We start from the raw sequence: 57,671 nt of genomic DNA on the forward strand, positions 1-57,671 counted from the left end.
CCTTCCTTACACCCAAAACAAACGGCATAGGGCTTTTCCCCATACCGTTTTGGATTCCGTTTTTAATTCCAAACTTATCTTTGAGCTTATCTTAATGACATTGGCACTTGTGCTCCTCATTTCCGCCTACCGCTCACTTTCGGCTAATTCAGGTGCACTTGTGCTCCTCATTTCCGCCTACCGCTCACTTTCGGCTAATTCAGGTGCACTAATGCTCCTCATTTCCGCTCGCCGCCCGCTTTCGGCTAATTCAGGAGTCCACTTGTGCTCCTCATTTCCGCCTACCACTCACTTTCAGCTAATTCAGGTGCACTTGTGCTCCTCATTTCCTCCCACCGCCCGCTTTCGGCCGAAATTCCTACCATATCTCGGAATCTATCATACTTTGAACAAGCTCATAGCGGCAGATCCGATTGCTCTCAGGCGTCAACACTGGTTTGAATTTACCTTTGTCACCTAGAGTAGTTAGGTGTTTTATCGCTGTCCTCCGATTGATGCCCATTTGCTTCACCACATCCACCGGCCGAATCATCCCATTCATCCGGCTCGCCATCTGCAATATGTCGCGCTCTATCCTCGAAAATTGGCCACTCCCCTCAGAACTGGTTTTCAACAAACATGGGGTTAGCAAAGCTTTCAGCAGGGAGATGGTCTGCTCCGGTGCAGACTCCAGATCATCGTACGGGACGGCGATGACGCGGTATCCGGCAATCTGCAGATAGGTCTCCCGGTTCAGCTCCTGGCGGTAGCGGGTGCGATCCGTGTTCTGAACATGCGGCCCATATCCCTTGATCTCAATAGCAAACTTTACCTGTCCAGGCTTCCACACAAAATCCACAAAATACGGCCTGCCCCGCCAATCGGCAACCTCGTACTCCGGATGAAGATCATCCAACTTCCCGAAAATCGGCCACCATACCCGCTCCACAAACATTTGCTCCCCATGCCGGTGCCCCCGGTCCAGCCGGTCCAGACGTTCCCCCGTCCTGCGTTTCTTATGATACTCCAGCCATCTCTGATGCTCTTCAGCAAATCCCATTTCTCTCTTCCTCCTCTGCAAAATCAATTCTCTCCCCGCAAACTGAGCTTGATCATCCCACCTGTCTCCACTCACTTCCGGGGGCGTCAGAACCTAAAGTTACTGACGTATTCGCGCACAAAATGACGTATTCGCGCACAAAAAATCCCGCACCCAATCAATCAGGGTGCGGGATGTGCTTCATCCGTTTTTCAGATTATAGTACCGGCTTGCTCCCCCCGTCAATAATATACTCCACTCATACAGTGACTTCGCATAAATAAATGCCTTTCCACTGCGAAAATGGCGGGGCCAATGTCCGCATGAGGCCGGGGTTTGAGCGAAACGAAGTTTGATCAAGCACACATTCAGCCACAGCAATAGCTCAAGCCGGGCCAGAATGTGAGCAGCATAACCAGCAGCTACACTCCCTGCCACAACCCTACTTCCCCTCCGCCCAGCACATCCGCTCTGTTCTTACGGCTTCGCCGGACTCAATGGCCTTCTCAATCAGCTGGCCGAGGTATACATCCTGTGAGGCTTCCTCCAGTCCGTAGAAGGCGGGGCCGCCAGCCGCATAGAGAGCCATCTTGTCCAGACAGGACGCAATGGCGAGCTCGTCATCGTACAGCCGGGCCGGGGCGAACGGGTTGTTATACAGCCATTGCTCTCCGCAAATAATCCCCTGGAGGTAATAGCCTTCGGCATTCTCCTGTTCTCCACGGTTGATGCGCTTCAGCTCCATTTGCAGAGGCACCAGATCCTCCTGCTGGATCAGCACCCGATTGTCGAAGATCTCCCCGCGCTCTCCGCGCACGCTAAGATGATTCGAGCGCGTCCAGGAGCGGTGCTGGTCCTTGGTGAAATCGTAAATGCCCAGCCGGTCTCCGAAATCCAGCCAGGCCAAGTCTCTTTGGAGAGGGGTCAGCTTGTCTTCAACCGGAGGGCCGCTGCGGGTAGGTCCGCCAACCCAACTGGAGGCGAACCGCATCCCCCGGATGACCGCCTCCTCGAACCCGATGCCGAGCATCCTGCGCATCAGGGCTGCCCCATGATATAGATGGGATACGGAGACCGTCGTCTCGGTGATTCTGCCCAGCCTGCCAGAACGGATCAGCGACATCCGCGCCTCCTGAACCGGATGGTAAGGGTACTGCTCTGCGACCTGTATCCAAGCCCCGTGCACGGTTAGCTCCTTGTGCAGCTGCTCCAGCTCTTCCAGACTGGAGGCAGGAGGCGTCTCTGTCAGGGCCGGAAGACCAATCTCGGCCAGCCGGTACAAATAGTTCATTGCCGCCCCGCCGCTGACGGAGACTACTGCGAAATCCGGGTCCTCATTCTGCAGCAGCTCGTCAAGGGAACGGTATGTCTGAACACCCCACGCCGCTTCTATCTCCTGTCCCTGGGCCCGGTCCCTGACCACAAGGCCGCCAATCTGGAACAATTCCGGCAAGACCCTGGCAATTCGTAAATAATACTGTGCGCGGAATCCGGCTCCGCCGATAATACTGAAGTTAACGGGCATAACCCTGTCCTCCCTGATGTCACATTGATGTTGGTGCAGATCAGCCGCAAGTTCCTGCTTCGTTATTGCGGCTTCTACCATCATACTTGTCTCTAGCGGATTATATGTGTCATCATTTGATCAGCTCCGTGGGATTCATCCCGGTGATCTTCTTGAATAGCGTGCTGAAATAAGGGATGTTCTTGTAGCCAACCCGCTCCGCCACTTCATAGACCAGCATATTGCGCTCCATTAATAGTTCCCTGGCCTTCTCAATTCGTACCCGGGTCAGGTAATTGTTGAAGGTCTCCCCGGTAATGTTCTTGAAAATAATCGACAAATGATTCCGGGAGATGAACACCTTATCCGACAGATCAGCCAGCGTAAGCTCCTCGGCGTAATGCTCATGAATATAGTTGGTCATGAAATCCACGACCTGCCGGTGCTTACTGCTGCCCTTCCATTGGCGGCTGGCACAGATCGCTGTGATTTTGGCGGACAACCAGCTTGCCAGCTGGTCGGGTACGGCCAGGTTGCCGATCTCCTGGGCAATCTGGTCATTAGTGAACAGATCATCGAGCACGAAGCCCGACTCATACAGGGAGTAGGTGATAATGCCCCATAGCTCGCTGCCGAGCATCTGCACGTAGCTGGCGGAGACCCCTTGCTGCGCTTGCAGCTCGGCAATGTATCCGTATACAAGCTGCTGCGCCTCCGCCTCCTGTGAAGCCTTCATCGCGGCGGCCAGCTTGTAGGAGAACTTCACCGGGAAGAGCACCCCACGGTCCTGCCCGCTGCTGTGGCTCTCACGGTAGCAGTACACCTCATAGGCCGGACTAATCCGTAAGGCTCCGTGATCCATGGCGCGGAACGCCTCCTCCGTCGATTCAGGAATCTTTGTCCACGTATCCTTCAGCCCCCCTATACCTATGCGGACTACCAGCCTGAGATACGAATGGATGCTGTCAATCAACCGCGTCCCCAGCTCCTCCAGCTGCTGTGTGCATTCTGCCTCAGGGTGGATAATCAGCAAGGCCCGGTAGCTGTTCAGCTCGGTGTATTCCATATTGGCGTAGTGCTTGCGCGTTACCTCACAAGCAATATTGCTGACCGCGAAGCGCAGCAGATTCCAGTCCGAGACCGAGAAGGAGCTGGCCCGGTCATCGCGGATCAGCTCGATCCCGATGGTCGCATGCCTGCCATCCAGCCAATAATGATACGATGGCGGAAGATGGGTATTGTTCCGGTACGAAGGCTCCAGGGTACCGACCGCGGCGGACCGGACCCATTCCTTCTCGACAAAAGGCTCGTACAGCATCATTTTCAGCTCCAGCTCGCCTTGTCTGATCACCTTCTCCTGCTCTCTGAGCAGCTCTGCAATCACCTTATGAAGGATCGTTCTAAGCGTAGGCAGACTAATCGGCTTGGAGACATAGTCACTGACCTGAAGCCGGAGGGCTTGTCTGGCATGCTCGAAGTCTGAATAACCGCTTAGAATAATGATTTTGCCCTTGAAGCCCTCGTTCCTTAATTGCTCCATCATCTCCAGGCCGCTCATTACCGGCATATAGATATCCGTGATTACAATGTCCGGGCTGGTTGCCCGGATCATCGCCAGACCGTCCTCCCCGTTCAGCGCCTCACCGGCCCATTCCGCACCCAGCTCCTCCCATGGAATCGCCCGTTTCATCCCCTGAAGTACCTGGCGCTCATCGTCAATAATAGCGATCTTCCACATCATGTCTGCCTCCTTAAGCTTCTCTGGCCCGCAGCAGCCGTATCAGCCTTCCTTCGCGGCGAGAGAAGCAGTCAGTATCTGTGCCGGAGCCTCTGTGAGCAGCGGCAGAACAATCTCTACCCGGGTCCCTCCCTCTTCACGTTCCTTCAGCGTAACCCCGTAGTCATTTCCGAAATATCCGGCAATCCGCTCTCGCACATTCCGTATGCCATAGCCGCCGGTATGCCGTCTCTGGGGCCGCGCCTCCGGCTGCTTCAGGCCTGCCCCGTTATCATCAATTCTAATCTGCAGTGTCTCCTCTACCTTAGTCAGGCGGATCGAGACATGTCCGCTGCGCTGCTTATTGAAGCCGTGTACAATTGAATTCTCCACAAAAGGCTGCAGGGTCAGCTTGGGAAGATAGGCCTCCTGAAGCCCCGGTTCCACCTCGATGGTGTACTCCAGGCCGTCGCCCCAGCGGAGCTGCTGGATTTCGAGATAACACTGGATGTGCTGCAATTCCTCCGATACCATGATGAAGCTTGCCCCGTTGGATAAGCCGATCCTGAACATCTGGCCCATCAGCTCCAGAATCCGGCTCAGCTCATCCTGTCCTGCTTCAATCGCCATCCAGTTAAGCTGGTCCAGCATATTGTAGAGAAAATGGGGATTGATATTGGCCTGTAAGGCCTCAATCTCCGCCTTGCGCTGCTGCTCGTACCGCCGCTCCAGCGACAGGTACAGCTCCTCGATACGCTCGGTCTGCTTGCGGTAGCCGGAGAATAGATAACCGAATTCATTCTCATAGTCGCTAGGCAGCTCCTCCTTGTGCCCTCCGACTGAATACACTTTCATAGCGCTTACAAGCTGCTTAATCGGCTTGGAGAATTGCCGGCTCAGATAATGTGTCAGGAGCAAGACCAGCAGAATCGCTCCAATCCCGATCAGCCCAATCCATTCCGCCAGCTCCAGACTGCTTGCCGTAATCTGCTTCCAGGAGGTGAATTCAATCAGCGTCCAGATGGAATTGTCCATTCTCGAGTAGACCAGCAGCGTATTACCGGAGTCCTTATCGCCGGGAATATGGACATAACCGGATTTGTTGCTCTTGAGGTCGATCCATTTAGACCACTCTTTCTGCTCCAGCGTCTCCCCGATACTCAGAATCTGCTTGCCGGCGCTGTCCGCCATGATCCGGTTCGACCCGGTGGAGTTGCCGGTTAGCAGCGCACGGATCTCCTTGGCCTTAATATGAACGACCAGCACACCGAGATAGTCGTTCTCGTTCATGATTTTCCGGGCGAAGCTAAGCACCGGAATGTCTCCCTGCACACTGGGAATGGAATATTCCCCCGACCAGGCGAAATCGCTTTTCACCAGATTCCTGGACCAGGACTGCTTATCCAGATCGAGAATATTGCGGAATTGAATATAGCTCTGCCCGCTGCTCGGCATCGGCTGATCCATGTAGAGGTCAATCCCCTGGATTAACGGAATGGCGTAGGTCAGATTGCCAAGCGCACTCTCAACGCTTATACGCTTGCGGTACCGTTCGAAATCATCCTGCCTGTTCGATAGAAAGGTCGTCAGCTCGTTGTCCCGTGAGGTGGACAGTGAGATCTGCTCAATCATATCCAGCCGGGTGGTGATCTCATTGTTCAATTCATCCAGCAGCCGCTGCTGATAGTGGGAGGTGGTCTGTACAAGGGCTTTGGAGGAATTGCTGTAGCTGGTCCAAGCCGTTACCGCTATCACTAGAATAATTATAATAGCAAAGCTGTGAAAAAATAGACGGTCGATCCTGTACTTTTTAAAAGGATTGGTCAAGTGATCCCCTTCCTTCGCCTCCGCTTCATACGAAATAAACGGTAAAGCGTCGAATAAGGCTCAGGCGCTTTACCGTTATCGGACGGATGTTTTTTACATCTTATCCCTTTATGCCTGTTGTCGCAATCCCGTCCACGAAATACTTTTGCAGGAAGGTGAACACAAGCGTTGCCGGAACAATAGAGACAAGTGACATGGCCAGGAGCTGGCCCCACTCGGCTGCAGACTGGGAGTCATTGATCATGCGCAGCGCAAGTCCCACCGTGTATTTGTCTACCGTGTTGATGTACAGGAGATGTCCCAGGAAGTCATCCCAGTTCCACAGGAAGCAGAAGATCGTCACCGTAACGACCGCCGGGAAGGCCAGCGGCATGACCACTCTCCAGAAAATCCCGAACCAGGAGCAGCCGTCGATTTTGGCCGATTCGTCCAGCTCCTTGGGCACGCCGCGGATAAACTGGATCAGCAGGAAGACGAAGAAGCTCCCGCCGGCCCCACCCGCCAGCAGATGGGGAACGACAAACGGCAAATACGTGTTCACCCAGCCCAGCTGATGGAATAAGGCGTACTGGGGAATGATCAGCACCTGGCCCGGCATCATCAGCGTCAGCATCAGAATCGAGAACCAGAATTTCTTCAGCGGAAAATCCAGCCGGGCGAACCCGAAGGCAACCAGCGTACAGGATAACAGCGTTGCGATCAGCACCATAATTTCCAGCCAGAAGGTGTTGAGGTAGAAATCAGTGAACGTATGTCCGGGAACTGAGTTCCAGCCTTTGGTGAAGTTCTCCCACTGCGGGACGGACGGGAAGATTCCCGGTGAACTCAGCTCGGTGCTGTCCTTCAGCGAGGCTCCGATCCACCAGACAATCGGATAGACCATGAGGAAGCTGAAGAGAATCATGAATACATGCCGGAGTGCAGGCTTCCAATTCAAAGTTGTCATTTGCGTTTTTTCCCTCCAGTGTCAGTCTCATAGAATACCCAATATTTCGAGGTGTAGGAGATCAGCAGTGTTGCGGCAACAATGGCGACCAGCATAATCCAGGCGAGTGCAGAAGCGTAGCCCAGCTCGTACCGGCTGAAGGCCCGTTCATACAAATACATGGCATATACATATGTAGCGTTCATCGGGCCGCCATTCGTAATCACGAAGGCCGAGGTGAACATCTGGAAGGCGTTGATCACGGCCATGATCAGGTTGAAGTAGAGAATCGGCGACAGCATAGGCAGTGTAATGCGGAAGAATTGAATGAACTTGTTCGCCCCGTCTACCGAGGAAGCTTCATACAAGTCATTGGGAATCTGCTTCAGCCCTGCCAGGAAGATTACCATGGTGGAGCCGAATTGCCAGACCGTCAGCAGAATCAGTGTGCCAAGCGCGGTGTCCGGGTTGGTGATCCAGCTTTTCCCTTCGATACCGAAGACTGCAATCAGCTTGTTAAAAATCCCGTCTACCCCGAAGATGTTGCGCCAGAGCAGTGATACCCCGATACTCCCTCCGATTAGGGAAGGGAAATAGATCGCTGTGCGGTAGACACTGATCCCTCTGACCGCTCTGCTGAGTACCATGGCCACCAGCAAGGCTGCAATCAGCTTAAGGGGCACAGAGGCCAGCACGTACATGACCGTGACTTTGGCGGATTGAATGAATTTGGGGTCTGCGGTGAAAATCCGTTCGTAATTGCGGGACCCGATCCATTTCATCGGCTGCATCAGGGTGTAGTCGGTAAACGAATAGTACAGCGATAAGAACAACGGATACGCTGTCAGTACCAGGAACCCGATCAGCCAGGGCGAAATAAACAAATAGCCTGCAAGCGGAGCGTTCCACCGGCTTTTGAAATAGGAGCTTTTTTTCGGCGCTGGCGAGGCTTCGGCTAAAGTGGTTGTGGAGCGGTTCATCTGTGGTCACCTCTTGTGGTCAATTTGTATAGCTTAAGTATAGTATTGGGCCACACTCCGGCTAAAGGAGGGCAATGCTCGAATTCTTTCAAAATATAACGATTAATTCGAAAACACGTTAAAAAGATAAAGCCCGGAACATTGCTGTCCCGGGCTTTCAGTTCATACCTTATTTCTCGTAGGATAGCGAGGCTTCCTTCAGCTGCTTGAACGCCTCTTCTGGTGTAGACTTGCCGAAGCTGAGCTGGTCGCGGACAAGTACCCAGTCCTTGTCGATGAAGTTCGTCCAGCCGCCGGCTCCGGCCGACCAGGTCTGGCCATCCGGCTCCGTAGCACGGAGCAGAGCCAAGCCTACCTTATCCAGATCGCTCATGTTCGCTTCCAGCAGGGCCGCATTATCCTTGTTGGCCGGCAGACCGCGGAAGGTTTGGGTAATATTGGCCGCTTCAGCATCATTCACGAACCAGTTGATGAATTTCTTGGCTTCTTCAGCATGCTTGGAGTTCTTGGAGACCGCCATGTACATCGACGGCTTCAGCCAGCCTCCGGCCTCTTCGGCACGCGGCATGGTTACAAGTGCGTAGGCTCCTGGCTTAATGCTGTCCCAGGTTCCCAGATTGTTGGAGAAGCTGTAACGGAACAGCACCTTGCCTGCTGCGAGCAGATCCATTTGCGGATCATTTTCCTTATCGGAGGCATTCACATCCGCCGGAGGAACCAGGCCTTCCTTACGCAGCTCTTCGAATTTACGGGTCCAGTCCAGATACGTGGCTTCATCCACGTTGAAATGACCCTCATTCGTGATAACCTGCCCTTTGCCTTTGGCATACTGATACGCCGAGTACATGAAATAGTTACCTGCATAGTCGAGGGTGAAATACTGTCCCTTCGGCAGCTTGGACTTGGATTCCTTCGCTAAGGCGAAGAACTCATCCCAGGTCCAGCCGTTAGCCGGATTCGCAATCCCCAGCTTATCCATAGCCGCTTTATCATATACCATACCGAAGGCTACAGAGCCGAGTGGAACAGCGTACTGCTTACTGTCCAATTGGCCGCCTGCCAGCAGCTTCGTATCGAATTTGCTTACATCTACCTCAGGAGCCAGGTCGGCCAGTTGCTGGCGGGCCATCCAGTCCGGCATCCAGCCCGGGTCAAGCTGAACAACATCGGGTGCATTGTTGGCTGCAGCCTGCGTGGATAATTTGTCCAGATAACCGTCCATACCGGAATACTCCGGCTCGAAGGTTACGTTCGGATTATTCTTCGTGTACAATTCCAGGGCCGCCAAGGTAGCTTCGTGACGCGGCTGTGAGCCCCACCACATAATCCGCAGCTTGACCGGCTCATTGGTGCTTGGCGCTTCAGTTGCAGCAGCCGTCGCAGCAGCATTCGTGCTGGCAGGTGCTTCTGTAGCCCCTCCTGCATTGTTTACCTTATTCCCTCCGCCGCCACAGGCAGCCAGTGTACCTAATATCGCTGTCATCGCCAGGACCGAAAGAGAACGCTTCCATTTCAACATCTTTAACCCTCCTGTATACATCTGTATTCTCTTGCTACATTGCTATAGTAACAAGACAGGTTGGAAGTTCATAGGAGGGCGATGCACGAATTCTTATAAAATCTTACGAATCTGCCATCCTGCAGCTAGGCAAAAAACATTCAAAGGCTGCTCCGCTATCCTAAGATAGCGAAACAGCCCTCAGTCTCAACTCTGCGTTGCTTATTTCATCATACTGGCGGCAATGGCGATAAGCTCATCCTTCGTTAGCTCCGTATTCTCCTGGCCGGCGATCACAGAATAGATAACCTTTGCACCCGGGTCAGACCAAACCAACTCGTACTTAAATCCCAAGTCAAGCTCCTTGTTGCCGGAGTCATCCGAAAAAATGGCCTGTCTACCTTTTATCTCTATATTTTCCATCTTTGTATATTCACTCCACGAGAGCGGATCAGCCGGGTTTTGGTTGTCATCCACAAGCGAGACACCGATTCTCACCTGAACGTCCCCCTTCTTGTATACCAGTGAGGAATACGGGTAGTCAATGTTCTCCGCCTTCTCCACTCTCCAGGCCAACTGGAAGTTGTCTCCCAGGTCTCTCTCGTTTCCGCCTTTAAGCTCCTGCACATCCGGAACTTTTAAGAAAAAAGGCTTGATGATAGCCTCATGCAGGGCATATCCTTCCGGCAGATACGCCGGCTGCTCCAGGACCGGAGCGTTGTGCTCCTCTACACTGGTCTTATAGGCGGTATAGTCCTTGAACGTGAGGGGCGGGCGATACATGTTCATACTCCCCTCTCCCTCCTCGTCTTCACGCGTAATTACATAGGTGGCATATTCTCCAGGAAGCAACAGCTCCTTCATGAGCTCTGCCCCTTTTGAATACTTCTGGTTATAGAGAATACTCAGCTTCTGGTTGGCTTCATACTCTGCACCCGGCTCTGCGTTGGGAATATAAGGCTTCAAGGGTTCTTTCGCCTTCTCAATCAGCGTTCCGCCGGAAGCCGTCGCCGGAAGCGGCTGATACGGAAGCACCTTATACTGGGCTCCGGCCCCTTGCCGGACTTCACCCGAACTCTGGGCTTCAGCTCCTTGCTGGAGTTTGCCGGAGAATTGGGTATAGCCTCCGCCCAGCAAGACCAGTGCCAGGACCGCCGCCGCCCAGCCCTTCACCGGCATCCGCTTCTGTCTCCGTCCGGTTCTTGTTTCCATTCTGCGCATTACTTTTGGTGCCTCTCCGCTTGGCGGAAGGGTCTGAAGCAGGTTCTCGTCTTCTTCAGCAGTCAATGCCCCCTCAAGCCCGAGCGCCTTCATTACTGGTTCGTGAACATCAACGGTGTTCCAATGTGCTGAACGGTCTCCCTCCTTCAGAAACTGCTCCTCTGGAGTTAATTCACGCTTGCCCATAATTGTTTCTCCCTTCTCTCAATCGCTTTTTTAAGTTTTTCCCTGGTCCGTTCATATCTTTTGCGTACGGTAGCCGTACTCACACCCAGAATTTCACTGATTTCCGCAAATGATTTATCTTCATAAATCCGCAGGATCAATAAATTCCGGTCCTCCACATCCAGCTTCCGCAGAGCAGCCGAGACCGGCTCGCTGAACAGGCGGTTCTGGGCCATTTGCTCGGCGCTTTTCTCCGTAACCTCCTGCCGGAGCAGCTTCCGCACCTGCTGCTGGAATTTCTGCCGCCGCAGCAGGTTCAGGCAGTGATGATAAGCAATCTTGTAGAGCCATGAGGTAAAATCTGCCTGAGGCTTGTACTGCCCGATATTCTGGTAGGCCTTGATCAGGATATCCTGTACTGCGTCTTCTGCCTCTTCCTTGTTGTTCAGCAAGCGGTAACAATAGAGGTAAATCCGTTGCTGGTACAGCCTGATCACATCCGAGTACAAGCCTCCTTCCCCGCCCTGAATCCTTCTAATCTTCTCTTCGATAGGGTCCACGATAATCTCCTTTCTGCAAATCATATAGATATAACACATGAGCCGTATGTAATGTGACAATTATCTTTTTTTACAGCTCCACAACAAAAAAGAGACCCCCAGATGAATTCTGTTGATCTCTCCGTTGAAGAACCTATGAACCTATAAGCTTCCTAAAACTGTCTGTCTGCTCTATTCCAGCTCGACCGTCTGATTCAGATTCAGCCCGTCAGTGTCCTGGCCGGTCATCCGCTTGAACATGTATACCGCCTTCTCGGCCAGATTGCCGCTCTTCCAGTATTCGGCGGCTTCGGCATGGACCTTGATCAGAATCACAGCCGGGTCATCATAGCTGGTCTTCAGGAAGGTATCGTACCCTGCACTCCAGAGCTCTTTCTTCTTGTTCACATCGGTTACAATCTCAGCCGTTCCACGGATGGAGATATAGGACTTATCTGCATAGACCACGTTCACCCGCGGATCATACAGAATCTCTCCGAACTTGCTGGTGTTCTTCTTGGTCAGGAACCACAAGTCCCCGTCGAATTCTACCTCTTGTGTCTTCATGGGCCGGGAGACCAGCCCTTCCTCCGAAATCGTAGTCAGCATAGCCATATCAATACCCTTGATCAGCTTGCGGACCGTCTCAACGGCTTCCTCGTGACTATGGTGTGTAGTTGACATCTTTACCGCCTCTTTTCTTCCAGGATAGGGAATAGGTTATCCAAATGCATAGCATTTATTAACCAGAAGCGGCGAAGCATTACCGGATACCGGTGAAATCCGGGAAATCAGCAGCGTACATGTTTGCGTTTGAAGCCGGTCCGGCCTTTGTCGACAGCCTTCATAATATTATCGTACGCGTGGATGAGCTTGCTCTTCGGCTTGTCCTTGTCCACCTCGACCGGACCCACCCGCTCCGCCGTCTCACGCGCCAGATCATGAAGCGGCGAATACGATACAGCCACCGTATACATAAAATTGTTCATCGAATACCGGGTGCGCTCCGGGGACTGATGAATGCTCTGTTCAACCTGCTCCAGCATAGCAGCCAGCTTACTCTCGGAGAACTCCTGATCCGGACGGCTTCCCAGCAGCCAGCAGTAACAGCTCCAGCCTGCCGACATCCGGAGATCCTCTCCGCTCCTGATCCACTCATCCGCCACCTGCTGGGCAATATCTGCTTCAGCCAAGGTTACAGCCACCACGAAATCAGACAGCATATAGAAATAAGCCCCGTCCATCCACCGGTTGTAATCCGCTTCCGTCATCCCATTCGGGTCGGCAATGATCCCGGCAAAATACATCGCATCATAATTACCTGTGGCATACAGCTCCTCAGCCAGCGCCTGGTTGATTCCGGTTTTCTTAAAAATCGGCTTCATCGCACCGGTAGCCACACCAAAGAGCGGCTCCCGTGCGCCGTTTGCGGTATACATCTTCTTGGTCCGTTCCTTGCCAAGCGCTTCAAGCTCCTGCATCACTTGTTCTGCATTCATTGAACGTTCCTCCTTTTAGCTACCTCTCGTCTTCCGCCGGAATATCCGGCAGCAGCGGACGGCCCTCAGGGTAAGCATTCTGATTCAGCTGGTCGCCAATCCACGCTTTGCCGTCCTCACCGGTTTCTTTTTTCCAGATGGGAACGATTTGCTTGATCCGCTCAATCACGTATTCATTCGCTTCATAGGCAGCCTTACGGTGGGGCGAAGAGACTGCGATGACCACGGCAATATCGGTAATCTCCAGCCTGCCGATCCGGTGGGTGACTGCAACCTTCGTATCCGGCCAGCGCTCCAGCACTTCCTGCCCGATGCGCTTCAGCTGCGTTACAGCCATGGACGGGTATGCTTCATATTCAAGATACAAGGTTTTCTTCCCCTGTGTGAACTCACGCACCGTCCCGATGAATAAGGTAATCGCCCCGGCCTCTCTGCGCAGAACTTTATCCGATACCTCAGCGGGTATAATCGCGGACTCTGTAATTTCAAATAACGAATGGCCCATTCGCTCACTTCCCTTCGATAGATGCAGCAGCTGCTCATATTGCTCGGGTGTATCTATATCTGCCGCGAAATCTTCCTCTAGCCCCGCACCGGCCAGCTCGTCCCGTTCCACCCCTAGCCAGTGCAGTGATTCTAATAAGCCAGCCAGCCGGTACTCACGGTTCTCCAGTCTTGCCGTAATGTCCGGCAGGAGCCGGTGCGGCCGGTATACGCCATGCAGCATCTGATGCTTGCCGTCAATCACGGGCAGAACTGCGTCATAACCGCCTGCTTCAAGCCGGGTAAGCATCCATGCGGCGGCCGGAGCTGATATATTAGGACTGTCACAGCTTACCACCCAGGCATAGTCCGTCTTTACATGGGCAAAAGCGGCATGAAACCCGCTCAGCGGCCCATGCCCGGCATAAACATCCGGTATATATAGAATATCCGATGAAAGACGTTCCAGATACAGGGAAGGATGGTTCGTGACCACAATCACGCTGGAGCACAGGGTCTGCAGCTCCCTCACCTGCCGGACAATGAACGGTTCCCCGTGATAGGTCAGGAGGGCCTTATTCCGGCCCTGCATCCGGGAGTTCTGCCCGCCCGCCAGTATTATTCCTGTCAGCACCAAAGGCACCTCCTGTAGCAGAATTTAGGACTGAAGCAGTGACAGCGCCAGTGCGATAACCGCCTGATCCGCAAGCGCCTGAACCCGCAAAGACAATACCGGCGGACTATCCGGGCTAATCCGGGAACCAGACGCTTCACTCTGTAGTTCCGCAGCCTCTTCCCAGCTTAACCACAGGCGTATGTTCGTTGCTTCCTTTTGCAGCGTTATCTGGTCCTCAGTGCGGCGAATTAGGGCGATCTTGGGATAATCCGCAGATTTGAACCCCTCGGCAATTACCAGATCTACTCTGCCGTGCATCGACTCGGCGATTTCCCGCAGTGAGGCCGCAGATCTGCGCATGACCCTTGTCGCCTCCGGTGAGGTCAATACCGTCTCCACTGCACCGTACAGAAGATGCTTGCTGCTATCCGTTTCCGGATCATCCAGCTGGAAGAGATGGGCATCATGCTTGGCAGAGCCAACCCGTAGTCCTTGCACAGACAAGGCCTCGATTAACCGGCAGGCGAGGGTTGTTTTGCCGCTGTTCTTGTATCCGATAATTTGCAGTACAGGAACTAGGCGCTGTACCGCCGCATGCTGAGATTCCGTAGTCACGGTAACTGCTCCTCTGCTTGAAGGTCTATTCCGATTATACACTATTCCGGCCGCTGCCCGTTCCCCGCCTAATCGCCTGACAGGTCGCCACTGTGCTTCAAATCACCAGCCTTCCCCGCCGGATACAAGTATAGTTAAAGAGTCTGGTAGCTTACATGTCATGATATATCCGCGAAGGAGGTCTATTGCTATATGAAAAAATACATCCCCAACCAGCACGGCGCCTGGGCGATGCTCGTTCTCCCGTTTCTGCTGGGCGTCGCCGCTTCCAAGGGACAGTTCATACATATTCCGCTGTTTGTCTGCTGGCTGCTGATATATCTGTTCAGCTTTCCGCTATTGCAGGGGGTGAAGACCCGGAAGTTCGCACGTTATTCCCAGCCGCTCAGGTTATACGGACTTCTGCTGCTTCCGTTCGCCCTCTATCTCGTGATTGTCCAGCCTGTGCTGCTGGGGTTCGTGCTGCTGCTCTTGCCGTTATTCGCTGTTAACCTCTATTATGCCCGGACCAGGAATGAACGCGCCCTGCTTAATGATATCTCCGCAATTGTTGCGTTCTGCTTAGTGATTTATCCCGTCTTCTATGTGGGGCAGGGGGAGAACTGGAGGGCCGTGAATGAGCTGTTCGTGCTGGCGGTGCTGTACTTCATAGGAACTGCCTTCTATGTCAAAACCGTCATCCGTGAGCGGAACAATATCCGCTTCTATTATGGATCCGTGGTCTATCATCTGCTGTTCGCCGCAGCCGGTCTGTACCTGTTCCCTTCACTGCTGGTCCCGCTGCTGGTTCTGCTGCTGCGGGCAGCCCTTCTGCCGAGGACAGGAATTACGGCCAAACGTACGGGAATCATCGAGATCGGCTTCTCCGTCATGTTGTATGTGTCTGTGCTGATGCTGTATTTCTAGGAGAACCAGAATGTTTACTTGGACAAAAATCAGGAAGCTCCTTCGCCAATCCGCGCGAGAGGAGCTTCCTTCAGGTCTGCCAGCCTATTCTACGATCATATCCTGATTGCTTGAGCCCGGCGGCACAATGGGATAGACATTATCCTCTTCGGTGATATCGAATTCCATCACGACCAGCCCTTCCGTATGCAGAGCCTGTTCAATAATCTGCTCCGCTTCACCCAGCGTTCGTGCCCGGAACCCGTGAGCGCCGAAGGACTTGGCCAAGGCAACGAAATCCGGCGAGCTGATTCGCACCGAGGAATAACGCCGGCCCAGAAACAGCTGCTGCCATTGCCGTACCATCCCCAGATACCCGTTCTTGAAGATTGCCACCTTGACATTCAGGCCGTGATCCACGGCGGTCATAATCTCTTGCATATTCATCTGGAAGCTTCCATCCCCTGTAATACACACCACATCGCGGTCAGGAAAAGCAACGGCCGCCCCAATCGCAGCAGGCAGGCCGTACCCCATCGTTCCCAGCCCGCCTGAGGTCAGGAAGGAGCGGGCTTCCGAGAATTCATAATGCGTAGCCGTCCAGATCTGATGCTGGCCGACATCGGTGGCAATCATCGCATCGCCTGCGGTAGCCTTTTGGAGGGCGCGGATGACTTCCTGCGGGGTCAGCTTAGTGCCTTGTTCACGGCCCGGCTTCGGCTTGCGCTGACGCCAGACCGTAATCTGCTCCTCCCAGAGCGGATGCTCCGCGGTATGTACCTGTTCCTGTATTCCTCTGAGCAGCTCCTCACAAGAGCCAGTCACCGCAAGCTCTACGGGGATGTTCTTGTTCAGCTCTGAGGTATCCAGATCCACTTGAATTTTGTAAGATCCCGGCGAGAATGCCTTCCGCTTGCCGGTTACCCGGTCGCTGAACCGTACCCCGAGACATAACACCACATCGGCGCCTTGCAGCGCACGGTTGGCTGCCACCGTTCCATGCATCCCGACCATTCCCAGATGCAGGGGATGCCCGGAAGGGAAAGCCCCGATCCCCATCAGCGTACTCGCCACGGGGAAGTGATGCCGCTCCGCGAATTCCCGCAAGAGGGCAGGGGTCTCTCCCTGCATGCAGCCTCCGCCGACCAGCACCAGCGGCCGCTCTGCACGGCTCAGCCGCTCTGCCGCAAGCAGAATATCCGCAGGATCAATGGACGGATTCGGCTCGTATCCCCGGATCACCGGCGTAGAGCAAGGCCCAGCCGCTTCACTGACGGGAATGAACTCCGCATTCATGACATTCTTCGGCAGATCGATCAGGACGGGGCCCGGTCTTCCCGTGACTGCTACATGGAATGCTTCGTGGACGATTCTGGGAAGCTCGGCAATGTCTCTGACGATATAATTGTGCTTCGTGACCGGCATGGTCATTCCGTAGATATCCACTTCCTGAAAGCTATCCAGACCAATGAGATCAGTGGCGACCTGGCCGGTAAGCACAATCAACGGAACAGAATCCATGAATGCTGTGGCAATGCCGGTGACCGCATTGGTGGCTCCGGGACCACTGGTTACGAGGGCCACCCCCGGACGCCCCGTGGCTCTTGCATATCCGTCCGCTGCATGGACTGCAGCCTGCTCATGCCGGACCAGCACATGCTGAATCCTGTCATTATCATAGAGCGCATCATATAGAGGCAATACGGCACCGCCGGGGTAGCCAAACAGGGTCTCTACCTTTTTCTCAATCAGCATCTCAATCAGCAGTTCTGCTCCGTTCATAGCTACACTTCGTCTCCTGTCATGCGAATTATCCTCCAATATAGGACATGCCAATCTTGGCCTTGCTTCTGTGGGTCTCTTCCGTCCGCTCATCGGAATAACGGTCGCTGCGCTGCTCCCATACCTGCTTAATTGCTGCCAGCAGCTCTTCATCGCCAGCCCCTCCGCGCAGCATGATCCTAAGGTCAAAGCCCTTGGAGGCAAACAGGCAGGTATACAGCTTACCGTCAGAAGACAGCCGGGCACGCGAGCAGGTGGAACAGAACGATTCAGACACGGAAGTGATGAAGCCAACCTGGGCCGGACTGCCAAGATAGCCGTAGCGCTGCGCGACCTCGCCGCTGTAATTCTGCTCAAGAGCTTCCAGCGTATAGACGCTTTGCAGCTGCTGCAGGATTTCTTGCTTGGTGACGACCTTATCATAGCTCCAGCCGTTATCGTTGCCGACATCCATGAACTCGATGAAGCGCAGCGTGATCTTCCGCTTCTTGAAATAGGCGGCCATCGGAAGAATCTCGGATTCGTTCACGCCCCGCTGGACAACCATATTCACCTTGACCTCGAACCCGGCGGCTGCCGCCTGATCTATGGCCTCCAGAATCATTCCCGGCCTGAAGCCGCGCCCGTTCATTCTGCCGAATAGCTCGGGCTCCAGCGCATCCAGGCTGACATTCAGCCTGCGCAGGCCCGCAGCATACAGCGGCGCTGCCTGTCCGCCCAGCAGGACTCCGTTCGTCGTCAGTCCCATATCCTCTACACCGGGAATGGCGGATATCTTGGTAACCAGCTCCGGCAGATGGCGGCGCATCAGCGGTTCGCCTCCGGTCAGGCGGATTTTGCTGACACCCAGCGAGACGAACAGCCTGGTCAACCGGCAGATTTCATCGAAGGTAAGCAGCTCGCTGGCCGGGAGGAAGGCATAATCCTCACCGAATATCTCCTTCGGCATGCAGTAGGAGCAGCGGAAATTGCACCGGTCGGTGACCGATATCCGCAGATCATGGATAGGCCGCCGCAGCTGATCCTGTAGTGGATGAGTATTCATGTGCGTCTATCTCCTTCCGGTAACCTTACAGTCCCCATTCATCCGTACCTTCTTCAGTGCCCAGCAGCAGGACATCCACTGTGTCACCTGAAGCATAACCTCTTGTCCCGCCCGGCAGCACGATCAGGGAGTTCCCGCGTGCAATCGACGATACTGCACCCGACTTATTGAAGCCGGCGGGCCGTACCGTGGTCCCGTCATAGACCGCCCGGATGAACCGGGTGAACGGATTCGCCTTGGCGAAATCCTCCGCCAGCACGGCTGTGGTACGCGGCAGATACAAATGGTCCGCCCCCATCATCTTAAGCAGTGCAGGTCTTACGAACAGCTCGAAGCCGGTGAAGCACGCTGAAGGATTGCCGGATAGTCCGAACAGGAAGGTATCCCCGGCAACTGCCACTGTAGTCACGCTGCCCGGGCGCATCGCCACCTTGTTGAACAACACCTCAGCCCCGAGGCGCTTGTAAATCTCCGGCAGATAGTCATAATCTCCAACCGACACTCCGCCCGTTGTGATCAGACAGTCGGTTTCAGCCATGGCCCGGCGGACTGTCAGCAGGCAATCTTCGAGCTGGTCCGCTTCCGTATCATACATCCGGTAAGGTATCCCCATCCGGGCGAGCTGGGCGGCAATCATCGGTCCGTTGCTGTTACGGATTTTGCCGGGGACCAGGGGTGAATTCACAGCCAGCAGCTCGGTTCCCGTAGACAGAATCCCTACAACCGGCCGTCTCCCCGTCTCTACCTCCGCGTAACCGAAGGTAGCGAGCAGCGCGATCACTCCGGGATGAATGAAGCGGCCTGCCGGAATCACCATTTCCCCTGCCAGCATATCCTCACCCTGCAGAGACAGATTCTCCTGCGGTGCAAACGCCTTGCGGATCGTAAACGTCTGCCCCTCTGACACCGCTTGTTCAAACATGACTACCGCATCTGCTCCAGCCGGCAGCGCCGCCCCTGTCATCAGGCGGACCGCTTCATGGCGGCTGATCACAGCCTGTGAGACTTCCCCGGCGCCGATATGATCCACCACCGTGAAGCTGACCCGGCTGCTGCCGGAAGCACCGGCAGAATCTGCCGAAGCAATAGCATATCCGTCATACGGGGAACGGGTGAAATGCGGAACATCATGGGTTGCCGTGAGCGGCTCCGCCAGTATGCGTCCATAACTTGCATGAAGCGGGACTCTCTCTGTACCTGTGCGGCATACTCTATCGGTAACCCTGAATACAGCTTCTGCTACAGTAACCGGCGTTCTCGTCTTCTCCACCTTCATCTGCTCCTAACCCGGTGTCGGACTGGATACCCAATCCCCGTTTATTTCTGCGTAATATCGCTGAAGGTGCCTACATACCGGACATCTTCACCAGTCTCATCCTTCACAGCGCTGATATTCAGCCACTGCAGGTATTCTTCTCCATTTTTGCGCTTGTTCCAGATCTCGCCCTGCCACATGCCCTTTGCCTTGACCTCACCCCACATCACGCGGTAAAAGTCCTTCGGCTGGCGGCCGGATTTCAGCAGGCTTGGCTGTTTGCCAAGCACCTCTTCTTCGCTAAAGCCGGTAAGCCTCGTGAAGGCCGGATTGACCGTCTTGATGTGGCCGGACACATCCGTGACCAGAATCCCCTGGCCGGTCGAATTGAACACTTCAGAGGTAAGGGCCAGCCGGTCCTGGAAGTACAGCCATACCACAAGCACCAGACTGGCCAGCGCTACCTGAGACAGCAGCATGAAGCCAATGGAATATTGTCCGGTTGCCGCATGAATCACAGATAGCATAATCGGAGGGAAGAATCCGCCCAGACCACCCATCATCGACACGATCCCGTTGGCAATTCCCGCCTGCTTGTTGAAGTACAGCGGAACCAGCTTGAAGATGACCCCGTTGCCGATTCCCGCACTCACCGCTATCGCCAGGCATCCTGCTGTATATAAGCCCATGTCCGGCATGAAGGCCAGAATAATGGCTGCAACCGTATAGATACTGAAGGTGAAGATTAGCAGGAACAAAGGCTGGAACTTGTCAGCCAGCCAGCCGCCGATCGGACGGAAGAAGGTCGCTACTGCGATGAAGCCAGCGGTGCGCATCCCGGCGTCCACTTTGTCCAGACCAAAACTGGATACCAGAAAATTCGGCAGATAAATGGTAAAGGCTACGAAGGAGCCAAAGGTAATGAAATAGAACAAGGAGAACAGCCAGAGCTTCTCGTTCCTGGACACGCCCTTGATTTGTTCAATAATCGGAGTGCGGAGCTTGGGCTCCTGACGGTCCCCGAAGAAGAAATTAAGGACGATGAAGACCAGCAGCAGAATCAGATACATTTTGACTGCGTTAGCCCAGCCGAACTGTGCTGCCAGGATAGGCGCCGAGAAGGTTGTAACCGCTGTGCCGAGATTCCCGATTCCATAGATACCGTTAATCAGACCGTGCTTCTCCTTCGGATAGTACTTCGGCAAAGAGGTTACCCCTACGGAGAAGACCGCGCCGCCGACACCCAGGAACAGGCCGCCGATAATCAGATGGGTTACGGTTGAAGCCACACTGATGAAGTAGACCGGGAACAGCAGCAGCACGAAGCTGGACATAAAAATAATCCGCGCCCCCAGAATATTCGCATAGTAGCCCAGCGGAATTCTCAGAATCGAGCCAAGCACGACCGGAATGGCCGTCACCATCGCCAGCCGCCCGGGAGGGATGCTGATATCCTCCGAGATAAAGGGCATCAGCGATGAGATAATCACCCACACCATGAATCCGGTAATCAAGTTTAAGGTTTGCAGCGGCAATTGCATTTTTTTAATCATTCGTTTCACCTTTTCGCCGTTTTTTCTTGTGATGATTTCCTGTTATCAATACTTCCTGTACTCATTGTATCTGCCGTCCCCCGGCTCAGATATAGGGGAGTCCCCTTTCCCTGACAGGGTAAACCCTAAAAAAATAACGCTACCTAATTGACTGTATGCATTACAGAGTTTTAGGGACAGAATAGCATTATGTGTATACAAAAAGGCTGATTATGTCTACAACGCGTAATTCTGCCATGATATAATAAGCCTATTAAATTGGAGTGATTTCCGCTTAACAATGATCTGGAGATTCATGTGATGGAATTAACAAAGCTCGAGGAGCAGGTAATACCGTTAACAGGCGGTTTAATCAACTGGTTATTATTCCTGAAGGGTGTTGAACAACCAAACTGGGAGGTGCTGACCATGAATGAACCCATGTTAAAAAAAGCAATGGATACACTTGAATTTCTGAGCCAGGATGCCGCTACACGTATGGAGTATGATGCCCGGATGAAGTATTTGCGTGACGAGGCTTCACGGATGAACGGTGCTAAAGCGGAAGGGCGTGCGGAAGGAATTGCTGAAGGAATTGCGGAGGGAATTGCTAAGGGTGAACAAAAAAAGGCAGAAGCCATAGTACTTGAACTTCTTGCGCTTGGAGTAGAAACCTCAGTTATTCTTAAAGCTTCAGGTCTCACAGAACAACAAATCTTAAGGTTGAAATCACAGATGGGGAAGTACTGACCGAACCTCCTGTTGAAAAAGTATGAATTCTTCTATTATCAAAAGTATCAAAAAGCCGCCCCAATGGAATTGGAGCGGCCTGTTTTTTGTCACGTAATCAGCGTATTTAACTGTTCACTTAAACGTTCCTTGTCCTTCGCGCTCAACTGGGTCTCGCCCATCGGAAAGATCACCGTCTCTTCTTTGACAAAATGCACCGTCAGCACCTCAAAGGCCTCCCCCGCATCCTGAACGGCTGAACGGATCGCCTCAAGCGGCATCTGGTCTATATTCCCCTCGGAGTGGTGCAGGAAATGCCCGATATATCCGTCAATCTCGCGGTGCTCCTCCTGGATGCCGGCCAGCGGCCCTTGCTCAAAGCCGATATAATTACCCAGCAGCGGGAAGAAATGCGTTTCTTCCTTCCCGGTATGCTTCTTCAGCGGCTCCACGAACTCCAGGATCGCCTGGCGCAGCTTATGGAGCCGGGTCCGGGCCTCTTCCAGAGCGAGCGGCTCCTGCTCATACCACAGCACGAGCTCATGCCATTCCTCCATCAGAAAAGATAAATAGCGGTGTTCATTCTCAAGGATACGCATCGCGGGCAGCGTAAACCTGAGGCCTGCATGTTCCGGCATACAGCTACCCCCTCCCGTTGCCGGTCAGAAATCCAGCATTTTTTTCCTCAAAGCATATTCGACCAGCTCCGGCCGGCTTTTAAGGTTTAATTTCTCCATAATTTTGGCTTTGTGGGCTTCCACGGTCTTCACGGAAATGAAGAGCTTCTCGGCGATCTCCTTATTCCCGTATCCCTTGGCAATGAGCGGCAGAATCTCCAGCTCCCGCTTGGACAACAGCTCGAACAGGTCCTCGGTCCCGGCGGTCTTCTCCTGCTTAATGAACTCGCGGACCAGCGACGTAGCCATCTTGGGATGAATATAAGTGCCGCCTTCATAGATAGTCCGGATGGCCAGCAGCAGCTCCTCGTCAGGCGCACTCTTGAGCACATAACCGGAGGCCCCGCTCTTCAGGACATGGAAAAGATATTCATCATCGTCATGCATCGTGAGAATCAGAATTTTGGTATCGGGATAATCCTCTTTAATCTTGCCGGTCGCGGTCAGCCCGCTTTCTCCCGGAGGCATACTTAAATCCATGATCAGAATGTCCGGCCGGAACTTGGCTACCATGGTATAAGCCTCCCTGCCGTCAGCCGCCGCTCCGATCACTTCAATGTCATCCTGGAAATTGAGAATCATGGAGAATCCGCTGCGAACAATTGCATGGTCGTCTGCAATGACGATCTTCATCTGAAGCTCATTCCTTTCCTTGGGCCATCCCTACCGGCACCTGCAAAACAATTCGGGTCCCCTTGCCCAGCTGTGAATCCACACTGAAGGTGCCGCCCACCAGCTCCGCCCGTTCCTGCATCCCGAACAGGCCAAGGCCGGTTCCCGCAGGCTCGTCTCCCGGATGGAAGCCGATACCCTCATCCTCAACCCGCAGCAGAAGGATGCCGCCGGTCTCGGTAAGCGAGACCCTGACGCTGTCTACCTGCGCATACTTCAGGGCGTTCAGCACAGCCTCCTGGCATACCCGGTACATGACCGTCTCAATCTCGCTCCCATACCGCTTCTCCGAGAGCCGGGATTCATATTCAATCAGCAGGCCGTAGGTTTGTTCCACCCGCTTGAAGTGGGAGCGGAAGGCCGCCTCCAGCCCGAAGTCATCCAAGGCAGCCGGTCTAAGCTCTACCGAGAGGTTGCGGATATCATTCAGCAGCCGGGTCATGGACACTTCAGTTTGCTTCATCTTCTTCAGCAGCCCGTCGTCGGCTGTCATATATTTCAGCACACGCAGATCAATCACAGCACTCATCAGCTCTTGCGCAACGCTATCATGCAGTTCACGGGAGATCCGCTTGCGTTCATTCTCCTGGGCCTCAATAATATGCTTCATCATCTTGTTCTGGTAGAACTTCTCCTGCGTCTTGAACTGTCTCGTCAGATCCCTGAGCATGAAGATTCTGATCCCGTTCTCTTCATCTATAGTGTGGAAGGTTGCCGCATAAGGGACAACCCCCTTGTCCCTAGTCTCCAGATAGACTTGATACGAGGTGAACTCCTCCAAGTCCGGTGTATGAAAATAACAATTCAGGCAGGTACGCAGCTCCGTCTCACTGGTATATCCCCGGCAGGTTCCGCAGAGTGCTTCAGGATTCCCCTGATACAGCTGCTTCAGAACATCCTTGTCGACGATGGTCTCGGCAGCCGGATTCATAGCCAACGCTTTCCCTTCCCGGTCAAAAAAGAACATCGCTTCCGAGCTGTTCTCGAACAGCTTCGTCATGAGCGTGCTACGCAAATCCGTTCCGGATATCATCAACTGAGCAACAATTCCTTCCCGTTCAAGTCTCCAATCCCCCTCCGCGCTACCGCTTCCAGGTCTTTAAGCATTTCAGCGGTTACCTGCTGTTCACCCCGGAAGCCGCCCAGAAGCACGCCTGCCACACGGGCATCATTCCACATCGGCACAGCCCCGATGCTGTTCAGATTCTCTATCTTGGTGATGGGATAATTGAATAAGGTATCGGCCTTCACTACGAGCTTGACAGACGGAATCAAGAACGGCTTACCAGTCTTGAATACGATTCCTGCAATCCCTCTGCCGGACTGTAGCACAATCCGTTTGTAACGGTCACTGATATTGCCTGAGGCGTATTTCCACCGGATCACATAGTCATATTCCGCCGGTTCGGCGAACGCCAGCGACATGAAGTCATACCCCAGGGCTATGCGGATCTGGTCAAGCTTGATTTGGTAATCCACCTGATTCATCATCGCTTTCTCTCCTCGGATAGAACAGGGAAAGAAGTCCACGCTGCTCTGTCCGTTAATTTGATTTATTTCTTCTGTATAGGATATAACTTCTGCCTACATAATTCAACGGAACGCTCCAGACATGGACCAGCCGGGTGAACGGCCAGAAGGCAAAGATTGCGAACCCTGACAGGATGTGAAGCTTGAAGGAGAAGGGCACTCCGCTCATCAGCGACGGGTCCGGCCGGAACAGGAACAAGCCGCGGAACCACACAGAAATCGTATCCCGGTAATCGAACTCCGGCTGTACCACATTCGTGACAATAGTGGAGTACATCCCCATGAATACAATGAACAGGAGCAGCGAGTTGACAATCAGATCGGAAGCGCTGCTGAGCCGGCGGACATTCTTCAGTGTGAAGCGCCGTGAGGTCAGAATCAGCATCCCGAGCAGGGTAGCCGCACCGAAGATTCCGCCGATGTATACTGCGCCAATGTGGTACAGATGATCACTTACGCCTACGGCCTCCAGCCAGGATTTTGGAACGGCTAGCCCGCCGATGTGGCCGAGAATGACCGGCATGATGCCGAGGTGGAACAGAATGCTGCCGAATTTCAGCTGTTTTTTCTCAATGAATTCACTGGATTTGGCCGTCCAGTTGAACTGATCCTTCCGGTAGCGGGCAATATGACCGCCGACAAACACCACCATACACATATAAGGGAAAATAACCCATAAAAACTGACCCGCCATATTCATTGACTCAGGGCCTCCTGTTCCGCACAAGCTTTGAAGGTATCACGCAAACCTCTAACCAGGTGATAATAAGGACTTTCATTACGCTCCAGCGCCTTGAGCAGATGATACGTGCCATCCTCCAGCACCGCAATCAGCATCCGGAAGTTCTCCGGCGCGCCAGGGACATCCAGCCACTCTGCGGCATATAGAAATTCGCACATCAGCGGCAAATAATCAGGCAGCTCACTCTCCGGCATGATAAGGCCGAACATTTCATACAGAAGCTTCAGCTTGGCGAGCATTTGCCCGCGTTCCTTGGCCTCCTCAAATTTGAAATAGGTCATATAGAGCGCACAGTCCTTCTGGAAATCAAAGGTGGCTGCATAATTCTCCTGAATCTCTTCCAGGCTGAAGCTCTGCATCTGCTGCCAATAGGTCTGCACATGGGCATAGCCCGGGTGATGGGGGTCAAACGCCTCTTCCAGCAGAGCCGGATGGAAATCCAGCTTCTCCGGGTACATGAGCTGCAGGGCGAAATAACCGAAGGATTGCTTATAATGATGCAGTTTGATCAGATCAATCACGCCAGATCCCCCCGTAGAAATTCTCTTCATACATCTCCTTGCCCGTCTTCATGGTATCGCCGGAAGGGCTGGCCGGTCCGCAGCCGTCACAGCCGGAGCCGGAGCCCATATCGCCCATCCCGTTGCCGTAACCGGCTGAGCCTTGGGCACGGTAAGGATTCATGTGCTGCTCCTTGTGGGAGGTCGGGATGACGAAACGGTCTTCGTATTTGGCGATTGCGAGCAGCCGGTACATTTCCTCCGTCTGCTGTGCGGTCATACCGACCCGGTCAAGACGGCTGAGATCGAACTCCTGGCCGGTGGACTGGGCGCGCATATAGGAGCGCATCATCGCCATCCGCTGCAGAGCTTCCTTCACAGTCTCCGTATCGCCGGCTGTCAGCATATTCGCCAGGTACTGGATAGGCGTGCGCATCTCTTCAATCGCCGGGAAGATCATATCGGGATTCTTCAGCGAATCCTTGCCTTCAAAGTAATTCATAATCGGGCTAAGCGGCGGGACGTACCATACCATCGGCAGGGTCCGGTATTCCGGGTGAAGCGGGAAGGCCAGCTTGTGCTCAATCGCCAGCTTGTAGACCGGCGAGTTCTGCGCAGCCTCCAGCCAGTCCTCGGAGATGCCGTCTTGTCTGGCCTGAGCCATAATCTCCGGATCATGCGGATTCAGGAACAAATCACATTGTGCCTTATACAGATCCTTCTCGTCCGGGGTGGACGCCGCCTCAAGCACCTTGTCGGCATCATACAGCAGCACCCCGAGATAACGGATACGGCCGGTGCAGGTCTCGGAGCATACCGTTGGCAGACCTGCCTCCACACGAGGGAAGCAGAATGTGCATTTCTCCGCTTTGTTCGTCTGCCAATTGAAGTACACCTTCTTATACGGACAGCCGGTCATACAATATCTCCAGCCGCGGCAGGCCTCCTGGTCTACCAGTACGATTCCGTCCTCATCCCGTTTGTACATCGCTCCTGAAGGACAGGACGCCACGCAGCTCGGGTTCAGGCAATGTTCGCACAGACGGGGCAAATAGATCATGAAGGATTTCTCGAAGTTGAACTTGATCTCTTCCTCGATCTTCTGAATGTTCGGGTCAAGCGGTCCGGTTACATGCGCGCCTGCCAGATCATCCTCCCAGTTCGGCCCCCATTCCAGATCCATCTTCTCGCCCGTTACAGCAGAGTGGGCCCGTGCTACCGGGGAATGCTTCTGCTCCCCTGCATTCGTCAGATGCTCGTAGTTGTACGTCCACGGCTCATAATAATCCTTCATTTCCGGCATGTCAGGGTTGTAGAAAATCTTGCCGAGCGCGATCTTGGACAGCTTATTGCCGGATTTCAGCTCAAGCTTGCCCTTGCGCAGCTGCCAGCCCCCCTTGTACAGCTCCTGGTCTTCCCAGCGCTTCGGATAACCGATGCCCGGCTTCGTCTCCACATTGTTGAACCACATATATTCCGCACCCTTGCGGTTCGTCCAGGTCGTCTTGCAGGTCACGCTGCAGGTGTGGCAGCCGATGCATTTATCCAGATTCATTACCATTGCCACTTGCGCTTTAATTTTCAAGCCAGTTGACCTCCTTCATTTTGCGGACGGCTACGTAGACATCACGCTGGTTGCCGATCGGACCGTAGTAGTTGAAGCCGTAGCTGAGCTGTGCATATCCGCCGACCATCTGGGTTGGCTTCAGATGAATCCGGGTTGGCGCATTGTGGCTTCCGCCGCGCGTATCCGTAATCTCGGAGCCCGGCACCTGAATATGCTTATCCTGGGCGTGATACATGAACATGGTGCCTCTGGGCATCCGGTGACTGACAACCGCTCGTGCCGTGACGACACCATTACGGTTATAGACTTCAAGCCAATCGTTGTCCGCAATGTCATGGGCTGCTGCATCCTCATTATTGATCCACACCGTCGGACCGCCGCGGAACAATGTCAGCATGTGCTGGTTATCCTGATAGGTTGAATGAATATTCCATTTCCCGTGCGGTGTCAGATATCTCAGGACCAGCGCATCCATCCCGCCCTTCACTTCCTTGTCGCGCGGCCCGAAGACCATCGGAGGCAGTGTCGGCTTATAGACCGGCAGCGCTTCGCCGAACTGCTGGAAGATCTCATGGTCAATGTAGAAATGCTGTCTTCCCGTCAGGGTGCGGAACGGAACGAGACGTTCGATATTCGTAGTGAACGGTGAATAACGCCGCCCTTGCTTGTTCGAGCCGCTGAATACCGGGGTCGGAATCACTTCGCGCGGCTGGGCGGTGATGCTCTGGAACGTAATTTTCTCGGCGGCCCGGTCTGCCGAGATGTCACGGAGCTCTACACCTGAATCCTGTTCTGCCGCAGCATAGGCCTTCTGGGAGACGCGGCCGTTGGTGGCTGAAGACAGATGAAGAATGGTATCCGCAGCCTGACGGGCGGTTTGCAGCTTCGGTAATCCGTTTTTGATGGTTTCATCGTAATGCACGCCGCTGATCTTCTTAAGCTCCTCATATTCTTCAGCGACTGAGAAGCTGATGCCGTGCGCGCCTGCCTTGCCGGTTGCCAGATTCGGTCCAAGCGAAGTGTATTTGTCATGAATCTGGGTGTAATCCCGCTCCACAATGGTGAAGTTCGGCATGGTTTTACCCGGAATGGCCGGCACTTCGCCCTTGGTCCAATCCTTGACCAGACCCATCGGCTGTGAAATTTCACTGATGGAGTCATGGCCCAGCGGAGACATCACCACATCTTTATAGACGCCAGGGAGCTGCGACTTCGCCATCTCGGAGAATACCTCTGACAATTGGCGGTAGATATCCCAGTCGGAACGGGATTCCCATAACGGATTCACGGCCGGATTGAACGGATGGACGAACGGATGCATGTCGGTGGACGACAGATCTGTCTTCTCATACCAGGTTGCAGCAGGCAGGACAATATCCGCATACAGCGGCGTAGTCGTCATCCGGAAATCCAGGGCCACCATCAGATCCAGCTTGCCTTCCACATCCCCGCGCCAGACAATCTCCTCCGGCTTCTGTTCTTCATTCGGCTCCGCCAGCAGACCGTCCGAGGCTCCAAGCAAATGCTTCATGAAGTATTCCTGGCCTTTGGCGGAGCTGGAGATCAGGTTCGAGCGCCAGATGAACAGGGAGCGTGGGAAGTTCTCCGGTGCGCCGGGATCTTCCACAGCAAAACGTGTCTTCCGCGAGGTGATCTCTTCCACGGTGTGGCTGATAATCTCACTGTTCGTCTTCTTGCCCTGCTGCGCAGCTTCCTCGGCGAACAGCAGGCTGTTCTTGTTAAATTGCGGGAAGGAAGGCAGCCAGCCGAGACGCGCAGCCAGAACGTTGTAATCCGCCGGATGCTGGTAAGCTACATCCCCGCCTGTCGGCGATTTCAGCGAATCGGTGCCGCTCTCCTCATAACGCCACTGCTCTGTGGCAAAGTAGAAGAACGAGGTTGCGTTCTGCTGCCGCGACGGCCCCTGCCAGTCCTTGGCAAATGCAACGGTTGACCAGCCCTCAATCGGACGGCATTTCTCCTGGCCGACATAATGGGCCCAGCCGCCGCCGTTGACGCCCTGGGAGGCAGTCAGTACGACCAGATTCAGAATGGAGCGGTAGATGGTATCACTGTTGAACCAGTGGTTGATGCCTGCCCCCATGATAATCATGGAGCGTCCGCCCGTCTCAATGGAGTTCTGGGCAAACTCACGGGCAATCTGAACGACAACACTTGCCTTCACGGTGGTAATCTTCTCTTGCCAGGCCGGAGTGTAATGAGATCCGGCATCCTCATACCCCTTGGCGTTCAGCAGACTGTCTCTGCGCTTAATGCCGTATTGGCTCATCATCAGATCATAGACCGTGGCTACATAACGTTCTGTACCGTCCGCAAGCTTCATCTTCCGGGCCGGAATGATCCGGCTGAACGTGCCGTTACCGGCATTGTCGAAATACGGGAACACGATCTCTGTCCACTCTTCCCCATGGCCTTCCATGGTCAGGGCCGGCTCGACCCTGCTGCCGTCCTCCCGCTCCAGAATCAGGTTCCACTTCTTGCCCTCTTCCCAGCGCTGCCCCATCGTACCGTTCGGAACCATCATCTCACCTGTAGCCTCATCGAAGATGACCGGCTTCCAGTCTGAATGCGGGGAGGTATCTCCAAGATCGCTCGCCCGCAGGAACCGTCCGCCCTTCAGGTGATCCTCATGGGGATCAAGCAGAATCAGGAACGGCATGTCGGTATATTGCTTCGCATAATTCAGGAACATCGGCTCCTGGCGTTCCTGGTAGAATTCCTGCAGGATGACATGCGTCATGGCCTGGGCAAGCGCTGCGTCCGAACCGGGATTCGGTGCCAGCCAATTGTCGGCGAATTTGACGTTCTCGGCGAGATCCGGAGCTACCGATACGACCTTGGTTCCTTTATAACGCACTTCGGTCATGAAGTGGGCATCCGGCGTCCGGGTAAGCGGTACGTTCGAGCCCCACATCACCAGGTAACCGGCGTTGTACCAGTCCGAGGATTCCGGGACATCTGTCTGCTCGCCCCAGATCTGCGGCGAAGCCGGAGGAAGATCGGCATACCAGTCATAGAAGCTCAGCATTTGACCGCCCAGGAGCGAGATGAACCGTGCACCCGAAGCGTAGCTGACCATCGACATGGCCGGAATCGGGGTGAACCCGGCGATACGGTCGGGACCGTACTTACGGATCGTATAGATCAGCTGTGCCGCGATCAGCCGCAATGCGTCGTCCCAGGCTACCCGGACATGACCGCCTTTGCCCCGCGCCTTCTTATACAGGCTGGCCTTCTCGGGATCTTCCACAATACTGGCCCAGGCATCGACATAATTGTCATGCTCCTGGAGCGCCGTCTGCCACAACCGCCACAGCTTCCCCCGGATATAAGGGTACTTCACGCGCAGCGGACTATATTCGTACCAGGAGAAGGTGGCTCCGCGGGGACAGCCGCGCGGTTCAAACTCCGGCATGTCCGGTCCGCAGGACGGATAGTCGATCTGCTGGTTCTCCCAGGTGATGATTCCGTTCTTCACGAACACCTTCCAGCTGCAGGAGCCTGTACAGTTGACCCCATGGGTAGTGCGTACTACTTTATCGTGAGACCAGCGCTGGCGGTACATGTTCTCCCAATCTCTATTTTTCTCTTCAAGTATGGACCAGTTCCCGGAATAGCTCTCCACCGGCTTAAAAAAGTTAAGGCCGAATTTCTTCTTCATGTATCCAGAACACTCCTTTTCCGCGAATCTATTCAATTAATCTCATTATGGATCTACCCGGCCGCGCTTCCCATTAGGGAAACACCTATTGAACCTCGGGAATTCCCTCGATCTCAGCCCACAGCAAACAAGCCTTTCCCGCTGAGGAGAAAAGCTGTGATTCTGCATGGAACCTGCCGGGCAGGAGTCCCCATTAGGGAGTTCCCTCTTTATACCCGGGGGAAGCTCTTAGCGGGAATTCCACTGCAGCCCTATGTGTTATACTGTGGAACATATGAAATCTTATAGGTGCAATACATGGGAGGATGAATAAGGATGTCAGGACCCTCACTGCGCCAGCTGCACGCCCATCATGCCATACATCAGGGCGGGCTCTCCGGTGCTGTAGCCAAGACAGAAGAAGTGGAAGAACTGCTGGAGATGAAGGAAGCCGAAGTGGCCCGCCAGGCGGCTGACCACTTGATTGAGTATTGGGAGACGCGGATTCTCAGCCACGCCGATGCGGAAGAAGACGGCTTCTACCAGGAGATGACCGCGAAGCAGCCGAGCCTGCAGGAAGCCGTTACCCGGCTGAAGCGGGATCATGAGCTATTGCGGATCATCGTACAGGATGTCAAAGTCCTGCTGGCGGAAGAAGGGCTTACTCCTGCGGTGCTTCACCAATTCCACGCGCTGCTGGTAGTGAATGCGATTCATAGCCGGGATGAGGAACGTCTTCTGTTCGGGGAGTAGCATGGCTGCTGCTCTCCTGCAGAATGGCATGCAGATCATCTCTATTCATCAACAGGTCCAGAAGCGTATACTCGCCCAGTACCTGCAGATAGGCGTTCAGGGCTTTGCCCAGCACACCTTTGAGTCTGCACACCGGGGAGATCGGACAACTGCCGCCTGCAGGCTGGAAGCATTCGACGAGATAGAAATCATCCTCCATCCGGCGCACGACCTCCCCGATATTGATCTTCTCCGGCGCAAGCGCCAGTCTGATCCCTCCCCCGCGCCCTCTGACCGTCTCAATATAACCCGCCTTGCCGAGCTCATGCGACACCTTCATCAGATGATTCTTGGAGATGCCATAAGCACTGGAGATATCCTGTATAGTAGTCAGTTCTTCCCGCTGCTTCGCTCCGAGATACATGAGGATGCGCAAGGAGTAGTCGGTATATAACGTCAGCCTCATTCTCTTCTCTCCATTCTGTTTACAAATGCACCACGAAACCAGTCATACCCTCCATCCAACTATACCACGCCATCTAACATCCCGGCTTGTCCTATAGGCACGTATAGCCAACCAGCGAAGAAGGAAGATACGCATTTCGCCTCAAGTAAGTGGTATTTTTTACAGAGGATATCATATTATTTGTCCATTTTGTTAAAGTGGTATTTTAAATATATCTTTTATCTTAAAAAGCGTATATATTAATTTTGTACTATATGGAGAGGGGATGATCGATATTTTAACTCAAGAGACTCGTGACATTGTCAAATCCACAGCGCCTGTGTTGGCGGAACACGGGACTACCATTACCACGGTATTTTACCGGAATCTGTTCGAGGCCCACCCGGAGCTGCTGAATGTGTTCAACCACGCCAACCAGGCGCAAGGCCGCCAGCAGGCGACACTGGCCAATGCGGTGTATGCAGCGGCAGTCCACATAGACAATCTTGAGAACATTCTCCCAGCGGTGGTCCAGATCGCCCACAAGCATGTCAGTCTCGGCATCAAGCCGGAGCATTACCCGATCGTCGGAGAATTCCTGCTGAAGGCCATCAAGGAGGTGCTAGGCGATGCCGCTACGGATGAGATCCTCAGTGCCTGGGAAGCCGCGTACGGAGTGATTGCTGATGCATTCATCGGAGTGGAAGACAGCATGTACAAGGAAGCGAGGGAACAGGACAACGGCTGGAACTTCTTTAAGCCTTTTACCGTGGTGCGTAAGGTTCAGGAGAGCGGCAGCATTACATCGTTCTATCTGAAGCCGGCCGACGGCTCGAATGTACCAGACTATAAGCCGGGCCAGTACATCTCTGTCCGTGTGCTGATTCCTGGAGAGCAATACACCATGATCCGCCAATACAGCCTGTCCCAAGCGCCGAAGCCGGATGAGTTCCGCATTTCTGTGAAACGCGAGGAGACGAATGACCCGAATGGCGTGGTATCTGTCTATCTTCATAACGAAGTGAATGAGGGTGATACCGTTGAGGTGAGCGCCCCTGCCGGCGAGTTCCTGCTGGATACTTCCGTAACTACCCCTGTAGCCTTCATCTCAGGCGGCGTAGGCATCACCCCTATGATGAGCATGCTCGAGACTGTGGCTAATGTAACACCGGACCGGCCGGTTGTCTTCCTCCACTCTGCACGGAACGAATCGCTTGCTGCCTTTGGTAAAGATATTGAGAAGCATGCGGCGGCGCTGAGCAACATCAAGACCAGAACCTTCTACTCCGGCGGACCGGATGGCGTGATTACAGGCGAAATTCTAAAGAGCTATGTAGATGTTACCGGAGATGCTTACGTGTGCGGGCCTGTTCCTTTTATGGAAGCCATGATTGGCGAACTGCGGAAGTTCGGAATGACCGAGGCTCAGATTCATTATGAGTTCTTCGGACCGGCCCTGCAGCTAAGCAACGCGTAGATTGTTCAGCTAAAAGCACACGGGCCACCTGCCGAACGGATATTCATTCGGAGGAGGCCCGTTTTTTTAACGTGAGATCAGCCATTCATAGAGTACCTTCGCATGGTTATGCACCGGGTCCTTCGCAGCATAGACCAGCGTAACCCTCTGTTCAAGCGCCCGCTCCCGGATCGCTTCCGCAAGCCCCGCGCATTCCGGATTCTCCTCCAGCTCCCTGGTATACCGTTCCTTGAATGCCGCGAACCGCTCCGGCAGATGCCCGAACCATATACGCAGCGCCGGGCTTGGCGCGATGTCCTTCATCCACTCGTCAATGGCCGCCTGCTCCTTCGTCACTCCGCGCGCCCACAGCCGGTCCACCAGAATCCGGTATCCGTCTCCGGGATCCGCAGGCTCATAGATCCGCTTCAGACCTATAGCGTACGGAGCATCAGCGGCTTTCCCGCCGGATGACTCTCCCATGCTGCATCCCTCCTGCTCACCACTATTACACCCAATATACCACGGAGCCTACTCTACCTCCATCGGCTGTCCGTCCTGGAGGGATGCAGCTACTCCGCTTCAAGAATGTACCGGTTCCACCGCTGCTGCCAGGCCACATCCTGCCAGAACGGATGATGCGGCGCACAGTTGGAGCACAGCGTCATGCCCCAGAAGCCCAGGGCCATCCCCTTACGCAGCGCGTACTCGGCAATGAATTTCCCGACCGGGCCCTCCTCGAAGCCTGCAAGCAGCGGGGTATAGCCGACATAGCCTTCGCCGATCACCACCGGCAGGGCTGAATGTACAGCCCATTCCTGCGCTTCTTCCAGGCGCATGTCCGCTTTTTGCAGCATCGCCAGCTTGTGGGCTCCGTAACGGTCATACAGGTAGAGATCCCATAGATCAGGGTCAGCCCAATCATGCAGATAGATCAGCTTCATCCCGACCGGATTTCCCTCCATCCGCCACTCCTGCCCTGCGGGCAGGGTCCATTCCCCGAAGGGCGGGGCATCCTCCCTCAGCATAGACAGGACAAAGGCATTCGGAAAAGGCAGCTCCTCATCGTTCAATCCCGCCGCGTCCATAAGCTCATTCAGCACGCCTTTGATATAGAGATGATAGTGGGCCACCTGCAAATTACGGGCTACATATGCCTTCGGATAAGCTTCGTTCAGCGTATAGCTGGCCGTGATCAGAACATCGGGATGCTGCCCCCGGAGATAGCCCACCGCTTCCTCGATATAAGGCTGCATGGCCTCCACCAGCCTGGGCGTATCGGCTGCACCGATTCCCTGTGCGGTACCCACAGCGGTAAGCTGTCCGAACTCCACTTCATTATGCAGCTCGGCATAGACAATCTGACTGGCAAAGCCCTCTGCCTTGATATACCTGAGGAGTTGATCCATTGACCGGGCCAGGGTCATGAACCGCTCTGCGGGAGCAATTGCAGCCAGCTCATCTCGCAGCGCGGGATAAGCCAGGAAGCTGGGGCTCTGCTGATATTCCCAGGAAGACAGCATAATATAGAGCCCGTGTGCCTTGGCCTGCCTGAACAGCTCCAGCAGATGCGCATGTCCGTCCAGCTCGGCACCGCCGCGGCAGTTGTACCAGCGGGTACGCTGGCCCACTTCCCCCAGACTACCGAAGTGCAGCGGTCCGGGACGTTTGCCCTCCGCAGTGAATAACAGGAACGGCATAGCACATATCCGGATGGTGTTGTACCCTCTGTCCGCCGCTTCCTTGCATCTTGCCGCCAGATCATGATAAGGCTCGCCCGGCAAGGTCATCGTGTACCAGGAGAAATCCCACATGGTGAGGGTAAGCTTACGCGGCAGCCTGCTCAGCAATGAATCCATTCTTTTCACTCCTTAGAATTAGCTTATTTTACCGGTTCAGGACACTTCCGGCCATCCGTCTGTGAACTCCGGCTCCCTGATGATTAGGGTCCAGGGCAAGAGCTGAATCAAACTCCGCTACCGCTGCTTCATACCGGCCCAGCCCGAGAAGCCCGAGTCCCCGCATATAGCGGCAATGAATGACATTGCGCCGGTTGAGATCATCCTCAAACACCAGGAAATCCGGCAGCGATACGGCGAAATAGTCCAGCTTGATACCGTCGAAGAGATGACGCTCGGCATAATCGATCAGTAGATTGAAGCGGCGCTTCGCCTCCTTCGGCTGCTGGAGCTTCAGCCAGGCCAGCCCCTGGTAGAAAATCATCTCCGGCGGCTGGTCATTGTAGAACACCGCACTTGCCGGCTCCGCCAGACCTTGTGACGCCGCCCTGTAGCAGTGGACAGCCTCTTCTTCCTGCTGAAGTCCTTCGTATACCCGGCCAAGAGCATAATGGATATTATTCTCCTGCGCCCCTTCCAGCTTCCCCTCGCCTAGATTATGCGGATAGGCCAGGGCCAGCCGGAAATGCTCGAGCGCGGCTTCATACTGCCCGTTCTCCAGGGCCTGTCTGCCAAGTCCGCTGTGGGCGAATTGGTATTGCCCGGTCACCTTCCCCTCTCCGCCCTCCCAGGGATGGAAGTTACGCGAGCTTAATGCCCTAACCGCTTCGTTATAGCGCTCAAGCTGGTTAAGCAGCGTAACATATTCGAGATACAAATCATCCCGCTGCTCCACCAGGCTGCGCTGGGCTTCAAGATGATCCAGCCGCTCCCCCGCAGACCACGCGAGCTTCTTGCGCAGCTGATCCAGCTCATACAGAATCCGCGCATCCTGCGGCGCACAGGCGAAAGCCTGCTCCAGTGAAGCGAGCGCCGCCTCAGGCTTGTTCTGCTTGTTATAATAGGCCAGGGCCAGATTGCGGTGAACGGTGGCGAAATCCCCTCTCAGTTCACGTGAACGTTCCCAGCTTGCCGCCGCTTCCTCCGGCCGCTTCTTGTCGTAATAGAGATTGCCGAGATAGTAATGGGCCTTATCATCCCGGGGATTTGCCCGGACGGCGCTTAACAGCCAATCAAGCTCGGACAGGGTGTTCGGGAAGCAGTACAGCGGGCGGGCCGCTTGCCCCTTGCGGCGGGCCTCCCGTGCCTGCTCAACTTGTCCCGTGCGTTCGTATAATTCGCCAAGGGCATAATACAGCATCGGATAGACGGATTCGACTTCTAGTTCGAGTTCAGATTCGGGTTCCGAGCTGGCCCGCTGGGCCGCCTTCTCCCCTACAGCAAGAGCTTCCGTGTACAGTCCGCAGCCCATATAATCTGCCATAAGATTAAGGTAATTGTGTGCGTCACCACGCATAAGCCGTTCCAATTCGCTCAGCGCTTCTTCTGCCGCAGCAGGGTCCTCCAGTGCTGCAAGAGCCAGAGCTAGTTCGTTATATGCGCCAAAATCAGCAGGATCAAGCCGCATAGTCTCGCTGGCGAATTCCCTCGCCTGCTGCGGCCGGCCAAGTCTGCGCAGGAGAGCAGACTTGAGGTTCCTCGCCTTATAATTACGTGCATTGCGGATCAGCGAACGCTCCGCCAGCTCCAACGCCTCGGCATACCGGCCCTGCTGGCAGGCAATCTGAGCGAGCGAGAAATACCCCGCATCCTGCCAGGCTGCCGACCATACCGCTTTGTAATACGCGGCAAAAGCCTCATCCAGGCGGTTTAGGCCGCGCAGGGCTGCCCCCAGCTGATAATAGGCTTCGCTGTCATAAGGGTTAGGGTTACGCGAGGTCAGACGTTCAATGGCGCGGCGGAACAAGGGCTCACTCTGCGCATATTGCCCGCGGCGGAGCAGCAGTGTTCCATACGCTACATTCAGCCGGATATCCCCGCTGTCCCGCTTAAGCCCTTCCAGATAATAGGCCTCCGGCTCAAAGGTGGCATGCCGGTACTGCTCCAGATGCAGGCCGGCCAGATACAGCTCCTCTGCTGAACGCAGCTCTTCGGGCGCTTCCAGCGGCTTCGCCGCCTCAGGGATACGTCCGATCTCCGGCCGCTTCGGCTGATAGGCGACCAGCAGCCTGCCCTCGGCACTATGGACCGTCAGCTTGAGGTCATGCTCCTGCTCTCCATGGTCCAGCATGACCTTACGCTCTATAGCCTCTGCCGGAGACAGATGTGCAGTCTCCCGCAGATACTCGCCAGCGGCTCCGCTTAACCGGATAACGGCCTGTTCAAGCCGTGAGGTCACGTATACCTTTACCACCGCCTGAGCCAATTCCGCATCAACCTCCAAATTGACCGCAGCGTCTACCGAGGCATTTTTCACCAGACCGATGCCCTTATACGGCATGAAATACTGGGTGAAGCTCTTCTCCTCATACGGCTGCAACCAGGTGAAGTCAGGCTGATTATCGGTATATACGCCCGTCATGAGTTCAATATAAGGCCCGTCTTCATCGGTCAGCTGGCGGTCCCAGGCCTGCCCGAACTCCCCGTTCCCCCAGGTCCATTGCTTCTTCCCCGGTGAGATATGATGATTAGCCACATGCAGCAGCCCCGCCTGGACGCCGTGATCATATCCGCCGACAAAATTATAATCCGACTTATAGGCCATATAGGAGGTCGGAACCGGAATATTCTTATAGCGGGAGATGTCCACGCCTTCCGAATAATCCTGCTTGTAATAGGTGCCGGTAGCCATTGGGAAGCGCGATACATCCCTTTTTCCATGATCGAAGACGGCTGTGACATCAGGTGGAAAAACAGACTGCGTCTGCTCATTAACCGCGACCGCCGGGTTGGCCCACCAAAGGAAAGTCTGCGCCTGCGGCGTCCGGTTATAACACTGGGCATGGACCTCCAGATAGGCGGTGCCCGGATAGAGCCTGAATGCAGCCGTAACCTTCGTCCCGTACATCCGGTCAATCTCGCTCACCCATACGATAGCGCTTCCATCCTCAGCAGCCTCAAGCTTATATTCAACGGGTCCGAACGTATTCGGGCGGTGATGCTGCGGCCAGTTGAACTCAATGCCCCCGGAGATCCAAGGACCCGCAAGGCCGACCAGAGCAGGCTTGATTACGCGGTTATAATAGACAAAATCATAGTTATTCGTCTTGTCGAGCGCCCGGTAGATCCGCCCTCCAAGCTCCGGCATGATCTCTATGCGCAGATATTCATTCTCCAAAATAATCAGCTTGTACGATCTATCCTGCTTCACATCCGAGATGCTCTCAATCACGGGATGCGGGTATACACGCCCCGAGCTTCCCTGATAGACTCTTTTCTCCAGAAACATAGGACTCGGATCAGCGGCGCCCGCCTCATAGGTTGGTATAATCACACGGGTCTCCCTTACCTGCACCCGGTCTGCTCCGTCCGTATTGTCCACGTGGTCCGCTTTGCCCGCGTTGTCCCCGGCTGCCTCCGGCATCTTACCGCTACCTGCATGCTTCATGCCTTCACTGCCTCCCTTGACTTGATAGTTCTACTCTAGCCTCTGGCCGGGAAGGTTCCAATTGACGAAATGCGGGAAGTGATGGATTATATTCTTATTCTGTGCAAACTTGTTAACATACTGTCCGTTAGGGAGGGAACCAGCGTGAATCATGGTCAAATCCGCAAGCCGGAAGGGTTTATCGAGGAGAAGCTGTATGTGCTGCCGGAATATTGGATGAAGGAACTGGAGCAGGAGGAGCTGACTGCCTCCTTGTTCATTACGGACATTGGGTACTTCCCCAATGCCCAGTACCATTACAGAGAACGCGGGGAAGGCAGCGCGTCCCATATCTTTATCTTTTGTGAAGCGGGGGAGGGTTGGGCGGAGCTGAACCACGGGGAGCAGATGACCATGCAGCCGGGGGATATGGTGATTATTCCGCCGGGCACCCCGCACCGGTACGGGGCCATACTTGGGAACCCATGGAGCATTTACTGGTTTCATTTCCAAGGGAGCCACGCGGATAGGCTGGTGGAGCTGTTCGGATTGTCGGGGGCTCCCTTGAGTTTATCCCCGAGCGGCAAGGCCCGGCTCATCGACTGGTTCGTCCCGGTCTATGAGCTGCTCGCTGAGCAGACCTACGCCTTGGCTACCCATGTGCATATCGCCCAGACGGGCAGACAGCTGCTCTCCGGCATTGGCATAACGGCAAGCCAATCCGCGCAGGAGAAGAAACGCAGGACGTATCTGGAACAGGCCATTCAATATATGAACGGACGGCTGGACGCCACACTTACCCTGCCTGAACTGGCTAAGCATGTCGGCGTGTCGAAGCAGCATCTGATCTATATCTTCAACGCCGAGACCGGGGTCTCCCCGGTCGAGTATTTCCTGCGGCTCAAAATCCAGCGGGCCGGCCATCTGCTCGATCTTACCGAACTCAGCATTAAGGAGGTCGGCGCTGCCGTAGGGATCAACGACCCCTATTACTTTTCCCGGCTGTTCAAGAGAATCTCCGGCTTCTCTCCTTCCAGCTACCGCCGCATTCCGAAGGGCTGAAGCCGTTGATCTGCTCAAGTCTGCAGGCTGCAAGCACCGCTATAGAAACATCTATCATTTTCGAAAAAGAGTGAACCCGCTCCGCCCCTGCTTCCGCCGCCGCCAGAACCGGTAGCCTCTGCGGACCGCCTCCAGAATCAGACGGGGAACCGGAAATACCCGGCGGGAAGCAACCGGCTGGTACAAACGGTAATAGAGCTGCTTATAATCCTCCCACATGCTGCAGTCATCATCCTTCAGGAAATCCGAGACATCTACAATTAGTCCCCGGCCGTCCCGGAGCATCACATTCTTGGCGTGGATATCATGCGGGCGCAGTCCCCGTGACCTCGCATACTGAAGCGCGTTGTCAATGTCTTCAATAGCTTGTCCGGTAATGAGAATGCCGCGTTGCATAGAATCGTAGAAGGTGACTCCTCCCAGCCTTTTGAGGACCAGAAAATCCGCTCCGGCATAATAGCATTCCGAGAAGGCCGGATGCTGCCCGAGGAGGCGGTACACCTCTGTTTCTTCCTCAATGCCCGGCCTGCCCGGCGCGTAGATCTTCACTGCGTATTCCTCAGCCCCCTGACGGCAGAAGACAGCCGCATAATTTCCGGTTCCGAGTACCTTCCAGGGCTTGGGCACACCGCCTACCTTCACCGGCTCCAGCGGATTCACGCTCTCGATACTAACCTGTCCCAGCAGCTCGCCCGTGATCTGCTCCAGCAGCTTCTCCATCCTTCTCACCCCGCAGTTCAGTTCAGTAATGACTCTATTAAGCTTAGTGTACGCCAAAAAACACTGTTCAGCTAATCTCTGTCTGCAGACACAAGAAAGAACCGGACCATCCCTGCCCGGTTCTTCCTGATGATGCATTCAGCTAAGCCTCACACAGACAGCTCCCAATCTATTACTTGCCTGCCTGATAGGCAGCCAGGAATTCCTTCACCTTGGCCGGATCGGCCTTCAGCTCATTTCCGGTATCCATCAGCGGACTGAGCGTGGAGACGGCTTTGATCTTTTTCCCCTTATAGAAGGCCAGAATCTCATCCTGATTGATGGAGTAGAGTACAGCCTTGCGGAGATCTGTGCTGTTTGCTACATCGCGGTTCTTGGTGTTGAACAGCAGGTAGCTCATCGCGTTGCTCGGAATGCTCTTCAGCTGGAGCTTGCTGTCGCCTTCTACCACATCGTATTTCGTCTCAGGCACGCCATAGTAGACATAGATTTCACCGCTGCGTAGGGCAGACAGAGTGCTATCAGCGTCGGCAATAAAGCGCACGTTAACCTGGTTGATCAGCGCTTCGTTGTCGGTACCTTTTTGATAAGCAGGATTCTTAAGGAAAACTCCTTCATAGTCATTCTTATAGGACAGGATGTAAGGACCGCTGGCATACAGCTTGTTGTCGTATTTGGCGCCTTCCGTTACCGTATTCTGGTCACCGTAAGGGATATCCTTGTTCACATCGAACTTGGCTACATCATACGTGTTGATGCTCTCTACCTGCTTCTTGGAGACAATACCGGCAGATTGATGCGCCAGATAGTTCAGCACCTGCGGAAAAGGCTCTGTCGTCGTCAGCTTGATCACCTGATATTTCCCCTGCTTGTTGTCAGCCTGCTTCTTGTCGCTCACAAGCCCGGAGATCGGCGCTTCCAGGCCTTGCTCCAGCGCTTCTTTAACGGTCCCTTTGCCGCCTGCCTGCTTGATCGAGCCAAGGGCGTCCAGGTCCGTGAATACCTCTACCGTGTTGATATGCTCATGCAAGCTGTAGGTGCGGTGATCCGGCACAGAATCCTTGTTCTTGGCACGGTCCAGGGAGAACACGACATCGTCTCCGCCTACACGCTCACCGGTATCTACAGCTTTTTTGTTGTCGATCTTGGCGAAGTTGATGTCGTCGCGCAGGATGAAATAGTAGTCCTGATTGCCGTCTGCAATACTATAGTTGCGGGACAGCGAAGCGTCGGAAGTGATTTTGTCATCATCGGTCAGATTGACCAGGCGTACATACATATTCGTATTAAGCTGGTTGATCGAGCCGTCATTGCCTTTGATCGGGTCCAGGGACGTCAGGTTGGAGAGCGCCTGAGAGAGAATCAGCGGAGTGGTTGCCCGTTTCGCCGTGTCCACGAAGTCGATATCTTCCCAAGCCAGTGCACGGGATTTGGACAGTCTTACCGAATCGGCTTTAAGCACCTCTTTGTTGACCGCCTGGCTCTTCATAGAGACATACAGCGGAGCAATGCGGGCTTCATCGAAGACCAGGCGCTGCTCGAAATCCTTGTAGGTCTGCAGATATTCTTCCGGCGTTTGCGCGGCTGCTTTATTAATCAGAGCATCCAGCTCGGCATCGGACTGAATACTGTAGTCCCCGCCGGTGGTGAACAGCGATCTCACGGCATAATCGGGATTCCCGGTGACAGTCGTCCAGCCAGAGAGAGACACATCATAGTTGCCTGCATCCTCCTGGGCCTTGAAGCTGGCGTAATCCGGCTGGACATTCAGCTTCACGTTGAACCCATTCTTGGTGAGCTGGTCGCGGACAATGTTCATATCCGACTCATTGCTGCTCATGCCAAGCACTTCAATATTGACAGGTGTACTGTCGCCCGCAGGCGCAGAGGCCGGTGCTTCCGAAGTAGCCGGTTCAGCCGTCTGGCCAGCCGTATTCGATTTGGTTGCTACGGAGCATCCGCTAAGGACCAGGATCAGCGTCAGCAGCAGAGCCAGTGTGGATTTTGTTTTCATTACAGTTTCCTCCCCGGTATCTATCTATTATGTCTCTATGAAAAACGTCAGCTTAAGACGCATTTTCCAAAATTGCGGTTAATCCATCTTGGGATCGAGCGCATCGCGCAGCCCGTCACCGAAGAAGTTGAACGACAGCACCAGCGCAATAATGGCCAGTCCCGGGAAAATCGCCAGATAGGAGTTCGTCTCCAGATACGTGCTGCCCAGCTTGAGAATATTGCCCCATTCCGGGATATGAGGTTCGATCCCCAGACCCAGAAAGCTGAGACTGCTGGTAGAAATGACCGCACCGCCGATGGTCAGTGTGGCCTTAACGATCATGGGAGCCAGTGAATTCGGAACAATATGCTTGAAAATAATCGCTGAATGGCTGGAGCCAAAGGCCCGCGCGGCATCCACGTATTCATAAGTAGAGACCTGAAGCACACTCGCCCGCATGGTCCGGGCATACGTCGGGATGGCTCCGACGCTGAGCGCCAGAATCAGATTGACCGTACTTACGCCGAAGGCGGCGATAATCGCAATCGCCAGCAGGATACCCGGAATGGCATACAGCACATCCAGTGCACGCATGATGATGTTGTCCGTATAACGTCCGTAGTAGCCCGATATCGCTCCCAGAACGCCTCCGAGTATAAGCGGCAGAACCGTGGACATCACCCCGACAATCAGCGAGATCCTTGCGCCGAAAATAATCCGTGTAAACAGGCAGCGTCCGAAATTGTCCGTACCCAGCGGATACGCTAGTGACGGCGGCTGCAAAATCAGTGAATAATTGTTGTCTACCGCCATGCCGTAATCGAAGGTAACATAGCTGCAGACGGAGACGGAGAACAGAAAGGCGACGAACAGCAGACCGAGCATCGCTGTCGTGTTACGGGTCAGCCGCTCCAGCACATCCTCCCACCCGGCTACTGCCGGGTTGTCCCGGTTACGGATGCGGACCAGCAGAATAATACCCAGGGCCAGCGCGAACAGATTACCGGTCAGCGAGGTAAGGAGCAGCGGATAAGCTACCCAGACCATCCTCCGGGGAATCTGGCGGCGGCGTACGAATCTGGCGGTAAGCACGACCACTAGCAGATGGAACGCAGCTACCGCCAGCAGGATGAACATTCCTGTGAGGAAGGTGTCCGCTACGTAAGGCTTGTAGAGGTTCAAGGCCGAGACGGCAATCACCGCTATCTCCGTCAGCAGAGCATATACAGCCAGCGTGTACTCTGGTGATTTGCGCTTCTGGATCAGTTGAAGGGCAGCCGTCACCAGGAACACATTGCCCGTAGCAAGGCTGAGGAGCTGGACATACCCCAAAGCCCTTGTCCCGCTGCGGATCTCTCCCTGTGCGATCAGATCTCTGCGGATCAGCAGCGTAATCAGCACCTGCAACAGCGTGAAGAATCCATAAGCCAGGGTAGCCATTCCTATATAAGGCTTGATGGCCTGACTCTCCCAGTCATAGCTGCTCAGCAGCAGGATCAGTGTTATGATAAGCGACCCCACCCAGGCAAAACCTGCCTGCCGGTAATCCGGAGAGGCCGTGAGTCTAAGCTGTGCTGCACGCCTGTCAGCGTTTGTGTTAACCATGAATGTCACCTGCTATCAGTATTGTTTCATCCGGGACCGGATACGCGGGTCCACAAAAGCGTATAGAATATCGATCAGTGCATTAATTAAGGAAATGGTAATAGCCGTATAGACCACCCCGCCCATAATGGCCGGAATGTCGGGAATAAACTGCTTATCGACGATATAGCTGCCCAGTCCGCTGATGTTGAATACTTTCTCCGTTACGGCCGCCCCGCCCAGCATCGCGCCGAATTGCAGGCCGATGACCGTGACAATCGGGATCAGCGCATTGCGTACCGCGTGCTTAAGCAGCACCTTGCGTTTGCTCAAGCCTTTGGCAGTGGCAGTTATAATGTAATCTTCATGGATAACCTCCAGGGTAGACGCCCGGGTCATCCGGGCAATCGCCGCCGTGAGGCCTGTCCCCAGGACCACCACCGGCATAATGAAGGTCATCCAGTTCCCCGGATTGAACGTCGCCGGAAGCCACTGCAGCTTGATGGAGAAGCCAAGGATGAAGACCAGCCCCTGCCAGAAGCTCGGGATCGACAAGCCGATTAAGGCAATCAGCATGAAGGTATAATCCAACCAGGAATTGGGCTTCGCTGCCGAGATAATCCCGATGGGAATGGCGATCCCCACAGCCATCAGCAGGGAGAACAGCGTCAGCTCCAGCGTAACCGGGAATTTTCGCCCGATGGCTGATACAATCTCTTCGTTCCCCGCAAACGATTTGCCGAGATCGAACATGGCAATCCCCTTCACATTGTCCCATAGCTGCACCAGATAAGACTGATCCAGCCCGTAGACCCTGTTGAATTCGATGATCTGCGCATCGGTAGCCGTCTGGCCGAGAATATTGACCGCAGGATCAAACGGTGAGATATATAATATGGTGAATACAAGCACTGCCACTCCGAAAATAACAAATACCGTCATGACCAATCTTTCAAATATGTATTTGAGATACGGGCTGCTATATAGCCAAATTAACAGATATAGCGGCAGGCCCGGAATGAATGATAACGGTAAAAATAACGGATGCTGCAGCAGTGAGCGAAAGGTACTGATGAAGGTTGATCTGGTAAGTCCCTGCTCCTTCAGCCTGCGGTCTGCCCTTTCGGCAGCCATACACTCGAACCGTTCTCCCGTCAGCTTCTGTGCCTCTGCCTCAATTTCGGTCTCCGTAAGCTGCTCCTTGAAGAATCTGGCCTTGCTCTGCAGCTGCGCTGTGAATTCCGCGTGCAGCTCCTCCTGAAGCCCGGAAGCCAGCAGCTCCTCACGGGTCTCCTGCAGCACGGAAGTATGAACATCCCCGGCCTTACGGGAACGGTGGACGAGCAGTGTGAACAGATTAACAGGCGCGCCGAGGATCAGGGCGAAATAACGATATGAGGCGTTCTGCAGCAGTTTGCTGTAAGAATCACCTATGGCCTCTGCAAAAGGCTGACCCCCACTTTTTGCCGCCTCCATATGACCTGTCCTCCTTCTCTCTAATTTGAATTTGTACTATTCCGATAGATAAGGTATATTTTATTAATAGAGTTGGTTAAAGTCAAGGTATGTTATTTAAAATTATTAGAAAAGTGGCAGGTGGAACCATGGACCCGATTTTGACAGTAAATAATCTGCACATCTCTTTCCAGAGCCATGACGAAGAGCGTGCCGCTGTGCGGGGCGTAAGCTTTGAAGTCTATAAAGGGGAAACGCTAGGGATCGTCGGTGAATCGGGCAGCGGCAAAAGCGTCACCGCCCGCTCCATCATGAGACTGCTGCCTTCCCCGCCCGCACTTATAAAGGATGGGGAGATTGTCTTCCTGGGAGATAACCTGGCGGATAAAACGGAGAAGCAGATGGAGAATATCCGCGGGCAGGAGATCGGTATGATCTTTCAGGACCCGATGAGCTCCCTGAACCCGACCATCCGCATCGGTGAGCAGATCAGCGAGAGTCTGATCAAGCACCGCAAGCTGTCCCGCAGAGCTGCGAAGCAGGAAGCGCTGGAAATGCTGAAGCAGGTCGGCATCCGCGACAGCGAAATGCGCTACCAGCAGTACCCGCATGAATTCTCGGGCGGGATGCGGCAGCGGGTCATGATCGCTATCGCTCTGGTCTGCCAGCCGGCCCTGCTTATTGCAGACGAGCCGACTACCGCACTCGATGTGACGATTCAAGCGCAGATTCTCAATCTGATGAAGCATATGCAGCAGCGTCTGGGCACCTCCATCATTCTGATCACCCATGATCTGGGCGTTGTTGCAGGGATGTGTGACCGTGTAGCGGTTATGAAGGACGGGGAGATTGTGGAGACAGGCCGCACAGAGGACATCTTCGCCCGCCCGCAGCACCCGTATACGCAGCGGCTGCTGAATGCGTTGCCCCGGCTGGATGAGAAGAAGAAGCCCAAGCCGCCCGGTCTGATTATTCAAGGAGAAGGCAATCGGCCGCTGCTGGAGGTCAGATCGCTGAAGCAGCATTTCAATCTGGGCAAGGGCCGGGTGCTGCGCGCGGTCAATGATATCAGCTTCCATATCCGCGAAGGAGAGACGCTCGGCATGGTCGGTGAGTCCGGCAGCGGGAAGTCCACGACCGGACGTTCGATTCTCCGGCTGCATGAGCCGACCGGCGGCGATGTACTGTTCCAGGGCATGGCGGTGAACCGGCTTAATGCCCAGGAGATGAAGATCATGCGGCGCCATATGCAGATGATCTTCCAGGACCCGTATGCATCCTTGAATCCGCGCTTCAAGGTCATGGATATTATAGGTGAGGCATTGGATGTCCACCAGCTTGCCGGCAGCAAGAAGGAGCGAAAAAAGCGGGTCGAGGAGCTGCTGGATCTGGTCGGGCTGGACCCGGCATTCGCCATCCGCTACCCGCATGAATTCTCCGGCGGCCAGCGGCAGCGGATCGGCATCGCCCGCGCGCTGGCCGTTGAGCCGAGGTTCATCGTCTGCGATGAACCGTTGTCAGCGCTGGATATGTCCATCCAGGCGCAGGTAGTGAAGCTGCTGGAGGAGCTGCAGCAGCGGCTCGGCCTGACGTACCTGTTCATTGCCCATGACCTGTCCATGGTCAAGCACATCAGCGACCGGGTGGCCGTCATGTACAATGGCCGGATTGTCGAGCTGGCTGAGAGCGAGGAGCTGTACACTAATCCGCAGCATGAATATACGAAGTCGCTGCTGGCCGCCATCCCCGTGCCCGATCCAAAGATCGAAGCGGCCAAGAAGCGGGTGCTGCTGGAGGAGCAGAGCAGCGGTGTCGATAAATATAACCTCGACCAGTCCAGCCTGGTCGAGATCTCAGAAGGCCACTGGGTCGCTATACCAGCGGGCTGAGAGGCTGAGGGCTGAGGGCTTAAGGATAAAGGCCGAGGATGCAGGACTTCAACGGTAAGAGCAATTAAGGGGCACTTGTGCCCCTCATTTCCGCTCACCGCCCACTTTCAGCCAATTCAGGTGCACTAATGCTCCTCATTTCCGCCTACCGCCCGCTTTCAGCCGATTCAGGTGCACTAATGCTCCTCATTTCCGCCTACCGCCCGCTTTCAGCCAATTCGGGTGCACTTGCTCTTGTGCGCCTCATTTCCATTACTCCCTCAGCTTCCCCACTCCGCCGGTGGACCCGATACCGCTATATTCCTCTACTCGCAAGCCTGTTCACCTACGGAATGAAGCGGTTGCCGCGTTAGGGCTGCGCCAAATGAATGACCTCATGCTCCTCCGCACTTCGGTAGGTCCCGAATACAAGCTCCAGCGTCTTCAGATTATCTTCGCCGCTTGTCTGGAATTCCTCACCGGCATTCAGGCATTCAATGTAGTGAGACTGCAGACGGTAATGGCTCTCTTCAAAATCAAGGCCGTGATCCTCCGAAATCGTAGTCTCCAGCCCGCTGTTATCAATCAGGCTGAGCCTACCGCTGCTGTACAGCTTGATCGTTGCCCGATCACCTTCAATAATCAGCTGTTCCTTATGGTCCGGCAACACAGGCAGCGTGAGCTTGCCCGGCAGATTCTGCCGGGTGGCCCAGCTCATATCCATCAGGCCCATGTAATCCTCGTAGCCTAGAGTAATCAGCCCGGCGTCCTCTCCGGCAATAAACGGGCTGACCTTCCGGGTCTCTGCATACAGCCGCTTAGGCTCCCCGAACAGGAAGCGCCACGTATCATACCAGTGGACCCCCATCTCATAAAACAGCAGCTTCGGCATCTCCCGGAAAAACGGTTGCGGCAGCTCATTCTCCGGGGCAAAGCGCGGTGAATAATAATCCGTGTGAATATAGCGGATCGTCTGAAGCCGTCCTGCCGCTCCCTGATCCAGCAGCTTGCGGATGGCCTGAATCGGCTGCAGCCAGCGCCAGTTCTCTGTAACCATCAGCCGGACGCCCGCAGCACGGGCCGTTTCCACCATCTCACGGGCTTCCTCCATAGAACGGGCAAACGGCTTTTGGCACATGATATGCTTCCCGGCCCGTGCGGCCAGTCCGACCAGCTCAGGATGAGTATCCGGCGCGGTAATAATATCTACTATATCCAGCTCCGCAGAAGACAGCATGTCTTCCAGCGTGGAGTACAGCATGTCCCCCGGAATCCCGTATGCTTCTGCCTTCCTGTGCAGCCTGTCCGAATCCAGGTCGCACAGGCCATGAATTTGAACGCCGGGGATACGCTGCCATGCCTGCAGATGCTTATCCGACCAGTACCCGGCGCCCACAACACCAACCTTCCACATATTATTTCGCCTCCAGGTCATACTCTTCGTGCAGGCGCGTCATTCTCACCGCCATATATGTCCGCCCCGGCAGGTCGATGCGGAAGGTTCCCTGAACGCTGCCTTCCAGCAGTTCTACCGTCATGTTCCAGGTATCCAGCAGTTCCACCTTGTAGCGGAACTCCGGGTTCATCGTGAACTGGCGGAACCCAGGGCGGTTAAACCCGAAATAATACAGATAATATTCATCCTCCACCCCGGCTCTGGGCAGATCCCAATCCGAAGGCAGCGGGTTCAGCCCCTCTGAAGGCCCTTCCTCCAGCACGCGGCGCAGAAAAGCAATCCGCTCAGGGCTCGTGCCATACAGCCGGCCGCCCTTGGCCCACCAGAGCTTATCTTCCGGGTGCAGATAGGTTTCCCCATGTCCGACATACCCTCCACGGACCGCGCCTTCCCAGAAACGGCGGACCATCTCTTCCCCGGTAATATTTCCCCAGCCATGCTCGACATTGCCCTCGTAGGCACATTCATCGATCACGACAGGCTTATTCCAGCGCCGTCTCCATTCATCCGTATGCTCAGAAGTCTTGTACGCATCCACACGCTGAATACTGCAATGCGTAACCCAGGGCTGGTTGAAATCATAGAAGGCAATACCGTTGTGATTAGAGATCAGGTGCCCGTAAGGATCATACGACGTTACAATATGCGCATACCGCTCCCAGTCAGTAAGTTGCTTGTTGCTCATGAAATCATATTCGTTAGCCAGCGACCACCAGATATGGCGATAAGCTGAGAGCCTGGCTACAAGGTACCGGAGATAGCGGTCATCCGCCTCCTTGCCCATATCTGCGAAGCCCCAGCGGTCATACGGGTGGAACAGAATCAGGTCGGCCTCGACGCCCAGCTCCCCAAGATCTGCAATCCGCTCCTCCAGATGCCGGAAGAACGCCGGACTGAACCGGCTGTAATCCCAGCCTTCCTCCACCGAGCCTTCATAGGGATAATATTCCGGTTCATTCTCGTTATAGGAGTAGGATTTCGGGAACACGCACATTCTTATTTTGTTAAAAGAACACGCTTTCAGCGTATCCAGCGTCTGGCGCTCCATCTCATCCCCCTGATGGGTCCAGGCGTAGCAGGTCGTGCCGACAGGAAGATAAGGCGTTCCGTCCGCATAGGCAAAATGAAAGGTATTCCGCACCCGGACCGGACCATGATTCCCGACCGCAGCAGCCGTGCATTCCAGTTCCCCTTCAAGCTCATGCAGCGCAGGCTCATTGCTGCTGGTCCGGAACGTCCACTTCCCCTGATGCTCTGGCATGAAGCGGATGCGATATACCCCGTCTCCATCATAGAAGCCCAGAACAAGAACCGAACGTTCTCCCATCGAAAATTCCGCCTGCAGCGCTACCTCCGTAAACGGATTGCCCCCGGCAGGACCTCCTTGCAGTACAATTTCACATACGCCCCACTGTGAAGTCTGGTCAGGCACCGATACGGAGACCCTCCCCTGGAATGCTTCAGCCTGCCCTGCTTCCTTCGGATTAGCCATAAGTCCTGCTCCCTTCTGTATGAATCCTAAGATATACAAATAGCAACATCAAACTAAACAACAACTAAACAAAACTAATATCACTAACTATAAATTTATTATAAAGCAATCCTACAACACCTTCATGCCATCGTCAACGTTCTTATTCAAGCTAAAAACCAGCTTATTCAACTATTGTATTAACCTCGATTATATGCCAAATTCACTAAACATAACTAAACAAAAATACAAATTACGCTTCATTGCTAAAATTAGCGCCTTCCCTTACACTAAACATACTTAAGCTACGATGCTGAATGGAGGTCTTGTCATTGAATATGGAGGAGCTTGCCCGGCTGGCCGGGGTCTCCAAAGGGGCCGTCTCGCTGGCGCTGAACGGAAAGCCGGGGGTCGGGCCGGAGACACGCGGGCGAATCCTGCGCCTGGCGGAGACCTACGGATACACCGGCAGGGGAAGAGCAGCGGCCGCCGAAGCGAACGCCACCACCCTGCGGTTCCTGGTGTTCACCAATGCCGGGCTGGTTCATGAGGAGTACTATCAGCAGCCCTTCTTCCGGGAGCTGATTCATCATATCGAGGAACGCTGCCGGATGGGGGGCTACAGTCTGATGTTCTCCGCGCTTGAAGAGAAGAACTATGAGCAGGGCATTCAATCAGTGATGGAGGAGCCCACCAGCGGCGTGATTCTGCTCGGGACCAGCCTGGATGCGGCCAGAATAGCCGATATTGCGGACAAGCTGCCCGGCTTGATCGTGCTGGACACCTGCTTCGATGCGCTGCCTGTCCATTTTGTCGAGATCAACAATTATATGGGGGCTTATCAGGCAGGCACCTATCTGACCGGCCACGGGCACCGGAGGATCGGTTATATCGCATCCGAGGAGCGGATTCATAACTTCGGGGAACGGCAGCGCGGGTTCATGGACGCCATGGCGGAGGCGCGGGTGGAGATTCCCGGGAGCAGCCTGCTGGCGGTGCCGCCGACCTTATTTTCCTCACAGGGGCCGTTACGGGACAAGCTGCAGCGGCTGAAGGACAGCGGACAGCCTTTCCCCACCGCCTTCTTCTGTGAATGTGACTACATCGCCATCAGCGCGATCAAGGCACTCGGCGAGCTGGGCTTCTCCATCCCGGAGGATGTATCCGTCATCGGCTTCGATAATATCAATGAATCGCAGATTGTAGCCCCGGAGCTGACCACGGTACATGTGGAGAAAGAACGGATGGCCGCATGGGCAGTCGATCTGTTCACCGCTTCTCTTCACCGGCAGCCCGCAGTCAGCACCAAGGTCAAAGTCGACACCCTCTTTATCGAGAGAGCTTCCTGCCGGAGGCTCGAACCCTCTGCGGATTAGTCAGCTACATTCACAGCCTATTTGCAAAAAAACAGGAGCCAGCCCTAACCGCCTGATCGCGGCTGAGGGGTTGGCTCCTGTTCCTATTCCATGGCCCTATTCTAGGGTCCTGTCCTATCCGTCCGGCTCTATTCGTCCTGCTCTATTTGTCCAGCCAGGTACGCATCATTGATAACAGTTGTCCGCTGTTCACCGGCTTGGTAATATAATCCGAGCAGCCTGCTTCCAGGCACAGCTCCCGGTCCCCCTTCATCGCCTTGGCTGTAAGCGCTAGTATCGGGAGGTCCCCCCATTCCGGCTTCTCCCGGATCGCCCGGGTTGTCTCATAGCCGTCCATTCCCGGCATCATGATGTCCATCAGGACAATCCCGATATCCGGCGTCTGCTCCAGCAGCGTGATTGCATCCTGGCCATTCTCCGCAGGGATCACCTTCATCTGATGACGCTCCAGAATGGAGGTAAGCGCAAAGATGTTGCGGATATCATCATCCACGACAAGCACCTTTTTATACTCGATCATCTCATCCGATTGATACAGCTTCACCAGCTTGTCTCTGGAGAGCGGCGGCAGATTCTCTGCCTTGCGGTGCAGGGCGAGGGTGGATTCATCAATCAGCTGGGCATCTGATTTCACCTCTTTGAGCACCGCCATCTTCGCCAGCTCATCCCATTCGGTTTCTTCCTCCGGCGTCAGCTTCCGGTTCATCTGCACCAGAACGGGGATTCTTTTGTTCCTGGCGTTCTTGTACATCTCCCGCAGGAAACGGATCAGATTCATGTCCGCCAGGCTGCTATCCAGCACGATCGCATCGAACGTCTTGCTGTTCAACTGGTTCAAGGCTTTGCGCCCGGTCTCTACGGCGGTGAGCGTAAGATCCGGGTTGTCCAGCAGCTCGGCTATATGCTTGCGCTCCTGTTCATCCTGGACGGCAACCAGCAGATTAGCCGTGGCATGATCCGCGAACCTGTTCAACCGGTCCAGCGCATTCTCCAGCTCCTCATTGGTCACGGGCTTACGGAAGTAATCGTAAGCACCCTTCTGCAGCAGCAGCACCTCGTCTTCATCCACAGTCATCACGCAGACCGGAATATGCCGCACCCCGATATCGTTCTTGAGCTGCTGAAGCACCAGCCAGCCGTCCGTATCTCCGCCAAGATGCAGATCCAGCGTGATGGCCGCCGGCTGGTATTTCTGAACCAGCTCCAGGACATCCCAGCCGCTGGTGGCGATAACCGCTTTGATCCCTTTTTTGTGGAGCATCCCCAGAATGATCTCATTGAACTTCTGGTCATCCTCAACGATCAGGAACACCCGGTCTCCCGGTTCAATCCCATCGCGGTCATCCAAGAAAGGCTCCTCTTCCGGCTTGACAAGGCTGCTTCTGCGTTTGGCCGGGGTGATATCAATGACCTCGGGGACATGAGTCTGCGGGAGCACCGGCTCTGTGAATTCCGCTTCCGTTGGCAGGTACAGATTAAATACGCTCCCTTTGCCCACTTCGCTGTACAGGGTAATCTCTCCGCCCAGCATCTCGGCAATCTCGCGGGAGATGGCAAGCCCCAGGCCCGTTCCCCCGTATTCCCGGTTCGTGCTGCCGTCCGCCTGCTGGAAGGCTTCGAAGATAATCTGCTGCTTCTCCTGCGGAATGCCGATCCCTGTATCGCTTACGGAGAAACAGATCACCGTTCTGGCCCGCTTCAGCGACTCATTGTCCGGGTGCCAGCCATCCTCTGCCTTGCGGATCTGAAGCATAATCTGCCCCTGCTCCGTGAACTTGAAGGCGTTCGAGAGCAGGTTCTTCAGTATTTGCTGCAGCCGCTTGGAATCCGTGGCGATGCTGGCCGGTACACCGGGATCAACGCTGATCCGGTAGTCGAGCTTCTTGGCATCCACCATATGGCGGAAGGTGCGGTCCAGTCCGCCTGTCAGCTCTGCCAGAGAGACCTCGCTGAAGTCCGGCGTGATCGTGCCGGATTCGATTTTGGACAGATCCAGGATATCATTGATCAGGTGCAGCAATTCAAGTCCCGAATCCTGAATCGTCTTCGCGAACTTCACCTGAAGCTCATGCAGATTCTCATCCGGGTTCTCGGCCAGCTGTTCTGCCAGAAGCAGCAGGGAATTCAGCGGGGTCCGCAGCTCATGGGACATGTTGGCCAGGAATTCAGACTTATATTTGGAAGTCAGGGCAAGCTGCTCCGCCTTCTCCTCCAGGTAACGCTTGGCAACCTCTACCTCGTGGTTCTTGCTCTCCACTTCCGCCTTCTGCAGTACCAGCAGCTTCGCCTTATCCTCCAGCTCGTCATTCGTGCTCCGCAGCTCCAGCTGCTGCTTCTGCAGCTCCTCGGTAAGCGACTGGGACTGAATCAGCAGCTCCTCCGTACGCTGGTTCGCCTGCATCGTGTTGATTACACTGCCGATGGATTCAGTAAGCTGATCCAGGAAAGCGATGTCGATATCGCTGTAAGGCCGGAAGGTCGCCAGCTCCAGAATCGCCAGCACCTGATCCTCGAAGATAATCGGCAGCAGAATGATATTGAGCGGCGTTGCTTCGCCCAGTGCGGACGAGATCATCACATAGTCACCCGGAACATTGGTCAGCAGAATCCGCTGCTTCTCAATCAGGCACTGGCCGACCAGCCCCTGCCCCGCCCGGAATTCATTCGCCAGATGCTTGCGGTTCTGATACGCATAGCTGGCGAACAGCTTCAAGACCGCTTCCCCGCCGGAGGGTTCATTAATATAGAAGACGCCATGCTGCATCGATACCAGCGGAGCCAGCTCGGACAGGATCATCCGGCTGACTGCATACAGATCGCGCTGCCCCTGGAGCATCCGCGAGAACTTGGCCAGATTGGTCTTCAACCAGTCCTGCTCGGTGTTGATGCGGGTCGTCTCCTTCAGATTACGGATCATCTCGTTGATGTTATCCTTGAGCGTGGCAACCTCCCCGGAGGCGGACACATCAATCGCCCGTGACAGATCGCCGTTAGTCACTGCTGTCGCCACATTGGTGATGGCCCGTACCTGTGTGGTCAGCGTACTCGCCATGTAATTGACGTTGTCGGTCAGATCACGCCAGGTACCCGCAGCCCCCGGCACACTGGCCTGTCCGCCCAGCTTACCTTCGGCTCCAACCTCGCGTGCCACAGTAGTTACCTGATCAGCGAAGGTAGCCAGCGTCTCGATCATGTTATTGATCGTATCCGTCAATTCGGCAATCTCGCCCTTGGCCTCGACCGTCAGCTTCTGCTTCAGGTTACCGTTCGCCACCGCCGTCACAACCTTGGCGATGCCCCGCACTTGATCGGTCAGATTGGTCGCCATGATATTCACGTTGTCGGTCAGATCTTTCCAGATGCCCCCGACACCGCGCACCTGGGCCTGTCCGCCCAGCTTGCCGTCCGTGCCGACCTCGCTCGCTACACGCGTCACCTCGGAGGCGAACGAATTCAGCTGATCCACCATCGTGTTGATCGTGTTCTTCAGCTCAAGCAATTCGCCTTTGACATCCACCGTAATCTTCTTGGACAGATCCCCGTTCGCTACCGCCGTGGTTACACCGGCAATATTGCGCATCTGAATCGTCAGGTTGCTCGCCATGAAGTTCACCGTATCGGTCAGATCCTTCCAGGTGCCGGAGACATCCTTCACCTCGGCCTGCGCGCCCAGCTTGCCGTCCGTACCCACCTCGCGCGCTACACGCGTCACCTCGGAGGCGAAGATCGAGAGCTGGTCCACCATCGTGTTGATCGTATTTTTCAGCTCAAGAATCTCGCCCTTGACGTCTACGGTAATCTTCTTGGACAGGTCGCCCTTGGCTACCGCCGTGGTCACATCTGCAATATTGCGCACCTGATCCGTCAGATTGCGGGCCATGTTATTTACGCCTTCGGTCAAGTCCTTCCAGGTGCCGCCGACTCCCTTCACCTGCGCCTGTCCGCCCAGCTTACCGTCTGTACCTACCTCGCGCGCTACACGTGTAACCTCGGAAGAGAACATGGAGAGCTGGTCCACCATCGTATTGATCGTGTTCTTCAGCTCCAGGATTTCACCTTGCACATCCGCAGTGATTTTCTTGGACAGATCCCCGTTCGCCACCGCTGTCGTTACGACCGCGATATTGCGCACCTGATTCGTCAGGTTGGACGCCATATAGTTCACGCTCTCGGTCAAATCGCGCCACGTTCCGGCTACGCCCTTCACCTGCGCCTGTCCGCCCAGCATGCCTTCAGTGCCGACCTCGCGCGCCACGCGCGTCACCTCGGAGGCGAAGATCGACAGCTGCTCCACCATGGTGTTAATGGTGTTCTTCAGCTCCAGAATCTCCCCCGTCGCATTCACGGTAATTTGCTTGGACAGATCCCCTTTGGCCACCGCTGTCGTCACTTCGGCAATATTGCGCACCTGATCCGTCAGCGTGCCGGCCATGAAGTTCACGCTATCGGTCAGATCCTTCCAGGTCCCGGAGACGCCCTTCACATCGGCCTGCCCGCCGAGAATCCCTTCTGTAGATACCTCGCGCGCCACGCGCGTGACCTCGGAGGCGAAGTTGCTGAGCTGGTCCACCATGATGTTAATAGTGCTCTTGAGCTCCAGAATCTCGCCCTTCGCATCGACGGTAATCGTCTTTGACAAGTCGCCCTTGGCTACCGCCGTGGTCACTTCCGCGATATTGCGCACCTGATTCGTTAAGTTGGACGCCATATAATTGACGCTCTCGGTCAAATCCCGCCAGGTGCCGGACACGCCCTTGACGTCCGCCTGCCCGCCGAGAATCCCTTCCGTACCCACCTCACGCGCCATCCGGGTCACCTCGGAAGCAAAGGTCGATAACTGATCTACCATCGTATTGATCGTGTTCTTCAGCTCCAGAATTTCACCCTGCACATCGGCCGTAATCTTCTTCGACAGATCGCCGTTGGCAACCGCCGTAGTCACCACCGCGATGTTCCGCACCTGATTGGTCAGGTTGGACGCCATGTAGTTCACGCTCTCGGTCAAATCCCGCCAGGTGCCGGAGACATCCTTCACATCAGCTTGTCCGCCGAGCTTGCCTTCGGTCCCGACCTCACGCGCCACCCGGGTCACCTCAGAAGCGAACATGGAGAGCTGATCCACCATCGTGTTGATCGTATTCTTCAGCTCCATGATTTCGCCACGCGCATTGACCGTAATCTGCTTCGACAGATCGCCGTTCGCTACGGCTGTAGTCACTGCCGCGATATTGCGCACCTGATCCGTAAGATTCGTCGCCATATAATTGACGCTGTCGGTCAGATCCTTCCAGGTGCCGGAGACCCCTTTCACATCAGCCTGTCCGCCCAAAATACCCTCGGTACCCACCTCACGCGCTACGCGTGTAACCTCAGAGGCGAACGTGCTGAGCTGATTCACCATCATATTAATATTGCTTGCCGTTCGCTGGAACTCGCCGGTAAGCGGCCGTCCTTCAATCGCCAGCTCCACCTGCTGGGACAGATCGCCCTTGGCTACGGCGTTAATGACCCGGACCATCTCGCTGGTCGGCTGAATCAGAT

The 57,671-nt window shown here is 54.8% G+C and carries 41 protein-coding genes and 3 pseudogenes (1 of these 44 running past the window's edge); 7 read left to right on the forward strand and 37 right to left on the reverse strand.

All coding sequences use genetic code 11. The annotated features are described in order from the left end of the window. Positions 1–358 precede the first annotated feature (358 nt). The 14 genes and pseudogenes from ACFSX3_RS25750 to mobB all read right to left on the reverse strand — a co-directional run bounded on the left by ACFSX3_RS25750 (position 359) and on the right by mobB (position 14,607). Positions 359–1,039, reverse strand: a complete 681-nt coding sequence (locus ACFSX3_RS25750) for a hypothetical protein (RefSeq protein WP_209993593.1) — start codon at positions 1,037–1,039, stop codon at positions 359–361. A 421-nt stretch (positions 1,040–1,460) separates the two neighbouring features. Further along, a complete protein-coding gene (locus ACFSX3_RS25755; RefSeq protein ID WP_209993594.1) occupies positions 1,461–2,543 on the reverse strand; it encodes a Gfo/Idh/MocA family protein in 1,083 nt (360 codons plus the stop codon). Positions 2,544–2,655: 112 nt separating this feature from the next. After that, positions 2,656–4,260, reverse strand: a complete 1,605-nt coding sequence (locus ACFSX3_RS25760) for a response regulator (RefSeq protein WP_209993668.1) — start codon at positions 4,258–4,260, stop codon at positions 2,656–2,658. Between the two features lie 42 nt (positions 4,261–4,302). After that, positions 4,303–6,066, reverse strand: a complete 1,764-nt coding sequence (locus ACFSX3_RS25765) for a sensor histidine kinase (protein ID WP_209993595.1) — start codon at positions 6,064–6,066, stop codon at positions 4,303–4,305. A gap of 100 nt (positions 6,067–6,166) precedes the next feature. Continuing rightward, positions 6,167–7,012: a carbohydrate ABC transporter permease gene (locus ACFSX3_RS25770; protein ID WP_036725825.1), complete on the reverse strand. Its 846-nt coding sequence runs from the start codon at positions 7,010–7,012 to the stop codon at positions 6,167–6,169. Then, positions 7,009–7,971: a carbohydrate ABC transporter permease gene (locus ACFSX3_RS25775; RefSeq protein ID WP_209993596.1), complete on the reverse strand. Its 963-nt coding sequence runs from the start codon at positions 7,969–7,971 to the stop codon at positions 7,009–7,011. The genes ACFSX3_RS25770 and ACFSX3_RS25775 overlap by 4 nt, the downstream gene beginning before the upstream one ends. Before the next feature lie 169 nt (positions 7,972–8,140). Further along, entirely contained in the window at positions 8,141–9,490 is a 1,350-nt protein-coding gene (locus ACFSX3_RS25780) for an ABC transporter substrate-binding protein (RefSeq protein WP_209993597.1), read from the reverse strand. Positions 9,491–9,691: 201 nt separating this feature from the next. Then, positions 9,692–10,876 carry a hypothetical protein gene (locus tag ACFSX3_RS25785; protein WP_209993598.1) on the reverse strand — a complete coding sequence of 395 codons (1,185 nt, stop codon included), beginning with the start codon at positions 10,874–10,876 and terminating at the stop codon, positions 9,692–9,694. Beyond that, positions 10,858–11,415 (reverse strand): RNA polymerase sigma factor, encoded by a 558-nt coding sequence (locus tag ACFSX3_RS25790; protein ID WP_339223091.1) that lies wholly within the window; start codon positions 11,413–11,415, stop codon positions 10,858–10,860. The genes ACFSX3_RS25785 and ACFSX3_RS25790 overlap by 19 nt, the downstream gene beginning before the upstream one ends. 171 nt (positions 11,416–11,586) lie before the next feature. Next, positions 11,587–12,078: a pyridoxamine 5'-phosphate oxidase family protein gene (locus ACFSX3_RS25795; protein ID WP_209993600.1), complete on the reverse strand. Its 492-nt coding sequence runs from the start codon at positions 12,076–12,078 to the stop codon at positions 11,587–11,589. 107 nt (positions 12,079–12,185) lie between these two features. Beyond that, entirely contained in the window at positions 12,186–12,893 is a 708-nt protein-coding gene (locus ACFSX3_RS25800; protein WP_209993601.1) for a DNA alkylation repair protein, read from the reverse strand. A gap of 19 nt (positions 12,894–12,912) precedes the next feature. Then, positions 12,913–13,398: a molybdenum cofactor biosynthesis protein MoaE gene (locus ACFSX3_RS25805; RefSeq protein ID WP_245368307.1), complete on the reverse strand. Its 486-nt coding sequence runs from the start codon at positions 13,396–13,398 to the stop codon at positions 12,913–12,915. Positions 13,399–13,563: 165 nt separating this feature from the next. Beyond that, positions 13,564–14,019: pseudogene (gene mobA / locus ACFSX3_RS25810) on the reverse strand (molybdenum cofactor guanylyltransferase); the annotation flags it as partial. Positions 14,020–14,034: 15 nt separating this feature from the next. Next, positions 14,035–14,607, reverse strand: a complete 573-nt coding sequence (mobB, locus tag ACFSX3_RS25815; protein ID WP_209993603.1) for a molybdopterin-guanine dinucleotide biosynthesis protein B — start codon at positions 14,605–14,607, stop codon at positions 14,035–14,037. A gap of 192 nt (positions 14,608–14,799) precedes the next feature. On the opposite strand from mobB, the gene ACFSX3_RS25820 reads away from it, so the two are divergent. Beyond that, complete coding sequence (locus tag ACFSX3_RS25820; RefSeq protein WP_209993604.1) at positions 14,800–15,513, forward strand: YwiC-like family protein; 714 nt, start codon at positions 14,800–14,802, stop codon at positions 15,511–15,513. 84 nt (positions 15,514–15,597) lie between these two features. Here the strand turns inward: ACFSX3_RS25820 and ilvB are convergent, their stop codons facing one another. From ilvB to ACFSX3_RS25840, 4 genes are read right to left on the reverse strand one after another with little or no spacing between them, the layout of a single operon-like run. Beyond that, positions 15,598–17,274: a biosynthetic-type acetolactate synthase large subunit gene (gene ilvB, locus ACFSX3_RS25825; RefSeq protein ID WP_209993605.1), complete on the reverse strand. Its 1,677-nt coding sequence runs from the start codon at positions 17,272–17,274 to the stop codon at positions 15,598–15,600. A 28-nt stretch (positions 17,275–17,302) separates the two neighbouring features. Continuing rightward, entirely contained in the window at positions 17,303–18,319 is a 1,017-nt protein-coding gene (moaA, locus tag ACFSX3_RS25830; RefSeq protein ID WP_209993606.1) for a GTP 3',8-cyclase MoaA, read from the reverse strand. Positions 18,320–18,344: 25 nt separating this feature from the next. Further along, positions 18,345–19,595, reverse strand: coding sequence for a molybdopterin molybdotransferase MoeA (locus ACFSX3_RS25835; RefSeq protein WP_209993607.1), 1,251 nt, complete (start codon positions 19,593–19,595; stop codon positions 18,345–18,347). A 41-nt stretch (positions 19,596–19,636) separates the two neighbouring features. Further along, positions 19,637–21,127 (reverse strand): nitrate/nitrite transporter, encoded by a 1,491-nt coding sequence (locus ACFSX3_RS25840; protein WP_209993608.1) that lies wholly within the window; start codon positions 21,125–21,127, stop codon positions 19,637–19,639. Positions 21,128–21,397: 270 nt separating this feature from the next. On the opposite strand from ACFSX3_RS25840, the pseudogene ACFSX3_RS25845 reads away from it, so the two are divergent. Continuing rightward, a pseudogene (locus tag ACFSX3_RS25845) lies at positions 21,398–21,856 on the forward strand (Rpn family recombination-promoting nuclease/putative transposase); the annotation flags it as partial. Between the two features lie 89 nt (positions 21,857–21,945). Here ACFSX3_RS25845 and ACFSX3_RS25850 read toward each other — a convergent pair. Genes ACFSX3_RS25850 through ACFSX3_RS25885 form a run of 8 tightly spaced genes read right to left on the reverse strand, consistent with a single transcriptional unit; the run spans position 21,946 to position 31,205 of the window. After that, on the reverse strand, positions 21,946–22,473 hold the full coding sequence (locus ACFSX3_RS25850; protein WP_209993609.1) for a hemerythrin domain-containing protein: 528 nt from the start codon (positions 22,471–22,473) through the stop codon (positions 21,946–21,948). 24 nt (positions 22,474–22,497) lie between these two features. Beyond that, positions 22,498–23,145, reverse strand: coding sequence for a response regulator transcription factor (locus tag ACFSX3_RS25855; RefSeq protein WP_209993610.1), 648 nt, complete (start codon positions 23,143–23,145; stop codon positions 22,498–22,500). A 7-nt stretch (positions 23,146–23,152) separates the two neighbouring features. Continuing rightward, positions 23,153–24,217, reverse strand: coding sequence for a sensor histidine kinase (locus ACFSX3_RS25860; RefSeq protein WP_379258903.1), 1,065 nt, complete (start codon positions 24,215–24,217; stop codon positions 23,153–23,155). Beyond that, positions 24,217–24,675 carry a GAF domain-containing protein gene (locus ACFSX3_RS25865; protein WP_209993611.1) on the reverse strand — a complete coding sequence of 153 codons (459 nt, stop codon included), beginning with the start codon at positions 24,673–24,675 and terminating at the stop codon, positions 24,217–24,219. Before ACFSX3_RS25865 ends, ACFSX3_RS25860 begins: the two co-directional genes overlap by 1 nt. 52 nt (positions 24,676–24,727) lie before the next feature. Then, complete coding sequence (narI, locus tag ACFSX3_RS25870) at positions 24,728–25,414, reverse strand: respiratory nitrate reductase subunit gamma (RefSeq protein ID WP_173131007.1); 687 nt, start codon at positions 25,412–25,414, stop codon at positions 24,728–24,730. Next, positions 25,411–25,977: a nitrate reductase molybdenum cofactor assembly chaperone gene (narJ, locus tag ACFSX3_RS25875; RefSeq protein WP_209993612.1), complete on the reverse strand. Its 567-nt coding sequence runs from the start codon at positions 25,975–25,977 to the stop codon at positions 25,411–25,413. The genes narI and narJ overlap by 4 nt, the downstream gene beginning before the upstream one ends. Continuing rightward, complete coding sequence (narH, locus tag ACFSX3_RS25880; protein ID WP_209993613.1) at positions 25,970–27,541, reverse strand: nitrate reductase subunit beta; 1,572 nt, start codon at positions 27,539–27,541, stop codon at positions 25,970–25,972. Before narH ends, narJ begins: the two co-directional genes overlap by 8 nt. Continuing rightward, on the reverse strand, positions 27,531–31,205 hold the full coding sequence (locus ACFSX3_RS25885; RefSeq protein ID WP_209993614.1) for a nitrate reductase subunit alpha: 3,675 nt from the start codon (positions 31,203–31,205) through the stop codon (positions 27,531–27,533). The genes narH and ACFSX3_RS25885 overlap by 11 nt, the downstream gene beginning before the upstream one ends. Before the next feature lie 315 nt (positions 31,206–31,520). Here ACFSX3_RS25885 and ACFSX3_RS25890 point away from each other — a divergent pair, with 315 nt between their 5' ends. Beyond that, complete coding sequence (locus ACFSX3_RS25890) at positions 31,521–31,937, forward strand: hypothetical protein (protein WP_209993615.1); 417 nt, start codon at positions 31,521–31,523, stop codon at positions 31,935–31,937. 16 nt (positions 31,938–31,953) lie between these two features. On the opposite strand, the pseudogene ACFSX3_RS25895 reads toward ACFSX3_RS25890, so the two are convergent. Beyond that, positions 31,954–32,382, reverse strand: a pseudogene (locus ACFSX3_RS25895) (RrF2 family transcriptional regulator); the annotation flags it as partial. 274 nt (positions 32,383–32,656) lie between these two features. On the opposite strand from ACFSX3_RS25895, the gene hmpA reads away from it, so the two are divergent. Continuing rightward, positions 32,657–33,838: an NO-inducible flavohemoprotein gene (hmpA, locus tag ACFSX3_RS25900; protein WP_209993670.1), complete on the forward strand. Its 1,182-nt coding sequence runs from the start codon at positions 32,657–32,659 to the stop codon at positions 33,836–33,838. Between the two features lie 66 nt (positions 33,839–33,904). On the opposite strand, the gene ACFSX3_RS25905 is transcribed toward hmpA, so the two are convergent. From ACFSX3_RS25905 to ACFSX3_RS25915, 3 genes are all read right to left on the reverse strand, one after another. Beyond that, complete coding sequence (locus ACFSX3_RS25905) at positions 33,905–34,300, reverse strand: DUF488 domain-containing protein (RefSeq protein WP_209993617.1); 396 nt, start codon at positions 34,298–34,300, stop codon at positions 33,905–33,907. An 89-nt stretch (positions 34,301–34,389) separates the two neighbouring features. After that, the gene (locus tag ACFSX3_RS25910) at positions 34,390–35,676 is read right to left on the reverse strand and encodes a cellulase-like family protein (RefSeq protein ID WP_209993618.1); all 1,287 of its coding nucleotides are present in this window, start codon (positions 35,674–35,676) and stop codon (positions 34,390–34,392) included. Positions 35,677–35,704: 28 nt separating this feature from the next. Beyond that, positions 35,705–39,163: a DUF5107 domain-containing protein gene (locus ACFSX3_RS25915; protein ID WP_379313420.1), complete on the reverse strand. Its 3,459-nt coding sequence runs from the start codon at positions 39,161–39,163 to the stop codon at positions 35,705–35,707. A 144-nt stretch (positions 39,164–39,307) separates the two neighbouring features. Between ACFSX3_RS25915 and ACFSX3_RS25920 the strand changes: the two genes are divergently transcribed. After that, positions 39,308–40,204: an AraC family transcriptional regulator gene (locus ACFSX3_RS25920; RefSeq protein WP_379257343.1), complete on the forward strand. Its 897-nt coding sequence runs from the start codon at positions 39,308–39,310 to the stop codon at positions 40,202–40,204. A gap of 54 nt (positions 40,205–40,258) precedes the next feature. Here ACFSX3_RS25920 and ACFSX3_RS25925 read toward each other — a convergent pair whose 3' ends face one another. The 4 genes from ACFSX3_RS25925 to ACFSX3_RS25940 all read right to left on the reverse strand — a co-directional run bounded on the left by ACFSX3_RS25925 (position 40,259) and on the right by ACFSX3_RS25940 (position 45,980). Continuing rightward, the gene (locus ACFSX3_RS25925; protein WP_209993672.1) at positions 40,259–40,924 is read right to left on the reverse strand and encodes a serine/threonine protein kinase; all 666 of its coding nucleotides are present in this window, start codon (positions 40,922–40,924) and stop codon (positions 40,259–40,261) included. Positions 40,925–41,096: 172 nt separating this feature from the next. Further along, positions 41,097–42,938 carry an ABC transporter substrate-binding protein gene (locus ACFSX3_RS25930; protein ID WP_209993620.1) on the reverse strand — a complete coding sequence of 614 codons (1,842 nt, stop codon included), beginning with the start codon at positions 42,936–42,938 and terminating at the stop codon, positions 41,097–41,099. Between the two features lie 78 nt (positions 42,939–43,016). Then, positions 43,017–44,525 carry an ABC transporter permease gene (locus tag ACFSX3_RS25935; protein WP_209993621.1) on the reverse strand — a complete coding sequence of 503 codons (1,509 nt, stop codon included), beginning with the start codon at positions 44,523–44,525 and terminating at the stop codon, positions 43,017–43,019. 15 nt (positions 44,526–44,540) lie between these two features. Then, complete coding sequence (locus ACFSX3_RS25940) at positions 44,541–45,980, reverse strand: ABC transporter permease (RefSeq protein ID WP_209993622.1); 1,440 nt, start codon at positions 45,978–45,980, stop codon at positions 44,541–44,543. A gap of 128 nt (positions 45,981–46,108) precedes the next feature. On the opposite strand from ACFSX3_RS25940, the gene ACFSX3_RS25945 reads away from it, so the two are divergent. Then, the gene (locus tag ACFSX3_RS25945; RefSeq protein WP_209993623.1) at positions 46,109–47,848 is read left to right on the forward strand and encodes an ABC transporter ATP-binding protein; all 1,740 of its coding nucleotides are present in this window, start codon (positions 46,109–46,111) and stop codon (positions 47,846–47,848) included. Between the two features lie 349 nt (positions 47,849–48,197). On the opposite strand, the gene ACFSX3_RS25950 is transcribed toward ACFSX3_RS25945, so the two are convergent. Together ACFSX3_RS25950 and ACFSX3_RS25955 are read right to left on the reverse strand one after the other, a co-directional pair. Further along, positions 48,198–49,241, reverse strand: coding sequence for a Gfo/Idh/MocA family protein (locus ACFSX3_RS25950; RefSeq protein ID WP_209993624.1), 1,044 nt, complete (start codon positions 49,239–49,241; stop codon positions 48,198–48,200). Position 49,242: 1 nt separating this feature from the next. Next, positions 49,243–50,775, reverse strand: coding sequence for a DUF5605 domain-containing protein (locus tag ACFSX3_RS25955; protein ID WP_209993625.1), 1,533 nt, complete (start codon positions 50,773–50,775; stop codon positions 49,243–49,245). 317 nt (positions 50,776–51,092) lie between these two features. On the opposite strand from ACFSX3_RS25955, the gene ACFSX3_RS25960 reads away from it, so the two are divergent. Beyond that, entirely contained in the window at positions 51,093–52,130 is a 1,038-nt protein-coding gene (locus tag ACFSX3_RS25960) for a LacI family DNA-binding transcriptional regulator (RefSeq protein WP_379258905.1), read from the forward strand. A gap of 142 nt (positions 52,131–52,272) precedes the next feature. Here the strand turns inward: ACFSX3_RS25960 and ACFSX3_RS25965 are convergent, their stop codons facing one another. Continuing rightward, on the reverse strand, positions 52,273–57,671 hold the 3' portion of the coding sequence (locus ACFSX3_RS25965) for a HAMP domain-containing protein (protein ID WP_209993627.1). 310 nt of this gene lie beyond the right edge of the window; the window shows 5,399 of its 5,709 coding nt (coding positions 311–5,709); its start codon lies beyond the right edge, outside the window — the gene reads right to left on this strand; the stop codon is at positions 52,273–52,275.

It is taken from the genome of Paenibacillus rhizoplanae (genome assembly GCF_042684125.1).
Classification (GTDB): domain Bacteria; phylum Bacillota; class Bacilli; order Paenibacillales; family Paenibacillaceae; genus Paenibacillus_AQ; species Paenibacillus_AQ rhizoplanae.

Bases quoted from the DNA above. Each gene is read 5' to 3' on its own strand.
- ACFSX3_RS25960 (WP_379258905.1), top strand. From the start codon at position 51,093: ATGGAGGAGCTTGCCCGGCTGGCCGGGGTCTCCAAAGGGGCCGTCTCG.
- ACFSX3_RS25890 (WP_209993615.1), top strand. From the start codon at position 31,521: ATGTCAGGACCCTCACTGCGCCAGCTGCACGCCCATCATGCCATACAT.
- moaA (WP_209993606.1), bottom strand. From the start codon at position 18,319: ATGAATACTCATCCACTACAGGATCAGCTGCGGCGGCCTATCCATGAT.
- ACFSX3_RS25795 (WP_209993600.1), bottom strand. From the start codon at position 12,078: ATGTCAACTACACACCATAGTCACGAGGAAGCCGTTGAGACGGTCCGC.
- ACFSX3_RS25750 (WP_209993593.1), bottom strand. From the start codon at position 1,039: ATGGGATTTGCTGAAGAGCATCAGAGATGGCTGGAGTATCATAAGAAA.
- ACFSX3_RS25780 (WP_209993597.1), bottom strand. From the start codon at position 9,490: ATGTTGAAATGGAAGCGTTCTCTTTCGGTCCTGGCGATGACAGCGATA.
- ACFSX3_RS25950 (WP_209993624.1), bottom strand. From the start codon at position 49,241: ATGTGGAAGGTTGGTGTTGTGGGCGCCGGGTACTGGTCGGATAAGCAT.
- ACFSX3_RS25800 (WP_209993601.1), bottom strand. From the start codon at position 12,893: ATGAATGCAGAACAAGTGATGCAGGAGCTTGAAGCGCTTGGCAAGGAA.
- ACFSX3_RS25855 (WP_209993610.1), bottom strand. From the start codon at position 23,145: ATGAAGATCGTCATTGCAGACGACCATGCAATTGTTCGCAGCGGATTC.
- ACFSX3_RS25955 (WP_209993625.1), bottom strand. From the start codon at position 50,775: ATGGCTAATCCGAAGGAAGCAGGGCAGGCTGAAGCATTCCAGGGGAGG.
- ACFSX3_RS25935 (WP_209993621.1), bottom strand. From the start codon at position 44,525: ATGGTTAACACAAACGCTGACAGGCGTGCAGCACAGCTTAGACTCACG.
- ACFSX3_RS25940 (WP_209993622.1), bottom strand. From the start codon at position 45,980: ATGGAGGCGGCAAAAAGTGGGGGTCAGCCTTTTGCAGAGGCCATAGGT.
- ACFSX3_RS25860 (WP_379258903.1), bottom strand. From the start codon at position 24,217: ATGATATCCGGAACGGATTTGCGTAGCACGCTCATGACGAAGCTGTTC.
- ACFSX3_RS25945 (WP_209993623.1), top strand. From the start codon at position 46,109: ATGGACCCGATTTTGACAGTAAATAATCTGCACATCTCTTTCCAGAGC.
- ACFSX3_RS25755 (WP_209993594.1), bottom strand. From the start codon at position 2,543: ATGCCCGTTAACTTCAGTATTATCGGCGGAGCCGGATTCCGCGCACAG.
- narI (WP_173131007.1), bottom strand. From the start codon at position 25,414: ATGAATATGGCGGGTCAGTTTTTATGGGTTATTTTCCCTTATATGTGT.
- ilvB (WP_209993605.1), bottom strand. From the start codon at position 17,274: ATGAACGGAGCAGAACTGCTGATTGAGATGCTGATTGAGAAAAAGGTA.
- ACFSX3_RS25820 (WP_209993604.1), top strand. From the start codon at position 14,800: ATGAAAAAATACATCCCCAACCAGCACGGCGCCTGGGCGATGCTCGTT.
- ACFSX3_RS25885 (WP_209993614.1), bottom strand. From the start codon at position 31,205: ATGAAGAAGAAATTCGGCCTTAACTTTTTTAAGCCGGTGGAGAGCTAT.
- ACFSX3_RS25835 (WP_209993607.1), bottom strand. From the start codon at position 19,595: ATGAAGGTGGAGAAGACGAGAACGCCGGTTACTGTAGCAGAAGCTGTA.
- ACFSX3_RS25910 (WP_209993618.1), bottom strand. From the start codon at position 35,676: ATGGATTCATTGCTGAGCAGGCTGCCGCGTAAGCTTACCCTCACCATG.
- ACFSX3_RS25840 (WP_209993608.1), bottom strand. From the start codon at position 21,127: ATGATTAAAAAAATGCAATTGCCGCTGCAAACCTTAAACTTGATTACC.
- ACFSX3_RS25865 (WP_209993611.1), bottom strand. From the start codon at position 24,675: ATGATGAATCAGGTGGATTACCAAATCAAGCTTGACCAGATCCGCATA.
- ACFSX3_RS25770 (WP_036725825.1), bottom strand. From the start codon at position 7,012: ATGACAACTTTGAATTGGAAGCCTGCACTCCGGCATGTATTCATGATT.
- ACFSX3_RS25925 (WP_209993672.1), bottom strand. From the start codon at position 40,924: ATGGAGAAGCTGCTGGAGCAGATCACGGGCGAGCTGCTGGGACAGGTT.
- ACFSX3_RS25775 (WP_209993596.1), bottom strand. From the start codon at position 7,971: ATGAACCGCTCCACAACCACTTTAGCCGAAGCCTCGCCAGCGCCGAAA.
- ACFSX3_RS25785 (WP_209993598.1), bottom strand. From the start codon at position 10,876: ATGGGCAAGCGTGAATTAACTCCAGAGGAGCAGTTTCTGAAGGAGGGA.
- ACFSX3_RS25915 (WP_379313420.1), bottom strand. From the start codon at position 39,163: ATGAAGCATGCAGGTAGCGGTAAGATGCCGGAGGCAGCCGGGGACAAC.
- ACFSX3_RS25905 (WP_209993617.1), bottom strand. From the start codon at position 34,300: ATGGGAGAGTCATCCGGCGGGAAAGCCGCTGATGCTCCGTACGCTATA.
- ACFSX3_RS25850 (WP_209993609.1), bottom strand. From the start codon at position 22,473: ATGCCGGAACATGCAGGCCTCAGGTTTACGCTGCCCGCGATGCGTATC.
- ACFSX3_RS25805 (WP_245368307.1), bottom strand. From the start codon at position 13,398: ATGGGCCATTCGTTATTTGAAATTACAGAGTCCGCGATTATACCCGCT.
- ACFSX3_RS25760 (WP_209993668.1), bottom strand. From the start codon at position 4,260: ATGTGGAAGATCGCTATTATTGACGATGAGCGCCAGGTACTTCAGGGG.
- ACFSX3_RS25930 (WP_209993620.1), bottom strand. From the start codon at position 42,938: ATGAAAACAAAATCCACACTGGCTCTGCTGCTGACGCTGATCCTGGTC.